The following is a 57,671-nucleotide window of genomic DNA, read 5'->3' on the forward strand; positions in this document are numbered from 1 at the left end:
GCCGGCCGTCGTGCCGGGGCCGGGCCGGGGCCAGGACATTGAGTCCCTCCACGATCAGCACATCAGGGCGCCGCACCACCACTTCTTTGCCCGGCACAATGTCGTAGGTCACGTGGGAATACCACGGGGCCCGGACTTCCTCGGCGCCGCCCTTGATTTCGCTCACGAAGCGGAGCAGGCTGCGGCGGTCATAGGACTCCGGAAAGCCCTTACGTTCCAGCAGCTGACGGCGCTTGAGCTCGGCCAGCGGGTAGAGGAAGCCGTCCGTGGTGATGAGTTCCACGTTGGGGGTCCCGGGCCAGCGGCGGAGCATCTCGCGGAGCACGCGGGCGATCGTTGATTTTCCCACCGCAACCGAGCCGGCGACGCCGATCACGAACGGCGTCCGCTGGGTCTTCTCACCGAGGAAAGTGGTGGTCGCCGAATGCAGCTGGCCGGCCGCCTCCACATACAGGTGCAGGAGCCGGGACAGGGGAAGATAGACCTCGCGGACTTCCTTCATATCGAGCGGATCGCCGAGACCGCGCAGCCTGAGCACGTCCTCTTCATTAAGAGGCTGCTCCATCTGGGCGGCGAGCCGGGACCAGGTCTGCCGGTCCAGCTCCACGAACGGGGAGACGCCGTCGCCGTTCGCTTCATTGCGTTGCAAAGTCACCCTAGAGATTCTGCCCTTCGCGGGGCTAAGTGCGAAATGGAAGGGCCCGCCGTGCCCGGCCGGAAGGACGCGGGACGCCTGTCACACCGGCTCATCCCACGTCCCCGCTCCGGGAAACCAGCTAGGCTTGAGTCCATGTGTGGAATCGTTGGATATGTAGGCCACTCCGCTGGCCGGGTAAGTAATGGACACAATGCCTTGGATGTCGTCCTCGAAGGATTGCGCCGCCTGGAGTACCGGGGCTACGACTCGGCGGGGATCGCGGTCGTCGCGGACGGAACCATTTCGACTCGCAAGAAGTCGGGCAAGCTGAGCAACCTGATCGCCGAACTCGAGGCCAGTCCGCTCCCTGAATCCGTGACGGGCATCGGCCACACCCGCTGGGCAACGCACGGCGGCCCCACGGACCAGAATGCGCACCCGCACCTGGCCGACGGCGGGAAGCTGGCGCTGATCCACAACGGCATCATCGAAAACTTCGCCGAACTCAAGCTGGAGCTGCTGGGCAAGGGCGTGGAGTTCCGCTCCGAGACGGACACCGAGATTGCCGCCGCGCTGCTGGGCGACATTTACCGGAACCAGCTCAACGGTGACGTCTCCAGCGGCAGTCTCACCAAGGCCATGCAGCTTGCCTGCCAACGTCTCGAAGGCGCCTTCACCCTTTTGGCCGTGCACGCCGATCAGCCCGACGTCGTCGTGGCCGCACGCCGGAACTCACCGCTCGTGGTGGGCCTCGGCGAGGGGGAGAACTTCCTCGGCTCCGACGTCTCGGGTTTCATCGACTACACGCGCCGCGCCGTCGAGCTGGGCCAGGACCAGATCGTCACAATCACCGCCGACTCCGTGGAGATCACCGACTTCTATGGTGCTCCCGCGGAAGGCAAGGAGTACAAAGTCGACTGGGACCCGGCTTCGGCGGAAAAGGGCGGTTTTCCGTCCTTCATGGAAAAGGAAATCCACGACCAGCCTGATGCCGTCCTGCAGACCCTGCTGGGCCGCTCCGACATTCATGGCAAGCTGACGCTGGACGAGCTCCGGATTGACCCGCAGCTGCTCAAGAGCGTCGACAAGATCATCGTCCTGGCCTGTGGCACCTCCGCCTATGCCGGCCAGGTCGCGAAATACGCGATCGAGCACTGGTGCCGGATTCCCACGGAGGTGGAGCTCTCGCATGAATTCCGTTACCGGGATCCGATCGTCGATGAGAACACCCTGATCGTCTCGATTTCCCAGTCCGGCGAGACGATGGACACCTTGATGGCCGTCCGCTACGCCAAGGAACAGGGCGCCAAGACGGTCTCCATCTGCAACACCAACGGGTCCACCATCCCCCGGGAGTCCGACGCCGTGCTGTACACGCACGCCGGGCCGGAGATTGCGGTGGCCTCCACCAAGGCGTTCCTGGCGCAGATCACCGCCGCTTACCTGCTGGGCCTTTATTTGGCACAGTTGCGCGGCAACAAGTTCCAGGGCGAAATCAAGGACATCCTGGCGGACCTGGGCAAGATCCCGGCCAAGATCCAGAAAATCCTGGACAACGAAGGCCAGATAAAGGAACTCGGCGCAGCGATGGCGGACGCCAAGTCCGTGTTGTTCCTGGGACGCCACGTCGGATTCCCGGTGGCCATGGAAGGTGCGCTCAAGCTCAAGGAGCTCGCCTACATCCACGCTGAAGGCTTCGCGGCCGGTGAATTGAAGCACGGGCCGATCGCGCTGATCGAGGAGGGCCAGCCGGTCTTCGTCGTTGTCCCCTCGCCTCGCGGCCGGGACTCGCTGCATGCCAAGGTGGTCTCCAACATCCAGGAGGTCCGGGCGCGCGGCGCCAAGACGATTGTGATCGCGGAAGAGGGTGACGAATCGGTCCAGGCCTACGCCGAGCACGTCTTCTACATCCCGGAGACGCCGACGCTGCTGGCCCCGCTGCTCAGCACGGTCCCGTTGCAGATCTTCGCTCTCGCACTTGCCTCCGCCAAGGGGTACGACGTGGACCAGCCACGCAACCTGGCCAAGAGCGTGACCGTAGAATAGCCGCATGATTGTTGGGATCGGCATAGACGTCGTAGACATTGAACGGTTCGGCCGGCAACTGGAGCGCACCCCCGGGCTGCGCGACAGGTTGTTCGTCCCCGCGGAACGCGAACTGAACACGCGGTCGCTGGCCGCCCGGTTCGCCGCAAAGGAGGCCGTGGCCAAGGTCCTCGGGGCTCCGGCCGGGATGAACTGGCAGGACTGCTGGATCGGGCTGGACCAGAACGGGCCCACGATCCAGGTCAAAGGCACTGTGCTGGCCGTGGCGGAGTCGAAAGGCGTCAAGCGCTGGCACCTCTCGATGAGTCACGACGGCGGGATCGCCACCGCGACGGTTCTCGCCGAGGGCTGAGCAGGTAAGGCATTTCCACAGCGCCTGTACCGCGAACGGATTGACACCATGATCAGCGCCTACACCGGAACCCAAGTACGCCAGGCTGAAAAGCCACTCCTGGAGTCCGGTACCGGCGCTGCTCTCATGCAGCGGGCCGCCTACGGGCTGGCCAACGCCGTCGTCCGGGAGCTGCTCGGCCGGGGGCAGCGCCGCTACGGCGCGAGCGTGGCGGTCCTCGCCGGCAAGGGCAACAACGGCGGCGACGGACTGTTCGCCGCCGCGCTGCTGGCCGGCCGCGGCATGAGCACGACGGCGGTGCTCACGTCCGGAGACGCCCACACCGAAGGCCTCGCGGCCTTTGAAAAGGCCGGCGGCCGGGTAATCCGCCTGGCGGCTGAGAACGTCGCGGAAGCGTCCGCCGCGGCCCGGCGGGCCGACGTTCTCATTGATGCCGTCCTGGGAACGGGCGCCCAGGGCGGGCTGAGGGGACCCGCTGCTGCCCTGATCCGGGAGCTGGAGCTGTCCCGGCCGCGCTCCCGTTCCCCTTTGGTGGTGGCCTGTGACATTCCCAGCGGCGTCGACGCCGACACCGGGGAGGCCCAGGCCCCGGTCCTGACAGCCGATCTGACGGTGACCTTCGGAGCCGCCAAAACCGGACTGCTGACCGACCCCGGCGCGAATTTTTCCGGGCGCGTCCAGCTGGTCCCGATCGGGATCGAAACCCACCTGCCGGCACCGGACCTGCGCCGGCTGGAAGCCGAAGACCTGGCCGGGCTGCTGTCCCGTCCCGAACGGCGCTCCCACAAGTATTCCCGCGGGGTCCTCGGCGTCGTGGCCGGCTCGGATCGCTACCCCGGCGCCGCGGTGCTGGCCTGCCAGGGCGCCCTCGCCTCCGGCGTCGGCATGGTGCGGTACTTGGGTCCGCCCGGCGTCGCCGACCTGGTCCTCCGGGCCTGCCCGGAGGTGGTCTGCGCCCCGGAGGGCCCGGCCGACACCCATGTCCAGGCCTGGCTGCTGGGTCCCGGCCTCGACGACGGCGCCTCCGCACAGCTTGAGCGGGTCCGCGAGGCCGCCGCCACCGGGCTGCCCACCGTGGCGGACGCCGGCGCCTTGCCCGCCCTGCCGCGTGAGCTCTCGGAGCGGACGGTCCTGACCCCGCACGCCGGGGAACTGGCTGCCCTGCTGGCGCGGTATGGGGACGACTCCGGCCGTGACGGAGTGCGGGATGCGCCCCTCGCCGCGGCACGCCGGGCAGCCAGGCTGACCGGCGCCACCGTGTTGCTCAAGGGCGCCACTACGCTCGTCGCGGCGCCGGCCGGAGCGGTCTTCAGCCAGGCGGAGGCCACGCCGTGGATGGCGACGGCCGGCAGCGGGGACGTCCTCGCCGGGGTGCTCGGCTCGCTGCTGGCCCAGCTGGGCGGCCAGGACGAGGCGTTCGCCGCGCGGGGAATCACGGCCGGGGACCGCTGGGCGGGGATGGCAGCGATGGCCGCAAGCCTGCACGGACGGGCCGGAGGGCGCGCTTCCGCGGGGGGACCCGTGACAGCCAGCGCCATCGCGCAGGCACTCCCGGCGGTGCTGCGGGATTTGTAACGAAGTCCACAAAAACGCACCGACGGGATTGATAACCCTACTTACCAGTAGTCTGTCTAGAGATTGTCCGCAACGCACGAGGAGATCACATGGAAGTCTGGCCCGGAACGGCTTATCCGCTGGGAGCCACCTTTGACGGCACCGGCACCAACTTTGCCTTGTTCAGTGAACGCGCTGAAAGGGTGGAGCTGTGCCTCCTGTCTGACGACCTGACGGAGACCCGGATTGAGCTGACCGAGGTGGACGGCTACGTCTGGCACTGCTACCTGCCCCAGATCCAGCCCGGACAGAAGTACGGTTACCGCGTCCACGGCCCATACGACCCGGAGCACGGGAACCGCTTCAACCCCAATAAGCTGCTGATGGATCCCTACGCCAAGGCCGTCCAAGGCCAGATTGACTGGGATCCGGCGCTCTTCTCCTACGAGTTCGGCGACCCCGGCTCCCGCAACGACAGCGACTCTGCGCCGCACACCATGCATGGCGTGGTCATCAACCCGTTCTTCGAGTGGGACGGGGACCGCCAGCTGCGCATTCCGTACCACGAGTCGGTCATTTACGAGGCGCACGTCAAGGGCCTGACGAAGCTGCATCCCGAGATCCCCGAGGAGCAGCGCGGCACCTATGCGGGCGTGGCGCACCCCGCCGTGATCGAGCACCTCCAGAAGCTTGGCATCACCGCGATCGAGCTCATGCCCGTCCACCAGTTCGTCAATGACGGCACCCTCCAGGAGAAGGGCCTCAATAATTACTGGGGCTACAACACCATTGGCTTCTTTGCCCCGCAGAACACCTACAGCTCCTCCGGGGACGTCGGGCACCAGGTGCAGGAATTCAAGGCAATGGTCCGCGACCTGCACAAGGCCGGCATCGAAGTGATCCTCGACGTGGTGTACAACCACACCGCGGAGGGAAACCACCTCGGTCCCACCCTGTCCTTCAAGGGCATCGACAACGCCGCCTACTACCGCCTGGTCGACGACGACCAGAAGCACTACATGGATTACACCGGCACCGGCAACTCGCTGAACGTCCGGCACCCGCACTCCCTGCAGCTGCTCATGGATTCCCTGCGCTACTGGGTGACGGAGATGCACGTTGACGGCTTCCGCTTTGACCTCGCATCGACGCTGGCCCGGGAATTCTACGATGTGGACAAGCTGTCCACCTTCTTCGAACTCATCCAGCAGGATCCCATCGTTTCCCAGGTCAAGCTGATCGCCGAGCCGTGGGACGTCGGTCCCGGCGGCTACCAGGTGGGCAACTTCCCGCCGCAATGGACCGAATGGAACGGTAAGTACCGCGACACGGTCCGCGACTTCTGGCGCGGCGAACCCTCGACCCTGGGCGAGTTCGCCCTCCGCCTGACCGGCTCGGCGGACCTCTACGAGAGCTCGGCCCGCCGTCCCGTCGCTTCCATCAACTTCGTCACGGCGCACGACGGCTTCACCATGCGCGACCTCGTGTCCTATAACGAGAAGCACAACGAGGCCAACGGCGAAGGCAACAACGACGGCGAATCGCACAACCGGTCCTGGAACTGCGGCGCAGAGGGGGACACCGACGACGAAAAGGTGTTGACCCTGCGCGCCCGCCAACAGCGCAACTTCATCGCCACCCTGCTGCTCTCGCAGGGCGTTCCGATGCTGCTGCACGGTGACGAGCTGGGCCGCACCCAGCAGGGCAACAACAACACTTATGCGCAGGACTCCGAGCTGAGCTGGATTCATTGGGAGGCCATGGACCAGCCGCTGGTGGAGTTCACGGCGTTTGTCAACAAGATCCGCCGTGACCACCCCACCTTCCGCCGCAGCCGCTTCTTCGACGGGCGCCCGGTGCGACGCGGCGAGGGAGAGAAGCTCCCGGACATCGTCTGGCTGAACACCGACGGCAAGGAAATGCTCCCCGAGGACTGGGACAGCAGCTTCGGCCGGAGCATCGGCGTCTTCTACAACGGCCACGGTATCCAGGAACAGGACTTCCGCGGGCGCCGGATCACCGATGACAGCTTCCTGGTGGCCTTCAGCGCCCACGACGACAACGTGGACTTCCGGCTGCCGACCGAGGAATACTCCCCGTTCTGGGACGTGCTGGTGGATACCGCCGATAAGGCCGACAAAGACCAGCCGCTCAAGGCCGGAGCCGTGCTGACGCTGGCAGCCAAATCCCTCGTAGTCCTCCGCGCCTACTCCGGCCCTGAGGTGGAAGTGGACTACTCCGCGGCCGCCTCCCTGGCCGCCATGGCCGAGCATGAGGACGAGGATCAGGAGGCCGCGGAGGCTGCGGCAGTAACTCCTCCGGAGGCGCCCATAACCCCGGCCCCGGAAACCCGCGCTGTGGAGGCAGACACGGCCCCGGAATCCCCGGACCCGGAAGCCCCGGTTGCGGAGGCCGACGCGGCCCCGGAAACCCCCGTTGTGGAGGCAGACGCGGCCCCGGAATCCCCCGTTGTGGAGGCCGACGCGGCCCCGGAAACCCCGGCCCTGGAGGAGCCTTCACAGGGTTCCGCCGCCGATTCCGCCAAGGACTCTGCGAAGGGCTCAGCAGAGGGTCCGTCGAAGGGATCCGCCTCGAAAAAGACGGAGGCCAAGAAGCCCAAGACCCCGAAGGGACCGGCGAAATGAGGACGCCTGCGTCGACCTACCGGCTGCAGATCCGATCCGGCTTCACACTCCAGGACGCCGCCGAGGTGGTGCCGTACCTGAAGTCGCTCGGCGTGGACTGGATCTACCTTTCGCCGATCCTGACGGCGGAAAAGGGCTCGGACCACGGCTACGACGTCACCAATCCCGCCGCCGTCGACCCTGACCGCGGTGGCCTCGAGGGGCTCATCGCAGCCTCCCGCGCTGCCCGCTCCGCCGGCATGGGCGTGCTCGTCGACATCGTGCCAAACCACGTCGGCGTGGCAACCCCGGCCCAGAACCCCTGGTGGTGGTCGCTCCTGAAGGAGGGACAGCAGTCCCGCTACGCCCCGGCGTTCGACGTCGACTGGGACTTCGGCGGTGGCCGCATCCGGATTCCCGTTCTTGGCGAGGATTCTGACCTTGACGCCCTTGAGATCCGGGACGGGGAGTTGCGGTACTATGACCACCGCTTCCCGCTTGCCGAAGGCAGCTACGCCGAAGGCGATGACCCCCGCCAGGTCCACGACCGGCAGCATTATGAGCTGATCGGCTGGCGCCGGGCGGACAACGAACTCAACTACCGCCGGTTTTTCGCGGTCAACAGCCTGGCCGGCATCCGGGTCGAGATCCCGGAGGTCTTCGACGAGGCGCACGAGGAGATTGTGCGCTGGTTCCGCGAGGGGCTCGTGGACGGGCTGCGGATCGACCACCCGGACGGTCTCGCCGATCCGGAAGGCTACCTGCGCCGGCTGCGTGAAGTCACCGGCGGCAGCTACCTGCTGATTGAGAAGATCCTCGAGCCCGGGGAGACGCTCCCGCCCAGCTTTGAGTGCGAGGGCACCACCGGCTACGACGCCCTGGCGGACGTGGACCGGGTCTTCGTCGACGCCGCCGGCCAGGGTCCGCTGGATGCGCTGGACACCGGGCTGCGCGAAGGCCAGGCCGCCGACTACGAGGCCATGATCCGCGGCACCAAACGCAGGATCACGGACGGTATCCTGCACTCGGAGATGCTCCGGCTGGCCCGCCTGGTGCCTGCCGGGGCCGGCCTTCCAGTGGAAGCCTCCGCCGACGCGCTGTCCGAAATCATTGCCGCCTTCCCGGTCTACCGCAGCTATCTGCCGACCGGCGCCGATGTCCTGAAGGAAGCCGCCGAGCTTGCCGTCCGACGGCGTCCGGAACTGGACGGCGCCGTGGGCGTTCTGCTGCCGCTGCTGCTGGACGCGGAGGAGGAACTGGGACGCCGGTTCCAGCAGACCTCCGGCATGGTGATGGCCAAGGGTGTGGAAGACACCGCGTTCTTCCGCTACACGAGGCTGGGCACCCTCACCGAGGTCGGCGCGGATCCCACGGAGTTCGCCGTGGCACCGGACGAGTTCCATGTCCGAATGGCCCGCCGCCAGGCAGAGCTTCCGCTGTCCATGACCACGCTCAGCACCCACGACACGAAACGCAGCGAGGACACCCGCGCGCGGATCTCGGTGCTCGCGGAGCTGGCCGCCGAATGGAAGGCATCCCTGACCCGCCTGCAGCAGCTGGCGCCGCTGCCGGACGGACCGCTCGCCAACCTGCTGTGGCAGGCCATCGCCGGCGCGTGGCCGGCGGACCGGGACAGGCTGCGGTCCTATGCGCAGAAGGCTGCCCGCGAGGCCGGCAACTCGACCAACTGGACGGACCCGGACGCGGATTTTGAGGAAAAGCTCAGGGCCGCCGTCGACGCCGCCTTCGACAACGCCGAGGTGCGCGCCGAACTGGAGAAGCTGGTGGCGCTGCTGGAACCGTACGGTGCCGCCAATGCCCTGGGCGCCAAGCTGGTCCAGCTGACCATGCCCGGCGTCCCGGACGTTTACCAGGGCACGGAATTCTGGGACCGCTCGCTGACGGACCCCGACAACCGCAGGCCGTTCAGCTTCGACGCCCGGAAGCGGGCCCTGGCAGCGCTCGACGCCGGCGAGCAGCCGGCGTCGTTCCTGGACGAAGCGGCGAAGCTGCTGGTGACGTCGCGAGCCCTCCGCCTGCGCCGCGACCGGCCCGGGCTCTTCACCGGCTACGCGCCGGTAGCGGCCTCCGGTCCGGCGGCAGGGCACCTGCTGGCGTTCAACCGGGGCGGCAGCGCGGCGGGGGCCCTCACGCTCGCGACCCGGCTGCCGCGCGGGCTGGAGCAGAAGGGCGGCTGGCAGAACACCGCCATCAGCCTCGCCACGGCCATGACCGACGAGCTGACGGGCCGGTTCTTTGGCCCGGGCGGGGTGGAGGTGGGGCTGATCCTGGGGACCTACCCGGTCGCCCTGCTGGTACCCGCCGCCTAAGCACTCCTGAACAACCGACATGGGGAACGGAAGAAAGTCATGACCTTGCCCGCACACGGAAGCGAACGCTTCGATCTCTGGGCGCCGGAAGCGCAGGCGGTCACGCTGCTCGCTGACGGACAGCAGTACCCGATGAACCGCGCCGGCGCGGAGCGCGACGGCTGGTGGACAGCCGCCGGTGCTCCCGCCCACGGGGAGGTGGACTACGGCTACCTCCTGGACGGGGAGACCACGCCGCTGCCGGACCCGCGGTCCCGGCGGCAGCCGGAGGGCGTCCACTCGCTCTCGCGGACTTTCGACGCGGGCAGCCACGCGTGGGCGGACGGCCAGTGGAAGGGACGCGCGCTGCAGGGTGCCGTGATCTACGAGCTGCACCTGGGCACCTTCACGCCGGAGGGAACCCTGGACGCGGCCGCCGAAAAGCTGGGCTACCTGGCCGGGCTTGGCGTTGACTTCGTGGAGCTCCTGCCGGTCAACGGCTTCAACGGCACCCACAACTGGGGCTACGACGGCGTGCTCTGGTACGCGGTGCACGAGGGCTACGGTGGCCCCGCCGCATACCAGCGCTTTGTCGACGCGGCCCACGCCGCCGGACTCGGCGTCATCCAGGACGTGGTGTACAACCACCTCGGCCCGAGCGGGAACTACCTGCCGAAGTTCGGACCGTACCTCAAGGCGGGGGAGGGCAACACCTGGGGGGACTCCGTGAACCTGGACGGCCCCGGCTCCGATGACGTGCGCCGCTACATCCTGGACAACGCGGCCATGTGGCTCCGCGACTACCACGTGGACGGGCTGCGGCTCGATGCCGTGCACGCCTTCAAGGACGAGCGGGCTGTGCACCTGCTGGAGGACTTCGGTGCCCTCGCCGACGAAGTGTCCGCCGAGACCGGGCGCCCGGCCACCCTGATCGCCGAATCCGACCTCAACAATCCGCGCCTGCTCTACCCGCGGGACGTCAACGGATACGGGCTCGCCGGGCAGTGGAGCGACGACTTCCACCACGCCGTCCACGTCAACGTCAGCGGCGAGGCCACGGGATATTACGAAGACTTCGAGTCGCTGGGAGCGCTGGCCAAGGTCCTGCGCTCGGGGTTCTTCCACGATGGCAGCTACTCCACCTTCCGCGAGCGGCATCACGGCCGGCCGATCAACCCTGCGCTGGTCCACCCGGCCGCGCTCGTGGTCTGCAGCCAGAACCATGACCAGATCGGCAACCGCGCCACCGGCGACCGGCTGTCCCAGTCGCTGCCGTACGGGCAGCTGGCGCTCGCCGCCGTCGCGACCCTGACCTCACCCTTCACCCCGATGCTGTTCATGGGGGAGGAATACGGAGCCACCACGCCGTGGCAGTTCTTCACCTCCCACCCGGAGCCGGAACTCGGAAAGGCCACCGCGGAAGGCCGGATCAAGGAATTCGAGCGGATGGGCTGGGACCCTGCCGTGGTGCCGGATCCCCAGGATCCGGAAACGTTCAGGCGTTCCAAGCTCGACTGGTCCGAAGCCGCGGAAGGGGACCACGCCCGGCTGCTGGAGCTCTACCGCTCGCTGATCGCGCTGCGCCGCTCGACGCCGGAGCTCACCGGCCTCGGCTTTGAGGACACCGCCGTGGACTTCAGTGAGGCGGAAGGCTGGCTCGTGCTGCGGCGCGGCCGGGTCCGGGTGGCGATGAACTTCTCGGCACAACCGCGGCGCGTTTCCGTCCGCGGCGCCTCCCTGCTGCTGGCAACGGACGACGCCGCGGTGCTCGACGCCGCCGTGCTCGACGCCGCTGCCGGCGGCCATCTCGATCTTCCCGGCCACAGTGCCGCCATCATTTCCGAATAGACAGGACCCACGCATGACTTATGTTGCCGCTGAGAACCGATACGACTCCATGCCCTACCGCCGGGTGGGACGCAGCGGGCTGAAACTGCCTGCTATTTCGCTTGGCCTGTGGCACAACTTCGGGGACGACTTGCCTTTCGCGACCCAGCGCGCCATCCTGCGCCGGGCCTTCGACCTGGGCGTCACCCACTTCGACCTGGCCAACAACTACGGCCCGAAGGCCGGTTCGGCCGAAACAAACTTCGGCCGCCACCTCCGCGACGACTTCGCCCCGTACCGGGACGAACTCATCATCTCGACCAAGGCCGGCTACCACATGTGGCCGGGCCCGTACGGGGAGTGGGGGTCCCGCAAATACCTGCTCGCCAGCCTGGACCAGTCGCTGAACCGGATGGGGCTCGATTACGTGGACATCTTCTACAGCCACCGGCCGGACCCGGAGACGCCGATGGAGGAAACCATGGGCGCCCTGGACCGGGCGGTCCGTTCCGGCAAGGCCCTGTACGCAGGCATCTCCTCCTACACGCCGGAGCAGACCCTGGAGGCGGCCCGGATCCTGAAGGAACTGGGCACCCCGCTGCTGATCCACCAGCCCAGCTACTCCCTGCTGAACCGCTGGACCGAAAACGGCAGCCCCAACCTGTACGAGGTGCTGGACCAGGTGGGCGCCGGGTCCATCGGCTTCTCCCCGCTGGCACAGGGCATGCTCACCGACCGTTACCTCAACGGCATCCCGGCCGATTCCCGCGCCGCGCAGGAGAAGTCCCTGGACGGGAACAGCATCACCGAGGACAAGCTGGAGCGCGTGCGCGGACTGCAGCAGATTGCGGAGAGCCGGAGGCAGTCGCTGGCGCAGATGGCCATCGCCTGGATCCTCCGGGACCAAAGCAAGGGCTCGCCGGTCACGTCCGCCCTCGTCGGGGCGTCCAGCGTGGAGCAGCTCGAGGACACGCTCGCCGCAATCAACAGGCTCGACTTCTCGGCCGAGGAACTCGCGGCGATCGACCGGTTCGCCGTCGAGTCAGAGATCAATCTCTGGGCGCAGAAGTAACGGGCTGCCCCGGGTAACAGAAATACCGGGGCCCGGGGGAACAACCACGGCCCCGGTACCGTTGACTACAATGCTAAGGGGCGCCGTATGGCGCCGTGCCCGCCAGTCGCCGTCGTCGTGCATCAGCGCACGTCCGGGCCGGGCACATGACGTTTGTTCTCAAAGGAGTTCCGTGTCTTCAAATCCGATTCGTGTTGCAATCGTCGGCGTAGGTAACTGTGCCGCATCGCTGGTCCAGGGCGTCCAGTACTACCAGGACGCTGATCCGCAGGCCACGATCCCGGGTCTGATGCACGTGGAGTTCGGCAAGTACCACGTCAACGATGTGCAGTTTGTGGCCGCTTTCGACGTGGACGGTAAGAAGGTCGGCAGCGACCTCGCCGACGCGATCGGTGCCAGTGAAAACAACACCATCAAGATCGCCGATGTCCCGCCGACGGGCGTCACCGTGCAGCGCGGCCCGACCCTCGACGGGCTTGGCAAGTACTACCTCGAGACCATCGAGCAGTCCACCGAGGAGCCGGTCGACGTCGTCCAGGCGCTCAAGGACGCCAAGGTCGACGTGATGGTCTGCTACCTGCCGGTCGGTTCGCAGGAAGCCGCTGAGTTCTATGCCCAGAGCGCGATCGACGCCGGTGTGGGGTTCGTCAACGCCCTGCCGGTCTTCATTGCCGGCACCAAGGCCTGGGCGGACAAGTTCACCGCCGCCGGCGTGCCGATCGTGGGCGACGACATCAAGAGCCAGATCGGTGCCACCATCACGCACCGCGTCATGGCTAAACTCTTCGAGGACCGCGGCGTCACCCTGGACCGCACCTACCAGCTGAACGTCGGCGGCAACATGGACTTCAAGAACATGCTGGAGCGCGACCGCCTCGAGTCCAAAAAGATCTCCAAGACTCAGGCCGTCACCTCGAACGTGGAAGCCGAACTTGCCGCCAAGGACGTCCACATCGGCCCGTCGGACTACGTCCAGTGGCTCGACGACCGCAAGTGGGCCTTCGTGCGCCTCGAGGGACGCAACTTCGGCGACGCCCCGGTGTCCTTGGAGTACAAGCTCGAAGTCTGGGACTCGCCGAACTCAGCCGGCGTGATCATCGACGCCATCCGCGCCGCCAAGATCGGCCTGGACCGCGGCATCGGCGGCCCGCTGCTCTCGGCATCGAGCTACTTCATGAAGTCCCCGCCGGAGCAGTTCAACGACGACCTCGCCCGCGAAAAGGTCGAGGCCTTCATCCGCGGCGACCTGGAGCGCTGACCCGCTTCCCCCTCCCCGCCGCTTTCCCCCGCCGACGCTCCCGCACCTTTGGGGCGTTCCAGCCCGACGCTCCCGCACCTTTGGGGTGTTCCAGCCCGACGCTCCCGCACCTTTGGGGTGTTCCCGCCCGACGCTCCCGCACCTTTGGGGTGTTCCAGCCCGACGCTCCCGCACCTTTGGGGTGTTCCCGCCCGACGCTCCCGCACCTTTGGGGGCGCCGGGGGTCCGGGTATGTCCGGCAAGCGATTCCTCACGTCTGGCCGGTACCGGCCGGATCCTCCCTCACACGGTGCAGGCATGGGAGGGTCGCTCCCTCAGACTGGGCTGGAAAAGCCAGCAGCAGCCGACGGGGTGAGGTACGCGGTGCGGAGGATCCGCTTGATCCTGGCAGTGGCGCCCGTGAAGCCCTCCGCAAGGTCTTCTTTTGTCAGGACGAGCACCGTCCATCCCGCTGCCTCGAACGACTTGTCACGGCGGCGGTCGCTGAAGATCTGGGCGGGGAGCAGATGATGGCCGCCGTCGTATTGGACGGCCAGCCGCCGACGGCGATATCCAAGGTCCGCCGTCGGGGAACCCGGGCTCTCCCGGAGCGGGAGCTGCAGCTCCGGCTCCGGGAGACCGGCGTCGCATATCGCCAGGCGTAGCAGTGTTTCCGGACCTGAATCGGACCCCACCCGCATCAAGTCCAGGGCCATCCGCGCGCGGACGATTCCCTGCAGATTCGGGTGGCGGCTCACCATCGAACGCAACCCCTCGATGGTCGCGAAGGGCTCGCTCCGTCCCTCCAAAGCGAACCGGGGAATCCGCACGAGCTCGTCGCCCATGCAGACCAATTCGGACAGGCTCAACCGCCGGGCGAGGTCGAGCCACGTCCGCGGGCGCGTGCTGATCCGGATGCCGTCCGCAGCTTCGACCTCGCCCTCCAGAGCCATAACGGTGTGCCCGACGATGCCTTTGCGCCGTACCTCGGGCAACGCCCGCGGTTTGCTCAGGTGCAGCTCCTCAGAGTCCGAGAGCCACGGAGGCAGGAGCTGACATCGAAGCCTGGCGGCCGTGACGTGCGAGATCCAGGCGCCTGGCGACGCGGCAGACAGGGCGCGAGCCGCCGTCTCCAACTCAAAGCTCCAGTCCGAGGGCCGGTAAAGACCCCGGCTGACATGACGGATGTCGGACTGTCTCAATCTGGTTCTCGGCACTCCCAATGACTTTGCAGCCGCGATGGTGAAGGGTGCTGCGCTGAGTGGACCGGGAAGCTCAGCTCGCGTTCTCATGCTGGCATTGTGAACTCATTTAAAGAGCCGTGCGGGCGTTATCCACAGCTCTCGCGCATCCGCCTTTGGCAGCGGGCACGGGTTCCGGCGACCCCGGCACGAGCCCCGCGCAGGATGTGAGGGAGCGTTCACTCGGGAGACGCAGGATGTGAGGGAGCGTTGGTTGGGGAGACGCAGGACCTGAGGCAGCGTGGGTGGGGGAGACGCAGGATGTGAGGGAGCGTGGGTTGGAGAGACGCAGGACCTGAGGGAGCGTTCAGAAGAGGCCGACGGGATTTCCCTCGGCGTCGACGTCCATCCGCATCGCGGCCGGGACCTTGGGCAGGCCAGGCATGGTCATGACAGCGCCGGTGAGAGCCACGATGAAGCCGGCGCCGGTCTTGGGGATCAGGTCGCGCACGTGCACGGTGAAGCCCTTCGGGGCGCCCAGCCGGCTGGCGTCGTCGCTGAAGGAATACTGGGTCTTCGCCATGCAGACCGGGAAGCCGGACCAGCCGTTCTTCTCGATCTCCGCGAGCCGCTTGAGCGCCGGGACGGAGAAGTCCACGCCGTCGGCGCCATAAATCTCCTGCACGATGGTGCGGATCTTGTCCTCCACCGACATCTCCAGCGGGTACAGGTGCCGGAAGGTATGCGGCGCGTCGACGGCCGCGGCAACCTTCGCCGCGAGCTCGTCCCCGCCGTCCCCGCCCCCGCCTCGGCCCCAGACATCGGCGACGGCGGCCTGGACACCCGCCGTGGTGCACCAGTCCAGCAGCCAGTCCAGCTCCTCCCGGGTATCGGTGGCGAACTTGTTGATGGCCACCACCGGGGTGATGCCGAACTTCTCCACGTTCCGCACGTGCCGCTGGAGGTTGGCGACGCCGGCGGCCAGGGCCCCGACGTTCGGGTCCTTGAGCTGATCCTTGGCAATGCCGCCGTGCATCTTGAGCGCCCGGATGGTTGCCACGACGACGACGGCGGAGGGGGCGACATCGGCCATCCTGGCCTTGATGTCCATGTACTTTTCGGCACCCAGGTCCGCGCCGAAGCCCGCCTCGGTGACCACGATGTCCGCGAGGCTGCGAGCGGCCTGGGTGGCGATCAGGGAATTGCAGCCGTGCGCGATGTTGGCGAACGGGCCACCGTGCACCAACGCGGGTGTCCCGGCGATGGTCTGGACGAGGTTGGGCTTGATCGCGTCCTTGAGGAGCAGGGTCAGCGCGCCCTGGACGCCGAGGTCGGCGACGGTGACGGGCCGGCGGTCGTAGGTGTAGCCGAACGTGATCCGGCCCAGCCTTTCCCGGAGGTCGGGCAGGTCCGTGGCGAGACAGAACACGGCCATGATCTCGGAGGCCACGGTGATGTCGAAACCGTCCTGCCGCGGAATGCCCTGCGCCGGACCCCCGAGGCCGATCACGACCTCCCGGAGCGAGCGGTCGTTCATGTCCAGCACCCGCTTGAAGGTCATCCGGCGCGGGTCGATGTTCAGCTCGTTGCCCTGGAAGATGTGGTTGTCCACGAGGGCCATCAGGGCGTTGTTCGCCGAGGTGATGGCGTGGAAGTCGCCGGTGAAATGCAGGTTGATCTCATCCATCGGCAGCACCTGCGAGTAGCCTCCGCCGGTGGCGCCGCCCTTCATGCCCAGGATGGGTCCCAGCGAGGGCTCACGCAGCGCGATCATCACCTTGTGTCCCGCCCGGGCCAGCGAGTCGGCCAGCCCCACGGTGGTGGTGGACTTGCCCTCGCCGGCAGGCGTGGGCGACATGGCAGAGACCAACACCACCTTGCCGGCGCGAGGGCCGGCTCCGGCGGGCCGGCCGGCGCCGGCGGCCCGGTCATCCCCGGCGGCCCTGAGCTTCGCCGGATCGATCTTGGCCTTGTACCGGCCGTAGAACTCCAGGGCGTCGGGGCTGATGCCGGCCGCGGCGGCGACCTCCTCGATCGGGCGCATTACGGCCCGCTGGGCGATCTCCAGATCACTCGGCACGGCAGGAGCTGCGGCGGCAGGGCCTCCGGGGAGGGCGTTATCAGACATCGGCGTCCTTCGGCTCGTGGCGTCGGCGGGTGTTCCGGCCAATGGCGGCAGGCCGGTGTTACCGGCTGGTGGCCCCGGCAGCGGGCTTGTGGCCCACCGGGATGGTCAGGTTTCCAAAGTACTGGCTCAGCGCGGTGTGATAGCTCTCCATCGTGATCGCAGCGGTGCGCTGCCACCCGAAGTCCTGGGCGTGCAAGGCCGCGGCCCGGCCCATATCCTGGCGGGTGGCGGGGTCGTCGTACAGCGCCTCGAGGACGTCCGCCCAGTCACCGGGCTTATGGCCCTCCACCAGCAGTCCGGTGCGTCCGTCGAAGACCGCGCGGGAGAGCCCGCCGACCTTGGTCGCGACCACCGGGGTCCCGCAGGCCTGGGCTTCGAGAGCCACGAGTCCGAAGGATTCGCTGTAGGAAGGCATCACCACGACGTCGGCCGAACGGTACCAGGCGGCGAGCTTCGGCGCGCTGACCGGCGGATGGTGGGTGACGACGTCGTCCATCCCGGCCGAGCTGATCAGGGTCTTCAGGTTAAAGTCCTTGGCCCCGCTGACCGCGCCCACGATGGTCAGCCGCAGGTCGATGTCCGGGCGGCGGGCGCGGAGCAGGGCCGCAGCCTTGATCAGGATCTGGGGTCCCTTGAGCCGCTGGATCCGGCCTGCAAAGAGCAGATGGAAGCTACCCGGCGGCACCCCATGGTGCGCCCGGGCCCGGCTCCGGAAGGCCGGCGTGAACACCGTCAGGTCCACCCCCGGCGGGGCCACGTCGATGTGGTCGATGTCCGCGTTGTAATGGGAGACGAGTTCCGCGGCCTCCGTGCCGGTGTTGGCGATCAACCGGGTGGCGCCGTCGACGATCCGATGTTCGCCGTCCTCGCGCCGCCGCGGCTCCGGCTGCTCACCGGACTCCAGCAGCAGGTTCTTGACCTTGGCCATGGTGTGCATGGTGTGCACCAGCGGCACGTCCCACAGCCGGGCGAGCTCCAGCCCCGCCACGCCGGAGACCCAGTAGTGTGAGTGAATCACGTCGTAGCGGCCGTGCGGCTGGAGCTGGCGGATCCTGTCGATCTCGGCCACCATACTGTGCAGCAGTCCGGGCAGCTCTTCCTTGGGCAGCTTCCGCGGCGGGCCGGCCAGGACGTTGTGGACGCACACGCCCGGGGAGGGATGCTCGACGGCGGACTGTCCGGCGGCCGTGGACCTCGTGAAGATCTCCACCTCGACGCCGGTCTCCGCCAGCGCCGCGGCCAGCGCCCGGATGTACACATTCATGCCGCCGGCGTCGCCGGACCCGGGCTGCTCCATCGGCGAGGTGTGAAGGGACAGGAAGGCAACACGGCGGACCAGTGACATCCTTCTCCTCCCTCTGCTGCCGGAACTGCATGTCGATAAAACACTACTCCTGAAGTTCGGGGAGGTTCACAGGCCCGTGCCCGGTGCGCCTACTCGCTGGACGCGGCCGGTGCCGCCGGCTTCCGGGCCATGCAGTTCAACGCCGTGGTGGAAAGCACCGCCGGGCGGTGGCTGCCCGGAAGTCGGCGGTCTTCGACGTGCTCGCCCACGATCCCGGAGGCCTTCCACCACCCGCGCCTGGGCTACCTGGGGCTGCACCTGATGTACCGCACGCCCTAGGAGCCACCACCGTTGCCGGGGCTGCCGCCGCGCCAGAGCTGCTGCAGTTCCGGGAAAGCGGCCTCATAACCGGCGAGCAGCTTCGCCGCGAGCACGTCCGAATCGACGAGGGGATGACGGGCGAAGGCGGCGAGGGCCGCCTCGCGCCGCCGGGCCCCCGCTGCCGGTCCGGTGGCCTGCCCGACTTCCTGGCCTGCTGCCGGCCCGGTGGCCTGCACGACCAGCCGTTCAACATCCTTGACCCGACGCATCAGGGCGAGCTGCCCGGGGGCCGGGCGTTCCTGCGGGAGCGGCACCACGCCGTCGGGCGTCACCCGGCAAGGAACCTCGACGACGGCGTCCGCGGGCAACCCCGGGACCGCCGGGTCCGCGGCGTCCCCGGGCAGCTCCGGGATTGCCCCCGCCGAGCCTGCCGGCGGCGCGGCATTCGGGGTGTTCAGGACCAGCTCCGCGGTGCCGCCGCCGGAGAGCGCCCGCATGACCGCCAGGGCCACACGTTCGTAGCCGCCTCCGGCGAGGTCCGTCTCGTCCCGGCGCTCGCCGGCCGGCCGGGCCTCGGCCAGATACCCTTCCTCGCGGGATCTTCGGGCGGCCTCCCAGAGCGGATACGCCGCCGCGCCGGCTGCGGCGAGCCGCGGGTAGAGCTCCGATTGCTGCCGGTCGATGGACTCCCCGCGGGTTTCGGCGGCGGAGCGGATGCCGGACAGGGCGCGTCCGGTCTCGTAGTAGTAATAGAGGTACTCGTTCGGCAGGCACCCGAGTTCAGCAAGGAATGCCTGGGGGAACAGCCTGCCTTCCTCGAAGCCGGCGAGTGCCCCGGCGTCCGCCAACAACCCGGGCAGGGCATCCCGGCCGCCGGACTCCAGCCGGTAAAGCCAGCCGAGGTGGTTGAGGCCGTAGTAGCCGACGCCGTCGAGCCTGCCCTCGGGCAAGGCGACGCCGGCGGCCCGGGCGGCCCGGTACACGAGCCCGCCGGCCGAATCGCAGATGCCGACGACCCTCCGGCCGAGCACCGGGACCAGGGCCTCGGTGACCATCCCGGCAGGATTGGTGAAATTCAGCAGCCACGCCTCCGGGCAGCGCTCGCGCATTTCCGCGGCGAGCTCCAGCATCCGGGGTATCGAGCGCAGCGCATAGGAGATGCCGCCGGCGCCCGTGGTCTCCTGGCCGAGGAGCCCCAGATCCAGGGCGATCCGCTCATCGGCCATCCGCCCCGCGGTCCCGCCGGGCCGGATGGCGGCAAACACGATGTCCGTGCCGTCGAGGGCCTCCGGCAGCGAAGTGGTGGTGCGGACCGTGGGCATGTTTCCGGGGGACAGGCCGCCAGCGGGCTCCAGAGCCGCCAGTGACGCGAGGACCGCGTCGAGGGCGGCCAGCCGGCCGGCGTCGACGTCGTACAGCACCAGCTCCCGGACCAGCCCCGCGAAGGGGCCGGAGCGGAGCGCCCGGTAGACCAGCGGTACCCGGAATCCGCCGCCGCCGGCAATCATGAGCCGCATGCGGACAGTCTAGGTGTATTACCCACGGAGGTTGGTGACACGGCTGGCGGGTGGTTGACCCTTGAGTGAGGTGTGGCCTCGGTTGTGATTGTAGTGGTGCAACCAGGCGGGGAAAGCGGCAACACGCTCGGCCTCTGATGCGTAGGGCTTCGCGTAGGCCCATTCGTCGAGCATGGTGCGGTTGAACCGCTCAACCTTTCCGTTGGTCTGGGGGCGATAGGGGCGCGTGCGTTTGTGCTTGATGTCCGCACCGAGAGCCTGGGCGAAGACGCGGGAGCGGTAGCAGGAGCCGTTATCTGTCAAGACCCGGCTCACCGTGATCCCGGCGGCGTTGAAGGCAGCGTTTGCCCGTTCCCAGAAGCCGGCGGCGGTTTCTTTCTTCTCGTCAGAGAGGATCTCGGTGTAGGCAAAGCGGGAGTGGTCATCGACTGCGTTATGCAGGTAAGCGTAGCCGGGCCTGCGGTTGGCGTTTGTGCCGGTCTTGTTCCGGTTCCCCGCGGCCCGGCCGGTCACGCGGTGTCCGCCGCCGTCAGGAATCCGGCCGAGTTTCTTGATGTCCACGTGGACCATGTCCCCGGGGTTCTGGTGCTCGTAGCGGCGGATCACCCTGCCCGTGGCCCGGTCCAGCCACGACAGCCTGGCAAGCCGGTACCGGGAGAGGACCTTGTGCACGGTGGACGGGTGGATACCGAGCAGGTAACCGATCCTCGCCGGCCCCCAGCGGCGGTTGACCCGCAGCGCGATGATTCGTCGTTCCCGCCGGGCAGGAGTGCGGCGCGGGGACCGGGACGGCCGGCTGGAGAGGTCCTCCATGCCGTCTTCGCCCAGCTCCCGGTAGCGGCTGGCCCAGCGCGCCGCGGTCGGGACGGAGACCTGAAAACGTTCTGCAGCCCGACGTAACGGCCAGCCGTCCTCGACAATGCACTTTGCCAGCTCGATCCGTCCCCTGCGGGCGAGAAAAGCATTAGGGTGGGACATTGAAGACCTCCGTTTGTGGAATTGGACTCTAGACAAGCCCCACTCCACTCGGAGGTCTTCTTCATGTCACCACACCACGCCGACCGTCACTAACGTCTGTGGTTAATACATCTAGGCGTACCGGCTTCGGCCGGGCTGCTCCGGCCGCCGGCTCCGGCGGCCGGGGGTGTCTTTCCTGCCACACCAGGACGGCGTAGTCTGCCGTACATGGACGCGACCCCGCCGCGGCGCTTTGACCCACTTTCCTCCGTCCGATCCCCGGCGTCGGAGGGTTTCGACCTGCTTCTGACGGGCACAGTCTTCCAGGACATCATTTTCACCGGGCTGCCGCATGCGCCCGTTGCCGGTACCGAAATCTGGAGCGAAGGGATGGGCAGCTGCCCAGGCGGCGTCGCGAACCAGGCGATTGCCGCGGCGCGGCTGGGTCTGCGGACGGGTTTGGCGGCTGCCTTCGGCGACGACGGTTACGGCGACTACAACTGGAAAATCCTGGCTGGACAGGAGCACGTGGACCTCTCCCTCTCCCAGCGGGTACCGGGCTGGCACTCCCCGGTGACGGTTTCACTCAGCGTGGAACAGGACCGGTCCATGGTCACCCATGGACATCCTGCTCCGGTCACCTCCTCCCAGCTGGTCGGCACGCCGCCACCGGCGCTCGCCGCCGTCGCCGGGCTCGACGAGGAAGTGGAGACCTGGGCCCTTGAGGCCCACAAAGCCGGCGTGCGCTTGTTCGGCGACGTCGGCTGGGACCCCACCGGGGCATGGTCATCGACCCGGCTGCACAATTTGAAGTACTTTCACGCGTTCATGCCCAACCAGCACGAGGCGATGGCGTTCACGGGACGGGACAACCCGTGGTCGGCGTTGTATTCGCTGGCGGACCAGGTGCCGGTGGCCGTCGTGACGCTGGGCTCCCAGGGGGCCATGGCGGTCGACTCGGAAACGGGCGAGGAGGAATGGGTGCCGTCCCTGCCCGTCGCGGCCTATGATCCGACCGGTGCCGGGGACTGCTTCGGCGCAGCATTCATCGTCGGCTGCCTGGCGGGCTGGCCGCTCGGCGACCGGCTGCGCTTCGCCAACCTGTGCGCCGCCCTGGCCGTGCAGGAAGTCGGCGGTTCCCTGGCCGCGCCCGGCTGGGGCGACATTGCCGACTGGTGGCAGCGCGCCAACGCCCGGAAGGAACGGCAGAGCAGCCAGTGGTTGCGCCGATACTGCTTCCTGGACGACATCGTCCGCGACGTGCCCGCCGAGGCGCAGCGGCGGGCGACGGCGACCATCGCCCACCTCTCCGACGCCTAGCCGCCCCTCGCTGGACAGGGCCCCGTCTCGGTTGGGCCTTCCTCTCCGGTCCGTGCCGCTGGACATGCTCTCCGGCCCGGCCCGGGCTGGCCTGGCCTGGCCTGGCCCGGCCTGGGCGCGAGCCAGGGTCCGTGCCGCTGGACATGCTCTCCGGCCCGGCCCGGGCTGGCCTGGCCTGGCCTGGCCCGGCCTGGGCGCGAGCCAGGGTCCGTGCCGCTGGACATGCTCTCCGGCCCGGTTGTGGCATGGACATAATCCCGCTGTGCCCATTCCCTGGCGCGAGCAATGGGCATGTCCTCCCGGGAGAGGAGCATGTCCATTGGTGGGCGGGATCGGGCCTGTGGGTCGGCGGTCCGGGGCTGTGAATCGTGGGACCGGGCGCGTGCATTCGGGCTTGGGCAGGCCCCTGTCTCGGTTGGGCCTTCCTCTCCGGTCCGTGCCGCTGGACATGCTCTCCGCCCGGGCTGTGGCATGGACATAATCCCGTTGTGCCCATTCCTTGGCGCGAGCAATGGGCATGTCCTCCCGGGCGAGGAGGGCATGTCCATTGTTGGAAGAATTAAGCCGGATGCGCTCCCGCCCCTAGAATCGTTAAGTGACTTCTCCAGCAGCAACCGGCGACTTCCGTTCCGCTTCGAAGGCCGAGCCTGCCTTCGCTGAAGAGCGGTCGGCAGTAATCGATATCGAAGCCATCCGGCATAATGTGAGGCGCCTCGCGGCCGTTGCCTCGCCTGCGCAGGTCATGGCGGTGGTCAAGGCCGACGCCTACGGCCACGGTGCCGTGCCCGTCGCCCGCGCAGCGCTCAGCGCGGGCGCCAGCTGGCTCGGCGTGGCCCACATCTCCGAGGCTCTGGCCCTGCGGGCGGCCGGTATCGAGGCCCCGCTGCTTGCCTGGCTGCATACCTCCGACAGCAACTTTGCCGCCGCCGTCGCCGCCGGGATCGACATCGGCTGCTCCGGCTGGGAGTTGCAGCGCATAGTCGCGGCAGCCCGCGAACAGGAACGGCCGGCCCGCATCCACCTGAAAGTGGACACCGGGCTCGGCCGCAACGGCGCCACCCTGGACGCCTGGGACAGCCTCGTCGGCGAAGCCATGGAGTACCAGGACCAGGGACTGCTGCGTGTCGTGGGCATCTTCTCCCACCTCGCCGTCGCCGACGAACCCGAGCGCCCCGAAACCGACGACCAGCTCGCCGCCTTCCGCGTGGCCCTCGCGATCGCCCAGGACGCCGGAGTCGACCCCGAGGTCCGGCATCTGGCCAACACCCCGGCGACGCTATCCCGTCCCGACACGCATTTCGACCTGGTCCGTGTCGGCTTGGGCGTCTACGGGCTGTCCCCTTTCGAAGGGCAGAGCTCCGCGGAACTTGGCCTGCGCCCCGCCATGACGGTCCGCACGGTCGTCTCGCACTGCAAGGACGTGCCGGCGGGCCAGGGCGTTTCCTACGGACTGAACTACCGCACCCAGGGCACCAGCACCCTCGGGCTCATTCCGCTGGGCTACGCCGATGGCGTCCCCCGGATTGCCACCGGCGGCCCGGTCCGGGTGGACGGCGTGAACTACCCGGTCGTGGGCCGGATCGCGATGGACCAGATGGTGATCGATCTGGGCCCGCTGAACGTTTCCGCCGGCGGGCGCAGTGTGCTCGGCTTCGAAGCTGTGCTGTTCGGCAACGGGGCCGACGGCGGACCCACTGCCGAGGACTGGGCGCGGGCCGCCGGCACCAACAACTACGAAATCGTCACCCGGATCAGCTCCCGGGTGCCGCGCCGCTACATCAACGAGGAGCCCGGCAACGAGGAGCCCCGCAACGAGGTGTCCCGCCGCGCCGGAGAGCCGGCACAGTGAGCGCCCCCGAGTGGGAGCTGACGCTGGAGGTACGGACGGCCGAGCAGACCCACGCCCTCGCCGCGGGCCTCGGTACGCAGCTGGAGGCCGGAGACCTGCTGGTCCTCACCGGCGAGCTCGGCGCGGGGAAGACCACGTTCACGCAGGGGCTCGGTGAAGGCTTGGGCGTCCGCGCCGGGATCATCTCACCCACGTTTGTGCTGGTCCGCATCCACCCGAGCCTTCCCGACGGCCCCCGGCCGGGCGGCCCGGACCTCGTGCACGTCGACGCCTACCGGCTCGGGTCCGCCGCCGAGATTGACGACATTGACCTCGAAAACACCATGGACAGCGCGGTGACCGTGGTGGAGTGGGGCCGCGGCCGGGTGGAGCACCTGAGTGACAGCCGGCTTGAGGTGGACCTCGTCCGCACCCTCGGCGGCGCCGCCCCGGCCACTGCCGGACCGGCCGCTGCCGGACCTGCCCCTGCCGGCCCTGCCGCCGACACCGTGACGCTGGATTTCGATACCGACGACGACGACGAGCCCCGCACCATCGTGTTCCGCGGCTACGGTCCGCGCTGGGTCACCCCGCCGTACCTGCCCGGCACCGCGGCCGCGGCTAGGCCGGGTGGCCGCGCCCGGAACCAGCACCGAGCCACTGACTGAGCCAACGGAACGGACCTCCTGATGCTGATCCTCGCAATCGACACTTCGGCCGTAGCAAGCGCCGCGCTTGTCTCGGACGACGCTCCGGAGTCGGTGGTGGGCAGTTTTGCCACCGAGGACACCCGGAGCCACGCGGAAGTCCTGGCTCCGGGGATCGAGAATCTGCTCGCCGAGGCGGGCCTGGGCGGGGACGACGTCGACCTCATTGTCACCGGGGTAGGCCCCGGTCCCTTCACCGGGCTGCGCTCCGGCATCGTCACCGCCCGCACCCTGGCCTTCGTCTGGGGCAAGCCGCTGTACGGGTTGATGAGCCTGGACGCCGTCGCCCTGGAAGTGGCCGAGTCCGTTGACGCGGCGCCGGACTTCCTCGTCGCCACGGACGCGCGGCGCAAAGAGGTGTACTGGGCGCGGTACACGCTCGCCGGCGGGCAGCTCCCCGAGCTCCTTGACGGGCCGCATGTCGGTTTCGCGGCGGACCTGCCGGACCTGCCGGTCTACGGTGCCGGTGCCGGAATCTATGCCGACGCCGTCAAGGCCGTCGACGGCTTCAGCTCGCGCCAGCCGGAGGCACTCTCGCTGGGACAGTTTGCGCTCGCGCGGCTGGCTGCTGGGGAGAAGCTGCTGGACTCGACCCCGCTCTACCTGCGCGAGTCCGACGCCCAGATTCCCGGTCCCCGGAAGCGCGCGCTGTGAGCGGCCAGGACGCGGCGGCGCTGCCGGGCGGGCTGGCGCTGCGGGACATGACCGCCGCGGACATCCCGGCCGTGCACGACCTTGAGCGCCGGCTGTTCCCGGTGGACGCCTGGCCGTTGCAGATGTTCCTTGATGAGCTGGCGCAGGCGGAAACGCGCCGCTACCTGGTTGCCGAAAGTGCCGGCGGCATCGTGGGCTACGCCGGACTCATGTGTATCGAGCCGATAGCGGACGTGCAGACCATCGCCGTCGTGCCGGAGCAGGAAGGCAAGGGCATCGGCTCGGCACTGCTGGGCGAACTCATCCGGGAAAGCCGGCGGCGTCACGCCGAAGACGTGCTGCTGGAAGTCCGGGCGGACAACCCCCGCGCGCAGCAGCTGTACCTCCGCTTCGGCTTTGAACAGATCCACGTCCGACCCCGGTACTACCGTGACGGCGTCGATGCCCTGATCATGCGCCTCCGGCTGGAGCCCGGCTCCGACCACATCCCGCACACCACTTCGCCTCGGGAAGCAGACCGCCCATGAACCGCACCCAGCCCCTTGTCCTCGGCATCGAGTCCTCCTGCGACGAGACCGGCGTCGGGATCGTCCGCGGGACCCGGCTGCTGACCAACACGGTCGCCTCCTCGATGGAGGAGCATGTCCGTTTCGGCGGCGTCATCCCCGAGATCGCCTCCCGCGCCCACCTGGACGCCTTCGTGCCGACCCTCCGGGAATCCCTCGTGGACGCCGGGGTGACGCTGGAAGAGATCGACGCCATCGCCGTCACCTCCGGACCCGGACTCGCGGGAGCGCTGATGGTCGGCGTGTGCGCCGCGAAGGCGCTCGCCGTCGCCACCGGCAAGCCGCTGTACGCAATCAACCACCTCGTGGCGCACGTCGGCGTCGGCCTGCTCGAAGCGGACCACGGCAGCCCGCAGCCATTCCGGCAAAATGCATTGCCGGAAAACCTCGGTGCGCTGCTCGTCTCCGGCGGCCACACTGAAATGCTGCGGATCCGCAGCATTACCGACGACGTCGAACTGCTCGGTTCCACAATCGACGATGCCGCCGGCGAAGCGTACGACAAGGTCGCGCGGCTGCTGGGCCTGGGATATCCCGGCGGGCCCGCCATCGACCGGCTGGCCCGCACCGGCAATGCCAAGGCGATCCGATTCCCGCGCGGGCTCACCCAGCCCAAGTACATGGGAACGGCGGAGGAGCCGGGCCCGCACCGCTACGACTGGTCCTTCAGCGGGCTCAAGACCGCCGTCGCCCGGTGCGTGGAGCAGTTCGAAGCGCGCGGCGAGACGGTTCCGGTGGCGGACATCGCCGCGGCCTTCCAGGAGGCGGTGGTGGACGTGATCACGGCCAAGGCGGTGCTGGCCTGCCGTGAGAACGGCATCACCGAGCTGCTGCTGGGCGGCGGCGTGGCCGCGAACTCCCGGCTGCGCCAGCTCACCGAACAGCGCTGCAGCGCGGCCGGGATCCGGCTGACGGTCCCGCCGCTTTCGCTGTGCACCGACAACGGCGCCATGGTCGCCGCCCTCGGCGCACAGCTGGTGATGGCCGGGATTGCACCCAGCGGCATCAGCTTCGCGCCGGATTCGTCGCTGCCGGTCACCAGCGTTTCCGCCTGAACCCGGCTCCGGACCCGGAGCCCGTACCGGCTCCGGGCTAGGCGCCGGTCCCGGAGGCCGTGGCTAGGCGTCGGGGCCCTTGCGCATCTGCTGGACGAGGTCCAGGACGACGGCGCGCAGGTCGCCGCCGTGCTCCGCGGCAACCCGGCGCTGCCGCTGGTAGCCGGCGCCGCGTTCGATGATTTTCAGGACGTCCGCCAGTTCGGCGCTGCAGCCGAGCTTCGCCGCGACCGGCTCCAGCCGGTGGACCGTCTCGCGGAGGTGTTCGGTAACGAGCTGTTCGTTGCCGGCGGCGTCCAGGATGATGATTGCTTCGACGCCGTAGCGGGCCGCCCGCCACTTGTTCTCCTGCACGTGCCACGGCGGCATGGTGGGGATGGTGCCCCCGTTGTCCAGTGTCGTGGAGAACTCGTCGACGAGGCACTGCGTCAGGGCGGCGATGGCGCCGACTTCCTCCAAGGTGGCCAGGCCGTCGCAAATGCGCATCTCGATGGTGCCAAGGGCGGGGACGGGACGGATGTCGCAGCGGATCTCGGACAGCGTGTCGATCACGCCCGTGGTGAACATGTCCTGGACATAGGACTCGTAGTCCTCCCAGCTGGAGAACTGGAACGGCAGGCCGGCGGTGGGCAGTTGCTGGAACATCAGGGCACGGTGCGAGGCGTAGCCGGTATCTTCGCCGCCCCAGAACGGGCTGGAGGCGGAGAGCGCCTGGAAGTGCGGGAAGTAGTTCACCAGGCCGTCGAGGACGGGAAGGGCCTTGTCCCGGCGGTCGAGTCCGACGTGCACGTGGACGCCGTAAATGACCATCTGGCGGCCCCACCACTGGGTGCGGTCGATGAGCTTCGCGTAGCGCGCCTTGTCGGTCACGGGCTGGAGCTGCGGCGGGCTGAAAGGGTGGCTGCCGGCGCAGAAGACCTCGACGCCCATCGGGTCGGTGACGTCCCGGACCGCGGCCAGGGAGCTGCTGAGGTCCGCTTTCGCTTCCGCCACCGTGTTGCAGATCCCGGTGACCAGTTCCACGGTGTTCAGCAGCAGTTCCTGCTTGATGTGGGGGTGCTCGTCGTCCTCGTTAAGCTCGGGATGCGCGGCGGCAACCCCGCGGAGCACCTCATTGGCCACCGAGGCGAGTTCGCCGGTTTCTGCGTCGACGAGGGCGAGCTCCCATTCCACACCAAGAGTTGATTGCCTGGATGAAGCGAAATCAATCTTCATGTGGTCCCTTCGCTGTTCTGCTGTCCGTTGCCGTGACCCCATCTGGCAGCGGCACTGGCAGGGCGGTTGGCGGGGGCAACGGTGGTCCAATTCTAGTGCAGGGGTAGCATGGAGTCGGTGCCCAAGTTGCAGCGAAGAAGTGAAAGATTTCACAAAATGACGACGCACGCAGCAGTATTGGCGGCGCTTCTGGGGCTGGTGCTCGGAACAGCCTCTTGTTCCGGGCCGCCGACGCCGGAGCCTTCAGTTCGCCAGCCAACCCCGGAACAGACGGCCGCCGCACCGTCCCCCGAGTCTCCTTCCCCGACTCCTGCCGCCCCCGCGGACGGGCCCGGCATGGCCGGGTCCCTTCTGGACCCGGGATCCCGGCCGCTGGGCTGGGGGCCGCAGCAGCAGGACGCGGACGCGGCGCGCCGGGCCGTCGACGGCATGAGCCTCGAGCAACAGGCAGGGCAGGTCCTGCTTCCCTTCTACCCCGGGCTGGACCACGAGACGCGCGCCTCGGACATGGAACGACTCCACCTGGCCGGCTCCATCATCATGGGCGACAACGTCCCGAAAACGTCCGGCGGTCAGGTGGACACCGGTGCGATGAGCGCTGTCACCCACAGGCTCCAGTCCGCCGCCACGGCGGACGGGCGCAGCTGGCCCGGCATGATCGCCGTGGACCAGGAAGGCGGGGCGGTGGCGCGGTTGCGTGCCCCGCTGACCGAGTGGCCGGCGCCGATGAGCTACGGCGCCGCGGGAAGCGGACCGCTGGCCAGCGAGGCCGGCCGGGCCGTGGCCTCCGAACTCTCCGCACTGGGCTTCAATGTCGACTTCGCCCCTACCGTCGACGTCACCATGGGACCCTCCGATCCGACCATAGGGGCACGGTCCATGTCCGGTAGTGCCGACACTGCAGCGGACCTCGGCGTCGCCTTCTCCCGGGGGATGCTGGCTGCGGGAATGCTGCCCGCGGCGAAGCATTTCCCCGGACACGGCTCCGTGAGCGTGGATTCGCACGAGGGCCTGCCCGTCCAGCCGGCCTCCCTGGACCAGCTCCGCGCCAAGGACCTGTTGCCCTTCCAGGCGGCCATCGATGCCGGGCTGCCCATGGTCATGACCGGCCATATCGCCGTGCCCGCCCTGGAACCGGGGGTGCCCGCGTCCGTGTCGAAAGCAGCGTACGCGGAGCTGCGCGGGATGGGGTTCCGCGGGGTGGCGGTGACGGACGCGCTCAACATGGGAGCGGTCAAGGACCGCTTTCCGCACGGTTCCGTTGCGCCGTTGGCCCTTGCCGCGGGTGCTGATCTGCTGCTCATGCCGGCCGACGTCGGAGCCGCCCATGCCGCGATCATCAGCTCGGTGCGGAGCGGCGCGCTGGCACCCGAACGGCTGGCCGAGGCCGCGCAGCGGGTCGTCACGATGATGGTCTGGCGAGGCCGGACCGGCGCTCCGAAGGGAAGCGAACCGGGAATCGGCACGGAAATCTCGCGGAAGGTTTCCGCGGCGGCGATCACCGTGCTGGCGGGCCCCTGCAGCGGGCCGATGGTGCCCCCGAGCGTGCGATTCACCGGCGGCACGGACCAGGACCGTTCCAGGTTCGCGGCCGCCGCCCGCGACGTCGGGATCAGCATCGGGGAGGGTCCCCTAGTGTCCCTGATCGGCTATGGCCGACCGCCAGCAGATCCGGAGGCACCCGTGGCGGATGTCGCGGTTACCCTCGATGCGCCGTGGGCGCTGGCCGCGTCGGCCGCCCCGGCAAAGATTGCCCTGTACGGCCGGAGCCAGGGCGCCTTCGACGCGCTGGCGGCCGTGCTCGCCGGAAAGGCCGCGGCGCCCGGGAAGCTTCCCGTCGCGGTCGGCGCGTATAACGCCGGGACTGGTTGCGGCTGACCCGCTGAACCAATCCGGGGGCGCGGCTGGCGTTTAATGGAGGCGTGCCCATTCTTAACAAAGACATGACCCTCTGCATCTCCCTCTCGGCCCGGCCGAGCAACAACGGGACGCGCTTCCACAACCATCTGTATGAACAGCTGGGCCTGAACTGGATTTACAAGGCTTTCGCACCCACAAATCTGGCCCAGGCGATCGCCGGGGTGCGGGGCCTGGGAATCCGCGGCTGCGCCGTGTCCATGCCGTACAAAGAGGATGTGATTGCCCTCGTGGACGTGATGGACCCGTCGGCCAAGGCGATCGACTCGGTCAACACCATCGTCAACGACGGCGGTCGCCTCACCGCGTACAACACCGACTACACGGCGATTGAGCAGTTGCTGCGGCACCACGCCGTTCCCGCCGAGTACTCGGTGTGGCTCCGGGGCTCCGGCGGCATGGCCAAGGCAACCGCGGCGGCGCTGCGGGACGCCGGCTTCACGGACGTGACGGTGGTGGCGCGCAACGAGGCGGCGGGACGGTCGCTCGCGGAGCTCTACGGCTTTAAGTGGCTGTCCGAACTCCCGGACTCGGCGGGCCGCGGTACGGCAGAGATGCTCATCAACGTCACGCCGGTGGGAATGGCCGGCGGCCCCGACGCCGGTTCGCTGTCCTTCCCGCAGGACGCGGTGGACGCCGCGAAGGTGGTGTTCGACGTCGTTGCACTGCCCGCCGAAACACCGCTCGTCAAAGCCGGCCGCGCCGCCGGCAAGACCGTGATCACCGGCGCCGAGGTGGCCACGATCCAGGCGCTGGAGCAGTTCGTGCTGTACACCGGGATCCGGCCCAGCGCCGAGCAGGTCCGTGCCGCCGAGGATTTCATGCGGGCACAGTAGCCTGACCGCCCGGCAGGAAGGGCCTCTAGACGGGCTCCACCGAGATGGCCACCCGGTCCTCGCCGATCCTCGTGAGGACCAGGGTGGCCGCTTTTTTGCTCTTGTGTTTGCCGGCGGTGTTCTTCCCGCCCGTGTTCTTGCCGGCGGTGTTCTTCCCGCCCGGGAGGAGCTGCTTGCGCAGCTCCTCGGGCGTCACCGAGGTGCCGCGTTTCTTGATCTCCAGCACGCCGATGCCGCGGTCCTTGACCCACGCCTTGAGCGCTTTGACGTTGTAGGGCATCACTTCCAGGATCCGGTACGCCCGGGCGAACGGCGTGTCCACCTGTTCCGGTGCGCAGATGTAGGCGATGTGCTCGTCCACCAGGTGCCCGCCCAACTGGAGGGCGACGTCGGCCACCAGCCCGGCGCGGATGACGGCGCCGTCGGGCTCATAGAGATATCCCTCGACGGGGCCCACCGGGGCTGCCGGGCCGCCATCGAACTCCTCGGCGCTGGTCAGTTCGGCGGCGCCCTGCGGTCCGAGCAGCAAGGCGGCACGCCGGACGCCGGGACGCCGCACGGAGTTGAACCACAAGGCGACCTCGGTGACGTCCCCGCCGACCGAGACCCACTGCGCCTCGCAGCCCGTGGGCACCGCGTCATGCGGCATTCCCGGACCCATCTTCACCCCGACAGCGAGACCGGAACCGGCCAGGGATTCCGCAAAGGACAGCGGCGGGGAGAAGTCCTCCGGATCCCAGAGCCGTTTGGTCCCGGAGGTGGACGTGGTGCGGCGGGCGGGATCCAGCCAGACGCCGTCGATTCCCGCCAGGGGCACGGCGGTGGCGTCGGCATGGACCACGGTGGCGTTCCGGAACGGGATCAGGTTCATGGTGGCGCAGGCTGCCGTGGTCTCATCCTTCTCCACCGCGGTGACCCGGATGTCCAGGGACGCCAGCGCCATCGCGTCGGCACCCAGGCCGCAGCCAAGGTCCGCCACGTGCCCGGTTCCGGCCTCCGCGAAGCGCTGCGCGTGCCGGGCCGCCACCGTGAGCCGGGTGGCCTGTTCCAGCCCCGCCTGGGTGAAGATCATCTGCCGGGCGAATTCACCGAACTTGGCCTCGGCCTTGGTCCGGAGCCGGGACTGCGTGAGCGCCGCCGAAACCAGTTCGGGGGAGTGGCCGGCCTTGCGGAGCGAGGCGTTGAGCCGGAATGCCTCATCCTCCCGGTACGGTCCCAGGGACGCCAGCAGTTCCCAGCCTTCGGGATTGAGGAGTGGGGCGATCTGGTCCTGCGGTGCGTCAGCCATGGCATCAAGCGTAGTTCAGGCGCCGCTGCCCGGACGCGACGGCTAGGCTGGACGGCATGGATGACAGCGGCAGGGAAACCAGCAGGTTCGCCCGGCCGGCGCTGGTCGCGGGCCTCGTGACCGCCGTCGTCTGCGGGGCGCTACTGGTCATTATCTTCTTCCTTGACTCCTTCAATGCCACCGTCTACTCGGTGGGTGGCAAAGACGTGCAGGACGCCACCGACGAAGCCCGCTCCATCCGCGAGAGCTACGCCGCCGCCCGGATCGGCGGTACCATCTTCCTGATCGTCGGCCTGGCGCTCGCCGCCGCCGGCGGCTTCCTGCTCTACCGGGACCGGAATGCTCCGGGCCGGAACGACGCCGGGGAAGACGGCGAGGACGTGGATTTCGAGGATCTCGGCGGACAGTAGGTTACGGGCGCCCGCCGTGTCGTGGTACCGGCCCCGCGTTCACCTGCGACGTATTTCTGGCACTCGCCTTGACCGAGTGCTAACCATTACATAGAGTCGTCGTTAGCACTCTCCCTAGGAGGGTGCTAACACCTGAAGCTCCACAGCCTGGCTGCTGCCGGCACCGCGACGACGGTCTGTACGCCATGGCACAACAGCTTTAAAGTCCACGAATTTGCTGACGAATAGGAGAGGTCCTTGTCGGTCTCTATTAAGCCTCTTGAGGATCGTATTGTTGTCCGCCCGCTCGAAGCCGAGCAGACCACGGCTTCCGGCCTGGTCATCCCGGACTCCGCGCAGGAAAAGCCGCAGGAAGGTGAAGTTGTCGCAGTAGGCCTCGGCCGCATTGACGACAACGGCAACCGCGTTCCGATCGATGTCACCGTCGGCGACGTTGTCATCTACTCCAAGTACGGCGGAACCGAAGTCAAGACCGGCGGCACCGAGTACCTCGTGCTGTCCGCCCGCGACGTTCTGGCGATCGTCGTAAAGTAACTCTCTTGGACCCCGCGCCGCCGATCCTTCTTTGACGGGTCCGTTGCGCGGGGTTCTGTCTTGAAAGGACAAAACCATGGCAAAGCAGCTTGCGTTTAACGACGCTGCCCGCCGGTCGCTTGAAGCCGGCATCGATAAGCTCGCCAACACGGTCAAGGTGACGCTTGGCCCGCGCGGCCGCAACGTCGTGCTGGACAAAAAGTGGGGCGCCCCCACGATCACCAACGATGGCGTCACCATCGCCCGTGAAGTCGAACTGGACGACCCCTACGAGAACCTTGGCGCGCAGCTTGCCAAGGAGGTCGCCACCAAGACCAACGATGTCGCCGGTGACGGCACCACCACCGCCACAGTTTTGGCACAGGCCCTGGTCAAGGAAGGCCTCCGCAACGTTGCGGCCGGCGCCGCCCCGGGCCAGATCAAGCGCGGCATCGAGGTCTCGGTCGAGGCCGTCGCCGCCCGCCTGCTCGAGAACGCCCGTCCGGTCGAGGGAACCCAGGTCGCCAACGTGGCCTCCATCTCCGCGCAGAGCGACGAGGTCGGCGAGCTCCTGGCCGAGGCCTTCGGCAAGGTCGGCAAGGATGGTGTGATCACCATCGAGGAGTCCTCCACCACGCAGACCGAACTGGTCCTCACCGAGGGCATGCAGTTCGACAAGGGCTACCTGTCCCCGTACTTCGTCACGGACGCGGAACGCCAGGAAGCAGTCCTCGAAGACGCGCTGATCCTGATCAACCAGGGCAAGATCTCCTCCGTGCAGGAATTCCTGCCGCTGCTGGAAAAGGCGCTGCAGAGCTCCAAGCCGCTCTTCATCATTGCCGAAGACGTCGACGGCGAGGCACTCTCCACGCTGATCGTCAACCGCATCCGCGGCACGCTGAACGTCGTTGCCGTCAAGGCTCCGGGCTTCGGTGACCGCCGCAAGGCCATGCTGCAGGACATCGCCACCCTCACCGGCGCCCAGGTTGTCTCACCGGAACTGGGCCTCAGCCTGGACAGCGTCGGCCTTGAGGTGCTGGGTACCGCCCGGCGCATCACCGTCACGAAGGACAACACCACCATCGTCGACGGCGCCGGTTCGGCCGAGGACGTCGCAGCCCGGGTCTCCCAGCTGCGCGCCGAGCTGACCCGCACCGATTCGGACTGGGACAAGGAAAAGCTCCAGGAACGCCTGGCCAAGCTGGCCGGCGGCATCGGCGTGATCAAGGTCGGCGCTGCCACCGAGGTCGAGCTGAAGGAAAAGAAGCACCGCATCGAGGACGCAGTGTCCTCCACCCGCGCTGCCCTCGAAGAAGGCATCGTGGCCGGCGGCGGCGCCGCCCTCATCCACGCCCTCAAGGCGCTCGACGAGGATCCTGCCGTCCAGGCGCTCGAAGGTGACGCGGCCGCTGCCGTCGGCATCGTCCGCCGCGCACTGACCCAGCCGCTGCGCTGGATCGCGCAGAACGCCGGCTTCGACGGCTACGTCGTCGTTGCCAAGGTGGCGGAATCCGCCAACAACCAGGGCTTCAACGCCAAGACCGGCGACTACGAAGACCTGATTGCTGCCGGCGTCATCGATCCGGTCAAGGTGACGCGTGCAGCACTGCGCAACGCCGCCTCGATCGCGGCACTGGTGCTCACCACGGAAACCCTCGTGGTCGAGAAGCCGGCCGACGAAGAGCAGCACGCGGGCCACCAGCACTAAGGCGGGCCGCGGGCGCCTGCCGGCGCCGCAGCATTCTGAACACCAGGAAGGGCCGGACCAGCACAAAGCTGGTCCGGCCCTTCCGCTTTATCGGCCCCGGGAACGGCAGGGCCCGGAAGAGCCCGCGGCATTCCCTGTGATTGGCCAGACAAATTACGGTTCGGTAACGTTGATGCTTTGGAAACCGGCTGAAGGGTCTATTTGTGTCGATCGATCGAACCATCGCCGGCCCGGGCAACACGGAAGCGATTTCCCCCACACGCCAAAAATCCAGCTACCGCCCGGAAGTCCAGGGCCTCCGCGCACTCGCCGTCCTCATGGTGGTCACCTACCATGTGTGGCTCGGCCGGGTCTCCGGCGGGGTTGACATTTTTCTGCTGATCTCTGCCTTCCTGATGACGCTCAGCTTCGCCCGGAAGGTGGACAGCGGGAAGCCCCTGCGCCTTGTGAGCCACTGGCTCCACCTGCTCAAGCGGCTGCTCCCGGCCGTCGTCGTCGTCATCCTTGGCATCCTGGCCGGCACCCGGGTCATCCTCCCGGAAAGCCGCTGGCCCGACGTGCTGGACCAGGCCTGGGCTTCCCTGCTGTACCGGCAGAACTGGCTGCTGGCGGACACGGCCGTCGACTACTACGCGCAGGACCACTCCGGCGCCAGCCCCCTGCAGCACTTCTGGTCGTTGTCCATCCAGGGCCAGGTCTTCCTGCTCTGGCCGCTCGTGTTCGCCGGCGCGGCGCTGCTCCGCACGCTGCTCTGCCGGCTCCTTCGACGGTGGCCGCCGTTGCAGAACAAGCTGGGCTATCCGGCGCTGCTGGCCGCGGCCTTCGGCGCAATCTTCGTCGCCTCGCTGCTGTACTCCATCCAGCAGACCGCCACGAACCAGGCCTACGCCTACTTCGACACCCGCACCCGGCTCTGGGAATTCGCCCTAGGCTCCCTGCTGGCCCTTGCCCTGCCCCATCTCAAGCCCGGCAAGGCGCTCCGGGTGGTGCTCGGCTGGACCGGCCTCGCCGCCATGCTGTCCTGCGGGCTGTTGCTCACCGTGGACCGGTCCTTCCCGGGTTTCATCGCGCTGTGGCCCACCCTCGCCGCGGCCGCCATCATTGTGGCGGGGCAAAGTGGCAGCCGCCTCGGCGTCGACCGCTTCCTGACCTGGAAGCCGCTCGTCGCCCTCGGTGACAACTCCTACGCGCTCTACCTGTGGCACTGGCCGCTGCTGGTGCTGGCCCTGGCCGGGATGGGGATCAGTTCACCGAATCTGATGCAGGGCCTGGGCGTTGTGGCCGCGTCCGTCGTGCTGGCCGTGCTCACCACACGGTTCGTGGAGAAACCGCTGCGCGACTGGCACTGGCCGAAGCTGCGGACGTGGCGGACCGCCGTCGTGATCGTGGCGTGCGGTGCCCTGCTCGCGGGCCCGGTCTCCGTGTGGCAGAGCAAGCTGATGGCCGACGAGGCCGCGGCGGCGTCGCAGCCCAAGGAACTGACGCCGGGCGCCGCGGCCCTGTCGCCCGAAAACGCCGGCAAGCCGACGCCGGCCGCGACGATCATCCCGGCCCCCGTCGCGATGAAAAACGAATGGGCGGACATCGACGGACCGTGCACGGACGGGAACGTCCCGAGCGATCCGCTGCTGGCCGGCTGCCTGCAGAACAGCCGGCCGGAGACCGTCACCAAGCGGATCGTGGTGCTCGGCGACTCGCACGCCCAGCAGTACATGGCCGCGCTCGGCCCGATCGCCCGGAGCCATGGCTGGGAAGTCGTTGCGCTGCTCAAGGGCAACTGCCGCTTCGGCGGCGAGTCCCCGGACCGCGACGCCTGGTGCAACGCCTTCAACGAGGCAAGCGCCGCCTACGTCCGGGAACACCGCCCGGACGCGGTCTTCACGGTGGCTTCGCTGACACACATAGCCGCCCCGTTCGAGACCGAGGTGCCGGGCTACCTGGAGGGCATCAAGCCGTTCACCGAGGCCGGCATCGAGGTGGTGGGTGTCCGCGACAATCCGCGCTTCGGCCTGAACATGCCCGAATGCGTGCAGAAGCACGGACCGGACGCCCCGCAGTGCAATGTACCGCTCCAGGAAGCGCTGGCCGGGTCCTCACCCCTGGACGCCTACCGGGGGAAAGTCTCCGGGCTGCACCTTCTGGACCTCAGCGACTTCATCTGCGCCGGCGGCACCTGCCCCGCCGTTGTGGGCAACGTGTACGTCTACAAGGACGACAACCACCTGACCAAGACCTATGTCCAGAGCATGATCCCGATGTTCGAACAGCGACTGCTGGCGGCCACCGGCTGGAAGTGACGGTCCGGCCGTTCGAACCTGGGAAGGGCTGCGGCTCCGGGAAATGCGCGCGTGGGGCGGATGCCGTTGCTCACATTTCCGTCCCGGAATATGGGGATCGCCGCCAAGGTTCTACTATTTATTCAACACTTCTGCACAGGCCATGCCCGTAATGACGGGCTGGTCATCTGTTGCAATCCCTACCCGTGAACCCCGTAACCAAGGTAAGAGGCGCACTCATGACCCAGCCCGAACACAACCCCTTCGGCTTCATCGGCCTGACCTACGACGACGTCCTGCTGCTGCCCGGCCACACGGACGTCATCCCCTCCGAGGCGGACACGTCGTCCCGGATTTCCAAGCGCATCTCCGTCCAGACTCCGCTGCTGTCCGCGGCCATGGACACCGTCACGGAGTCGCGGATGGCCATCGCCATGGCGCGCCAGGGCGGACTGGGCGTCGTGCACCGCAACCTCTCCATCGAAGACCAGGCCGACCAGGTGGACCGGGTCAAGCGCAGCGAGTCCGGCATGATCACCAATCCGCTGACCATCGGCCCCGAGGCCACGCTGGCGGAGCTGGACGAGATCTGCGCCCGCTACCGCGTTTCCGGTCTTCCGGTGGTGGACGAGGGCAACAGGCTGCTGGGCATCGTCACCAACCGCGACACCCGCTTCGTGCCGGAAGCTGATTTCCCGCTCCGCCTCGTCAGCGACGTCATGACCAAGATGCCGCTCGTCACCGGACACGTCGGGATCAGCCGGGAGGAAGCCTCGCACAAGCTTGCGACCAACAAGATCGAAAAGCTCCCGCTCGTGGACGAGCAGGGCCGGCTCAGGGGCCTCATCACCACCAAGGACTTCACCAAGGCCGAGCAGTACCCGCTGGCCACCAAGGACGAGGAAGGCCGGCTGCGTGTCGGGGCGGCCATCGGGTTCTTCGGCGACGGCTGGGAGCGGGCCATGGCCCTGATCGACGCCGGCGTGGACGCCCTGTTCGTGGACACCGCCAACGGCCACTCGCAGGGCGTGCTGGACATGATCCGACGGCTGAAGTCCGATCCGGCCGCCGCCCACGTGGACATCATCGGCGGCCAGGCCGCCACCCGCGAAGGCGCCCAGGCCCTGATCGACGCCGGCGCGGACGGCATCAAGGTCGGCGTAGGCCCCGGCTCGATCTGCACCACCCGCGTCGTGGCCGGCGTCGGAGTCCCGCAGATCACCGCCATCTATGAGTCGGCCAAGGCGGCCATTCCCGCCGGAGTGCCGCTGATCGCCGACGGCGGCCTGCAGTACTCCGGCGACATCGGCAAGGCGCTGGTTGCCGGGGCCGACACCGTCATGCTCGGCTCGCTGCTGGCCGGCTGTGACGAGTCCCCGGGAGACCTGATCTTCGTCAACGGCAAGCAGTTTAAGAGCTACCGCGGCATGGGTTCCCTCGGGGCGATGCAGACCCGCGGGAAGAATACCTCCTACTCCAAGGACCGCTACTTCCAGGCCGACGTCTCCGGCGACGACAAGCTCATCCCGGAAGGCATCGAAGGCCGGGTGCCCTACCGCGGCCCGCTGGCGTCCGTGGCGTACCAGCTGGTCGGCGGCCTCCGCCAGACCATGTTCTACACCGGTGCGCCGACCGTCCCCGAGCTCAAGGCCCGCGGAAAATTCGTCCGCATCACACCGGCCGGGCTGAAGGAATCGCACCCGCACGACATCCAGATGACGGTGGAAGCACCGAACTACGGTTCACGCTAAGCCCCACCCGGTCCCTAACCTCGCAAGTCCGCACCGGCTCCCTGCCCTCGCAAGCTCGGGCCGGGGCCCTCGCCGGAGCGGCTCCCCGGCCAGGGAACCCGGCGGGCGTGGCCCCCAGCGCAACCAGCGGCCGCGGCCCGGAACTAGGCTGAAGGCATGTCCGAACTTCGTCCCGCGCATGAGCCGAAGCGCAAGCTGGCGCTGCGCCCGTACGCTCGCGCCGTCGCGCAGGTGCTCCGGGTCAGTTTCCGGGCCTCGCCGGCAGCTGTGGTGATGAAGGTTGTGGGCTCACTCATTTCGGCCCTGCTGCCGCTGGTCACCACCTACTTCGCGGCCCTGACCACGACGGCGCTGGCGGCCGCCTACGCGGGGGACGCCGCGGCGGGCCAGCAGGCCGTCGTGTATGTTGTCATCACCGCGGCCCTGGGCCTGTTCTGGGGTGCGTTCAGCAGTGTGGACCGCTACATCCAGCAGCTCATGAGCTTCCGGGTGGGGGCGATCGTGGGGGACCTGATGTACGAGCGGTTCCTGGCGCTCGAATTCTGGCGCTATGACGACAAGGAAACGGTCGACCTCTACGACCGGGCCAAACGGTTCTCCGATTCCTACGCCCGGGTGCTGGACCGGATCGCGGCCATCTTCACGCAGCTGGTCTCGGTGATCCTGGCCATCGGTGCCCTGATGCTGGTCAGCTGGTGGATCGCGGTGATCGTCCTGGTGGCGATCGTGCCCAGCGTGTACCTGCAGTTCAAACTCTCGCGTGAGCAGATCGCGCACTGGAACACCCAGATTGATTCCCGCCGGCAGCGACGGATGATCGAGACCAACCTCCTGCGCCCGCAGCATATCGCCGAGATGCGCCTCTACGGGATCGTGGGCTATCTGATGGGGCTACGCTCCCGGCTGCGGGACGCGGACGAGAAGCGCAGGCTGGATTTCCAGAAACGCTATATCCCCAAGCAGCTCGCGGCCGACGCCCTGCAGTACGGTGCGGAGGTGGTTTCGCTGATCTGGGTGGTGGGCCAGATCATCGCCCGGGCCCAGCCGGTGGGGCAGTTCCTCTACGTCCAGCAGATTGTCAGCCGCGCCCTGTCCACCGCCAACAACCTCGTATCCTCGCTCAGCTCGATCGACGAGGACCTCGCGAACCTCAAGGACTACGAGCTGTTCATGGCGCTGCCGGTGCACTCCAGCCACGCCCCGCCCCTGCTGCAGGCGCCGACGACGGTGGAACTGCGGAACATCCGTTTCACCTACACCGGCAGCGACCTGGAGGTCATCAAGGGCATCTCGCTGACCATCAAGGAAGGCCAGCACATCGCCATCGTGGGGGAGAACGGTGCCGGCAAATCAACCCTGATCCGGATCCTCGCCGGGTTGTACCGCCCGGACTCGGGGCAGGTACTGCTCGACGGCGTCGACCTTGCCGCCGTGGACGTGACGTCCTGGCACCGCCATCTGGCGGTGCTGAGCCAGGAGTTCCTCAAGTACGAGTTCGCCACCGCCGCGGAGAACATCTTCTTCGGCGACGTCGACCCGCCCCGGGACGACGGGCGGATCCGCCGGGCCGCGGCCGATGCCGAGGCGCTGGACTTTCTCAACAAGCTGCCCAACGGGCTGGACAACCATGTCAGCAACTGGATGGAGGATCCGCGCGGGCGGAAGGGGAGCGGGCTCTCGGGCGGGCAGTGGCAGCGTCTTGCGATGGCCCGGAACTTCTACCGGAACGCCTCTTTCATGGTGATGGACGAGCCCACCTCGGCCATCGACGCGCTGGCCGAACACCGGATCTTCACGCGCCTTTTCGCGGACCGCAGCAGCACGATCATTGCCATCAGCCACCGGCTCGCGACGATCGAGAAGGCGGATGTGGTGTACATGCTGGAGGAAGGCCGGATCGTGGAACAGGGCACCCACAAGGAACTCGTGGCGTTGCGGGGCCGCTACTACCGGATGTTCGAATCCCAGCTCACTGTTCCGGACACGGAGAACGTCAGCGGGGAATGACGGGAGCGCCCTCGATGGTTGTCCGGACGCGGTCCCGGCGATGTGTCCGCGGAAGAACCAGCGCTGATTCATGACGCCTCTGTACGTCGACGCCGAGGCTCCCGTCCGCTGGGATAACCTAGAGCAGTGACTTACGAGATTGAGATTGGCCGTGGCAAGCGTGGGCGTCGTGCCTACTCCCTGGACGACATTGCGATCGTCCCCAACCGACGTACGCGGGACCCCAAGGACGTTTCAGTTTCCTGGCAGATCGATGCCTACAAGTTCGATATGCCGGTCATCGCGGCGCCGATGGATTCCGCCATGTCGCCGGAGACGGTGATCGCCCTCGGCCGGCTGGGCGGACTCGGCGTGCTGGACCTCGAGGGCCTCTGGACCCGGTATGAGGAGCCGCAAGCAGTGCTGGACCAGATCGCGGCGCTCCAGGACGAGACCAACAGCCCGGCTGTTACGCGCCGCATGCAGGAGCTCTACCAGGCGCCCATCCAGCCCGAGCTGATCACCTCACGGCTGGCCGAGATCCGCGCAGCCGGCGTCACCGTCGCCGGGTCCCTGACCCCGCAGCGGACGCAGGAACACTACAAGACCGTCGTGGCCGCCGGCGTCGACATCTTCGTGATCCGCGGAACCACCGTCTCGGCCGAGCACGTCTCGAAGGACCATGAACCGCTGAACCTCAAGCAGTTCATCTACGAACTGGACGTTCCCGTGATTGTCGGCGGCGCAGCCGGCTACACGCCGGCCCTGCACCTGATGCGCACCGGCGCGGCCGGCGTACTCGTCGGCTTCGGCGGCGGCGCCACGACGACGACGCGCCGGGCCCTCGGCATCCACTCGCCGATGGCCTCCGCCATCTCCGATGTTGCGGCAGCACGGCGTGACTACATGGACGAATCCGGCGGGCGTTACGTCCACGTGATCGCCGACGGCGGCATGGGTTCCTCCGGCAACATCGTCAAGGCCATCGCCATGGGCGCCGACGCCGTGATGCTGGGCAGCGCCCTGGCGCGCGCCGACGAAGCCCCCGGAAAGGGCTGGCACTGGGGCCAGGAGGCCCACCACCTCGAACTTCCCCGCGGCGACAGGGTCAACGTCGGCACGGTCGGTCCGCTGGAAGAAGTGCTCTTCGGGCCGGGCCACCAAACCAACGGAACGTCCAACCTGATCGGTGCCCTCCGCCGGTCGATGGCGACCACGGGCTACTCGGACCTGAAAGAATTCCAGCGGGTCGACGTCGTCGTCTCGCCGTACGAAGGCAACTGACCGTCCCCTGCCCATCCGGTGGACTTGGACGTAGTCTGGTGCCCTACGAGGTTCGATCCGGATGGAGGCGTGACATGAACAGTTTTCCCGGCGGTTCTGCCGTGGCCGGAGGCGCCCTGGGCCCTGCCGAACGCGAGGCTTCACTCGCGGTGCTCAAGGGCTCCACCGATCCGGGCAAGGAACTCGACATCCTGATCGTGGGCGGCGGCATCGTGGGCACCGGCGCCGCCCTCGACGCCGTCACACGCGGCCTGACCGTCGGCATCGTGGAGGCGAACGACTGGGCCGCGGGAACATCCTCGCGGTCCTCGAAGCTCATCCATGGTGGCCTCCGCTACCTCGAAATGCTCGACTTTGGCCTGGTCAAGGAGGCGCTGCACGAGCGCGGCCTCATTCTCTCGGTGCTGGCCCCGCATCTGGCCCGGCCGGTCCCGTTCCTGTACCCGCTCACCAAACCGTTCCTGGAGCGGCCCTACGTTGGCGCGGGCATCGCACTCTACGACGCGATGTCCATCACCGGCGGGCACAGCCGCGGCGTCCCGTTCCACAAACACCTGACCCGCCGCGCAACCCTGCGCGCCGCACCCAGCCTCAAGGACGACGCCTTCGTGGGCTCCATCCGGTACTACGACGGCCAGGTCGACGACGCCAAGTACGTCGCGAACCTCGTCCGTACCGCCGCATATTACGGAGCCCACGCGGTGAACCAGACGTCCGTGGTGGACTTCCTGCGCGAGGGCGAACGCGTGGTCGGCGCCAAGGTGATCAACCATGAGGACGGCTCCACCTTCAACGTGCGCGCCAAGCAGGTCATCAACGCCACCGGTGTCTGGACCGACGAGACCCAGGCCATGGTCACAGACCGCGGCCAGCTCAAGGTCCGGGCGTCCAAGGGCATCCACCTGGTGGTCCCGCGGGACCGTTTCCAGTCCACGGTGGGTCTCATCCTGCGGACCGAAAAATCCGTGCTGTTCGTCATCCCCTGGGGCCGGCATTGGATCATCGGGACCACCGACACCGACTGGCACCTGGACAAGGCCCACCCGGCGGCCTCCAGCAAGGACATCGACTACATCCTGGAGCATGTCAACAAGGTCCTGAAACGCCCGCTCACGCGCGAGGACGTCGAGGGGGTCTATGCCGGACTGCGTCCGCTGCTGGCGGGCGAGAATGACTCCACCGCCAAACTCTCCCGCGAGCACGTCGTGGCGCATCCGGTGCCCGGACTCGTCGTCGTGGCCGGCGGCAAGTGGACCACCTACCGGATCATGGCCAAGGACGCCGTCGATGAGGCGACCCGCAGTATGGACGAACGTGTCCCGGACAGCTGCACTGAATCCATTCCGCTGCTCGGCGCGAGCGGCTTCAAGGCCGCCTGGAACAAGCGGAACCGGATGGCGGAAGAGTCCGGCATCCACGTGGCACGGATCGAGCACCTGCTCAGCCGGTACGGTGCCATGACCCCCGAAGTACTGGCCCTCATCGCTGAACGTCCGGAACTGGCCGAACCGCTGCCGGGGGCGGACGATTACCTCGGCGCCGAGGCTGTCTATGCCGCCAGCCATGAAGGGGCCCGCCACGTGCAGGACGTGCTGACCCGGCGTACCCGCATCTCGATTGAGGCGTGGGACCGCGGTGTATCCGCCGCTCCGGTAGTCGCTAGACTTATGGGGGATGTTCTCGGCTGGAGCGATGCGCAGCGCGAGAGTGAAGTCAAGCATTACCTGGCCCGGGTCGACGCCGAACGGTTGAGCCAGGAGCAGCCGGATGATGAGTCCGCCGACGCCGCGCGAATGGGCGTCGAGGACATCGTTCCGCTGCGCTGACCGGAAACGCTGGACTGCAGGCCCGAAACCTCGGGCTGCAGGACGGCCTGCACCCACGCCACTTCGAAGGGACACCACTTGGCGGAACCACTGGACAGGTATGACGCCGACCTCACCACCCCCGAGATGGTGATCCTCGAGATGGACGCCACGGACAAACTCGACGCCGCGTCCCAGCTCGCTGAACGGATGCATGCCGCCGGGCGGATCTCCGATCTGGAAGGATTCCTCAAGCACGTCAACGCCCGGGAGCATCAGCTTGCCACGGGACTTCCCGGCGGCATCGGCCTGCCTCATGCCCGCAGTGAGTTTGTCTCCCGGACCTCGATTGCGGTCGGCATCACAAAGTACGGCAGAGCCCTCGACTTCGGCGCCGCCGACGGCCCGGCCACCGTGGTCCTTCTGATCGCGACCCCGGCAAGCTCTTTCTCCGACCACCTCGAAGTTCTGGCCACGCTGGCCCGCTCGCTGTCCAAGGAAACGTTCCGCGAGTCGCTCCGACGCGCCTACGATCCCGAAGTGATCGCGGAACTCATCAACTCCAGCCTGGTCTTCTTCGACCACTGAGATTGGGGCAGGCCCTTCGTGTCGACTCCGTCCGCCACGCTGGGACCCGGGTCGAGTCCGGATTCCGCCAGCTCAAAGACACCAAGGCGCTCTCCTTCTCCCCGATGTTCCCCGAGCCCGCGCCCGAGATCCGCGCCGACGCCTTCTACTGCGTCCCAGACCCTGGCCGCCGCAACGGATGCGCCGCCAGGCCGATCAGGCAGGGATCCAGCTCAGCGTGCCTGGACTTCTCGACTCCCTGGGAACCATGGAGAGACCCTGCTGCTACCCGTCCACCGGCGGACGGCCCAAGCCTGCCGCGTGCTCACCGACCATGACGAATCCGCCGCCAATCCAGCCAGGCTTTTCGGCATTGAAGCCTACGCTCCCGTGTCTTGGGTCATACACGTACGGGACCGGGACCCCTTGGTGACCGGGACAAACGTCCCTGCCCCGCCGCAGCCCGGAAGCTCGCGCTGGTCGTGGCCAGCGCGAACCGACGCCGACGATTGGTCGTCGCCGGCGGGGCCTTTAAATGTCGGTGCCTCCTCTTAGGCTGGCAGTGTGGACAGCAGAACAGCCTGGAGTGTCGAAAGCAGGGAGGCCCTGGAGGCCGTCGCCGCGTCCGTTGCTGTGCTTGCTGCCGGCGCCGACGCCGGCACGGACCGCCCGGATCCGCCTGGGGTCGGCGCGGACCGCCCGGATCCGCCCGGCGTCGTTTCCCTGCACGACGCCGATCCGCTGCGGGATCTGGCGGATGATTGCCTGGACGCTCTCGTCGAGGTGGCCCGGCTGGAAGCCCGGACGGCGGCGCTGAAGGTGCGGCTGGCCGCGGAATACGTGCAGGCAACCCGGGCCCTGGCGTCACCGGCGGCGTCCCCGCAGGAATGCACCGTCCGGGAGATGGCCCTGGTCGCTGAGGTCGCCTGTGTCCTGACCGTCAGTGAACGGACCGCCGGTGCCCTCCTGTCTGAATGCCAGGCACTGATGACGGCGCTGCCGCTGACCCTGACGGCCCTGCAGGCCGGCACGATCTCCTGGCAGCACGCCCGGATCATCGTCGAGGAAACCACCGGCCTGGACCCGGACGGGGCGGCCGCGCTGGAAGCGCACTTCCTGGACCCCGACGCCTCAAACCCCGCCCGCGGGGCCCCGGCCGGGGACCTTGTCCCGTCCCGGTTCCGCGCCAAGGCACGCGCCTGGCGCGAACGCCACCACCCGGTCAGCATCGAAAAACGCCACAGCAAAAGCGCCGGGGACCGGCGGGTCGACTTCCTCCCGGACCGGGACGGCATGGCCTGGCTCTCCGCCTACCTCCCGGCCGACACCGCCGCCGGGATCTGGGAACGGACCACCGCCGCCGCCCGCGCCCTCCAAGGCCCCCACGAGGCCCGGCCCCTCTCCCAGCTCCGCGCCGACATCACCGCCACCTGGCTCCTCACCAGCCACAGCACCGGCGGCAGCTTGAGCGGGGGGATGGCCGGGGGCGGCACCGGCCTGGCCGGGGGTGCGGGCGGGGGTGTGCCGTCCCCGCGGGCGCAGGTCCTGATCACCGTCCCGGTCCTGTCCCTCCTGGGCGTCACCGAGGAACCAGCCACCCTGGACGGGTACGGGCCGATCCCGCCGTCCATGGCCCGCCGCCTGATCACCGACGGTGCCGACTCCTTCTACCGCGTCCTGACCGACCCCCGCGACGGCGCCCCGCTGGAAATCGGACGGACCAGCTACCGCCTCAACAAGACCCAGCGGCAATGGCTCCGCCTCCGCGACGGCAGGTGCCCCTTCCCCGGCTGCAACAACCACTCCCTGGACAACGAAGCAGACCACCTCCTGGCCTGGGCCGACGGCGGCACCACCGGCATCTCCAACCTCGGCCAGGCTTGCCCCCGGCACCACCGCCTCAAACACGGCTCCGCCTGGAAACCAACCGGGGCCAGCAAAGACAACCCACCCGGGTGGACCTCCCCGTCACGGCGGCACTACCCCAGCGAACACCAGGACTGGGAACCACCCCACTGGCCCCACCACATCCCGATCACCGACCCAGACACAGACACCGACCCAGGCCCAGGCCCAGACCCAGGCCCGGACCAAGGCCTGCCCGCGGATCCAGGCCATCATCCGAACCCGGCGCCCACCGGGCACCCCGGCCAGGACCCCGGCCAGGACCCCGGCCGCGATCCCGAACCGGAACTGCCCACTGACCCCTTCCCGGACTGGCACAAATTCACAGACTGGCACGAATTCACGGCCTGGCACCCATTTCCCGCCCCAGACACGGACGATCCGGGCTGGCCAACGCCCCTCGACGACCCCTCCCCGGAATTCTTCCTTTTCCTGGCGTCCTTGGACGACGCCTAGCCAGGGTTTCCGGGCTATCCGTGTTCTGATCATTTGAAAACAGCTCTGCCGTGAGATTCCGGCGTGTCGAGTGTTCGTTGCCGGAAAAGGGTATGACCTAACGCTTGGCAAGTTGTATCGGAAGACGATCAACGGCCAGTCCCACTAGTACCTGCGTGAATGGCCAGGGTGGACGGCAACTCGGGGTGATCGATACGTTTCGTTGTTCTACACGAGGACGAAGTACGGTTAAGGGGTGCTGAAAACTGCCCTTAAGCCCCGTTGGATTGCAGGCCTCGTGTTTGCGATCGTCGTTTCCGGGGTGTTTGTGCTGCTCAGCCAATGGCAGTTCGGCCAATCGACCAAATCAGACGCGCCGGTGGCCATTACCACCGAGGAACTCAAGCCGCTGACTACGGTGCTGAAGCCGGGCGACTTCTTCCCGGGCTCCGTAGCGGACCAGAAAGTGTCCGCGACCGGCAGCTACGACCCGAAAAAGCAGGTCCTGGTCCCGGGCCGTCTGCACGGCGGCGAGAAGGGCTACTGGATCGTGACCGCATTCGCTGTCGCAGATGCACCCGTCCTGGCGGGCGCGGGCGCCTCGCCGCAGACGTGGATCCCGGTGGCGCGCGGCTGGGTGGCGGATCCTGCAGACGCCGTGGCGCCGCCGTCGGGCACTATCAAACTCACCGGCCGCCTGATCCCGTCCGAGGCGCCGCTCCCCAACACCGAGGCCGGTCCCGGACGGGCCAGCGCGGTTTCCGTCGCGGAACTCATCAACGTCTGGGAGATCAGCAGCTACCCCGGCTTCGTTGCCGCGGACACCGAAATGGCAGGCAGCGCCGACGTTTCGGCAGCCGCCGGCGGCGATCTCAAGCCGCTGAACATCGGGCCCCAGCCTGCTGCACAGAAAGTCAACTGGCTGAACGTCTTCTACGCCGCCGAGTGGGTTGTTTTCGCCGGCTTCGCACTTTTTATCTGGTGGCGCCTGGTGAAGGACGACTACCGCCGCGAACTCGAGGACGCGCACGACGAGGACGCCCTCGACGAGAACTCCACCGAACAGAACTCCCCGCAACAGATCCCCACCAAACCGAGAGTGCAATCATGATCGAGCCCCAGCCGGCAGTCCAGCCACAGCAGACCAACGGAACGGGAAACGCCATCGGCAGGAAGCGCAGGTTCGGCGGGACCGAGGCCCAGGTCCGGTCCGCCCTGAAGTTCTACAAGGTCCTCGCATACCTGACCGGCGGCATGTTGCTGCTCCTCTGCGCCGAGATGATTGCCCGCTATGCGTTCGGCCAGTACCTCTTCGCGGGCGGCACCAACGCCGTCACCGGCGAGCCGTTCGCGCTGGGCTTCGCTGACGCCGAACCTCCGGGGGTCATCGGCGGCATAAATCTCTCGGTCGCGGTCCTGATTGTGCACGGCTGGATGTACGTCGTCTATCTCATGTCCAACTTCCGGCTCTGGTCCCTGATGCGCTGGCCGTTCGCCAAGCTCATCATCATGGCGCTGGGCGGCGTTGTGCCGTTCCTGTCCTTCTTCGTCGAAAAGAAGTTCCACGCCGAGGTTGAAGCCGAACTCGCCGCCAACCCGCAGGCTCCGCAGCGCTACTGAGCGTGCCACAGAGCGGGCCGTCTGCCTCCACGGCGGGCGCGTCTCACCGCCGCGGGCCCGCGTGTGAGATCCCTTACCCGTCGGCTCATTCCGGGCCCGGACCGGCTTCTCGATGTGCGGCCGGACCATGGCGCAAAGTAGGCTAGTGGGGTGACTACTCCCACTGCATCCCAGACGTCCCACAAGCCCGTGCTGGTTGTTGACTACGGTGCCCAGTACGCGCAGCTGATTGCCCGCCGCGTCCGGGAAGCGAATGTGTATTCGGAAGTGGTTCCGCATACCTACAGCACCGAGCAGCTGCTGGCCAAGAACCCGGCCGCCATCATCCTCTCCGGCGGTCCCTCCAGCGTCTACGCAGAGGGCGCCCCGAGTGTCGGTGCTGACCTGTTCGAGGCCGGTGTCCCGGTCTTCGGCATCTGCTACGGCTTCCAGGCCATGGCGAATGCCCTGGGCGGCAAGGTGGCCCAGACCGGGCTCCGCGAATACGGCGCCACCGAGACCACCACGATCGGCGACGGCCGTTCCATCCTTGAGGGCATGCCCCAGCACCAGAGCACCTGGATGAGCCACGGCGACTCCGTCCACGAGGCGCCCGAGGGCTTTGAGGTCCTGGCGACCACGGCCGGCGCCGATGTTGCCGCTTTCGCCAACGAAGCGAAGGGCCTCTACGGCGTGCAGTGGCACCCGGAGGTGAAGCACTCGGCGTACGGCCAGCAGGTCCTGGAGAACTTCCTGTTCAAGGGCGCCAAGCTGGAGCCGAACTGGACCACAGGCAACATCCTGGAGGAACAGGTCGAACGGATCCGCACACAGATCGGAGACGCCCGGGTCATCTGCGGCCTGTCCGGCGGCGTCGATTCGGCAGTCGCGGCAGCGCTGGTCCAGCGCGCCGTCGGCGATCAGCTGACCTGCGTTTTTGTGGACCACGGACTGCTGCGCGAAGGCGAGGCCGAACAGGTCGAACGTGACTTCGTGGCTGCAACCGGCGTCAAGCTCTACGTCGCCAACGAGCAGGAGCGCTTCCTGAGTGCTCTTGCGGGCGTCAGCGACCCGGAGACCAAGCGCAAGATCATCGGCCGCGAATTCATACGTGCCTTTGAGGAAGCGGAGCTGGCCATCATCTCCGAGGCCGCCGCGCACGGCGAGAAGATCAAGTTCCTGGTCCAGGGCACGCTGTACCCGGACGTCGTCGAATCCGGCGGCGGCGAAGGTGCGGCCAACATCAAGAGCCACCACAACGTGGGCGGCCTGCCGGAGGACCTGCAGTTCGAACTCGTGGAGCCCCTGCGGGCCCTGTTCAAGGATGAAGTCCGCGCCGTCGGCGCCCAGCTGGGCCTGCCGCAGGAGATCGTCGGACGCCAGCCGTTCCCGGGTCCCGGCCTCGGCATCCGGATCGTCGGCGAGGTCACCAGGGAACGCCTGGACCTCCTGCGCAGGGCGGACGCCATCGCCCGCGCGGAACTGACCGCTGCCGGACTCGACAACGAGGTCTGGCAGATGCCGGTAGTACTGCTGGCGGACGTCCGCAGCGTCGGGGTCCAGGGCGACGGCCGCACCTACGGCCACCCGATCGTGCTGCGACCGGTGTCCTCCGAGGACGCCATGACTGCCGACTGGTCACGGCTGCCCTACGATCTGCTGGCCCGGATTTCCAACCGGATCACCAACGAAGTGGACGGGGTCAACCGCGTGGTGCTGGACGTAACCAGCAAGCCGCCGGGAACCATCGAGTGGGAATAGCCTGCTGAGCGGGCGGAACGGCCGGCCTCCTGACGGGGCCGGCCGTTTTGTTTGTGGCCGGTGTTGTGCCGGCTGATCTCATCGGGGTCATTTCTGGTCAATTTGGCCGGCGCCAGTGTTGCGGACTCTTGCGCGCCGCTGATTCGGTCTACTCTCGAAGGCATGCCGGTATGGTCCAGGGCGTCACGCTCGAACACGGAAAACGCGAGCACGGTTAACGCGAGCCCAGTAAAAGCGAGCAGAGAAAAGGAGGCAGCAGTGTCAGTTGGTCAAGGCCACCACGAGGGCTCCGAGGAGCTCAGGAAATGGCTGTCGGGGCTCAAACCCGTCACGGGGGCAGATACGATGCTGCGCTTCACCAAGACACCCGAGGGCTCCATCGACCTGACCCACGCGCACCCGTCCGGCCTGGCCCAGCTCATGGCAGGCCGGCGCACCCGGCTTTCCACCCTCATCAGGGACCGCCAGCAGTTCGTCGTCGCCGCCCGCGCCTCACGGAACCTGCGCTCCAAGATCTTCGAACTCTCGAACGACCGCGGCATCGACGCCGGATACTTGTCCGCCGGCACGGTCGTCTGGACGTCCGCCGTGGGGGGCAAACCGCAGCGCGTCTCGGCCCCCGTCATGCTCATCGCCGTTTCGCTCACCGTCCGGCCCGGCGAAGACGACTACGAACTCCAGCTGACTGAACAGGCCCGCATCAACCCGGCCCTGATCCGCCACCTGAAAACCGTCCACGGGATCGTTTTCGATGTCAATGCGGTCACCAGGATGGCGTACAGCACCGCCCGGTTTGATCCGCAGCCGGTCCTGGACCGCCTCGGCACGCTCATCCAGCCCATCCACGGTGCCGAGGTGGAACACAACCTCCTGGTCTCCACGTTCGCGGACCTCTCCGGGAACCTCGAGGATCCCTGGATTAACGAGAACAACGCACTCGTCGCGGCCCTGGCCCGCGCTGCCACCGGGGCGCCCGGGGAGGTGCCCGAACTCAAGCCGGGCCGCTTCCCGAGCACCGATGTTCGCAGCCCCGCCGAGGAACTGCTGCTGCTCGACGCCGATGCGGACCAGCAGTATGTCGTGGACGCCGTCCGGGCCGGGGACTCGCTCGCTGTGAGCAGTCCGCCGGGGACGGGTCAGACCCAGACCGCTATCAACACGATCGGCGCGCTCGTCGACGAGGGAAAGACCGTGCTGGTGGTGGGGGACAGGCGCGCCGGCCTGGCGGAGATCTCCGCCCAGCTGGAGACGCTCGGCCTCGATTCCATGCTCCTCCAGCTTTCCGGCAACGCAGCGCCGCTGCAGCTCAAGGGTCAACTGGTCCGCGCCATCGTCCGCAACGAGAAGTCCCTCGAACCGCAGCTCAGCAACCTGCACACCACGCTCATCGAGCACCGTCACGCCCTCATGGACCACGTCGCATCGCTGCATAACGTCCGCCAGCGCTGGGGCTGCTCGCCGTACGAGGCGATGCAGTCGCTGGCCGAGCTGACCTCCATCCAACCCGCGCCGGCCACCACGGTGCGGCTGAAGCGCAGCGTGCTGGACAACATCCGGGACCGTGAGGAACTGGCCGGAAGGCTCCGCCGGGCTGCCGAACTGGGCAGTTTCAGCCGTGCATCGACCACCAGCCCCTGGCACGGGGCACGGCTGCTGACCCGGAAGGAAACCCAGGAAGCGCAGCAGGTCGCCGTGTCCGTGGCGGAGAAGCTGCCGCTCCTGCGCGAACGCATGAACGGCGTCGCGGACCACGCCGAAATCCGGCTCGGCAACACGTTTTCCGAGTGGGGCGAGCAGATCGAACTCCTCGTCGCCGTGCGCGAAAGCCTTGACAAATTCACTCCGGATATCTTCGACCGTCCGGTCCACGACCTCATTTCCGCGACCGCTTCTTCCTCCTGGCGGCGTGAGCGGAACATCGAGATGCCGTCCATGCAGCGCTCCCGCCTGCGCCGTGTCGCGAAGGAATATGTCCGCCCGGGCGTCCACATCTCCGATCTCCACAGCTCGCTCGTCCTCGTCCAGGACCAGCGGGCCGCCTGGTCTGGCTACGCCACGACCCAGCGCCACCCGGCGGTCCCCTCCGGGCTCGCCGACATCTCGGCCCTCTACCGTGAACTCGGGGCCGAGCTGTTTGACCTGGGACTGGCCGTCAAGCACACCGCAGGCGGCGGCGAGCTGCTGTCCACCCCGTACGAAGAGCTATTGGAGCGACTGGAACTTCTGGTCTCCGACACCGGTACGCTGGAGACCCTTCCGGAGCGGACCCTGCTCGTGGAGAACATGCGTGAGCATGGTCTTGGCGAACTGCTCGCCGACCTGGCCGAGCGTGAAGTGCCGGCGGAATCGGTGGCGGCCGAACTCGAACTGGCGTGGTGGCAGTCCGCCCTGGAAGCCATGATCAGTGGCGACGACTACCTCGCCATGTCCGACGGCGACGCGCTGCGCCAGCTGGAGGCCGAATACCGCCTCGCTGACAACGCCCACATCGCCAGCGGCGCTGCCCGGCTGCGCTGGAAGCTTGCCGAGCGCTGGCGGGCGGCCATCTCGGAGAACCCGCGGCAGGCGGACCTGCTGCGCAGCCTCCTAAAGGACGGGCGCGTGACCCCCGCCGCTTTGGCCGGGCAGGCCCCGGAACTGCTGCCCAAGCTGGTGCCCGTCTGGTCCGTCAGCCCTTACCTGATGTCCGGGTTGCTGCCGATCGAGCAGAGGTTCGACGCCGTGGTCATCCTCGACGCCGAGGCGACTTCATTGCAGGCCGTCCTGCCTGCCATCGCGCGCTCCCGGCAGGTCATCGCCTTCGGCGACGACCAGATCGCCAGCCCCAGGACTTTCACCGTCGGCGTGGAGCGGCTCGCCGCCGGCGAAAGCTCGCACCAGGGCGCTGATAGCGCCTACAAGGCCCTGACAGCCGTGCTGCCGGTCTGGAAATTGCGGAATGTCTACCGGGCGGTCGACGAAGACCTCGTGCGGCAGCTGAGCAAAGCGTTCTACCAAGGCGGGCTCCGTCGGCTTCCCGAAGGCCAATCCGCCACCGGGCTGGACCGCGCGCTGACCCTTGAATACCTGCCGGACGGCACCGGACTGCCGAGCGCGGACCAAGACGGGGTCGAATCCGTCGTCGCCGAAGTGAACCGCGCCGTCGAGCTTGTCTTCGAACATGCCCGCCTCCGTCCCCGCACTTCGCTGGCCGTTGTCACCGGCAGCCTCCGCCATGCCGCCCGGATCGGGGAGTCCATCCGGCTGCAGCTGCCTAACCATCCGCTGCTGGCAAGCTTCTTCACCGCAGGCGATGAATCCTTCCGGGTGGTGGACCTGGACCGCGCCCAGGGCCTGGTCCGTGACCATGTCATCTTCTCCCCGGGGTATGGACGCACCCCGCACGGTCGCGCCCTGCACAACCTCGGCCCCCTCTCGGCGGAGGGCGGAAGGGCCAAGTTTGCCCTTGCGATGACCCGCGCCCGCCGCTCCCTGCATGTCCTCAGCTGCTTCCGGCCGGAGGATCTTGACGTGACCCGGCTGAGCCATGGAGCCGTGGACTTCTACGAACTGCTGGACCGGGAAATAACCGGAAACTCCGATCTCGGTAGCCCCGCATCGCGGGCGGCCGCCAGCGAGCAGGCCCTGGGCGCCGACCCGCTCGTTGCCGATCTTGGTGACCGGCTCCGGGCCCGCGGCGCCCGGGTCTGGCACCAGTACGACGGCGTCCTCAACATGGTGGCCGCCGCCGACCCCCTGCAGACGATCGGGCAGGACGACGCCGAGATCCCGCGGCCCGTGGCGATCGAATCCGACGGAACCGAACAGTACCGGCGGATGACAGTGCGGGAACGCAGCAGGCTCCGGCCGCAGCAGCTGGAGCGGCTGGGCTGGCGGTACATGCCACTATGGACCATCGAGGTGTTCACCGACCCGTCCGCCTGTGCTGACCGGATCGGCGGGTACCTGGGCCTGGAAAAGCCGGTGGCGTCCAGCCGCCACCGGTCCTCGCCGGGCTTCTTCGACGACGACGTGGAACATCTGGCCGTCAACGATGCGCAGGCCACGGCCGCGCAGGCCACGGCGGCGCGGTCCGCGTCCGCGCCGGATACGTCCGCGCCGGGTACTGCCGCGCCGGTTGCCCCCGCTTCTTTTGCCGCAGGGACAGCAACCAACGGCTTACAGGATGGAGAGCAGCAGCAAGCAGCAGCAATAGTCATTAAGGAGGCCGACCGCATGAGCGCAGACGGCGACATTCAGAACACCAGCACCCCGGAATCCGGTCGGGCCGGCAGCGCCGGGGCCGACGCGGACTTCGCCGAAGCGGACTTTGTCGGCGCGGGAGTTCGCGACGAACGGGGCGCCAACGACGCTCGCGCCGAACAGATCGCCGCCGAACAGATCGCCGCCGAGGCGGGCGCACTCGCAGCGGAGGCGCCGGGCAGCGTGGGCGTGCCCGCTCCGGCGGGCAGCAGCGTGGTGGCCGCCGACGTGCTGCCGAACAAGGCGGCTGAGGACGACCCGCGGCGCTGGGGCGACCGGCCCGACAGCTACGACCATGATTCCTGGCTGCAGGAACAAAAGCCCCCGCACTGGGGCTAGGACCCGCCATGGACGGCGGCCCGTCCAGCAAAGACGGCCTGCCCAGAAAAGTACCGGCCCAGCAAAGTACCGGCCCAGTAAAGTACCGGCCCAGCAAAGACGGCCGGCCCAGCAAAGTGCCCGGGCCCAGCAAAGGCGGCGGCCCAGCAAAGTGCCCGGGCCCAGCAAGGGCGGCCGGCCCAGCAAAGACGGCCGGCCTAGCCGGGTGCCGGCGCGACGAGGACGAAGAACAGCTTTCCTTGGGTGGAGGCGCCGGCCAGCCGCCGGGACTGTTCGGCGTCGGCTGCCACGACGATGAGGCCGTCCGTCTCCGAGTCCCCAAGCCACTGGGCCGCCTTGCCGCCCTGCGTGGAGGTCCACAGCACAGGCACGCCGGCGGCCAGCACTTCGGACGTTCCCGGCTGGTCAAAGCCGTTGTCGCCGGACATCACGACGTTGATCAGTTGGCCGGGGGAGACCAGCCGGACGGAGGACGGGTCCGCCATCCGGAGCGGCACGGCAGCCGAGCCAGGGGGATTTCCTGCCAGCAGGCCGGGACCCAGCAGCTGTGAGTCGGAGATCAGTTGGCCCTGTCGCAGGGGTACGGCCAGTTGCTTCCCTTGGAGCGACGCACCGTCGCTGAAGCTGCCGCCGGGCAGCAGACCGGGTGGGATGTTCAGGACCACCAGGTCGGCGGCGCCGAGGGTCTTGCCGGCCGGCAGATCCCGGGCAGCGGCGAGGGCGCCAACAGTATCGTCCGGCGCGGGCGTGAGTTGTTGGACGGTGATCCCGGCGGCGATGCACAGCAGCAGGGCCACTGTCAGCCGCCGGTTCCGGTTCAGCCAGCCCATCAGGCCGTTGCGTCCCCGCAGCCCGCCCGGACCGCGGGCGCGCGGTGGACTTCCGGGGTGCGGGCCGTAGCTGAGGGGGCCATAGGCACGCGGACGCGGTGAACGGCCGCGCGCAAGGATGAAACCCCTGCGGAAGTCTGCGCTGAGAGGCTGCGCGAGGAAAATCCCGTGCGGACGAATAAAGCTAACGGCGGTGGCCATGCCGCCACGCTATCCCCGAGCGGGACGGGCAGACAGGCGCCGAGATCCGTATGTGGACAAGCCGCACGGCGGACAGTCTGCCGGAATAGCAGCAGACCCCGGCCGGGGGCGATTGGTCAGCCCGCGGCGGCAGGAGCGGGAGCAGCAGGAGCGGCCGGGGCCGCGGCGGGCGCCGACGAGACAGTGCTGCCCTTGGCGTCCCGGGAATCCGTCCGGTAGAAGCCGGAGCCCTTGAAGACAACGCCTACGCTGTTGAACTTCTTGCGTAGTGTTCCCTCGCACTCGGGGCAGGAGCTCAGGGAGTTGTCGGTGAACGACTGCACGATCTCGAAGGCGTGGCTGCAATCCTTGCAGGCATATGCATACGTGGGCACTGGAAAATCCTCCTGTGGGACAAACGAGCAGGTCCCGTGCTGGCCGGTCCGGTCACTGCCGGTATGTCTACCGACGGTTTCCGTCCCTTAGCAGTCGCAGGGCCTGAGTGCTAATTCTATCATCCCGGGATCGTGGCTTCAGAGCAGGCGGACGAACCCGCCCGGCGTCAGGGCGGACGGCACCCTGCGGTCAAAAGACTCCACGGGGATGCTGCCCGCGGGCAGGACCTCGCCGTCATAGACGACGGCGATTGCGGGGAGCGGCGGAAGTGGTCCGGCGCCGTCGGCCGGTTCGGACCCGCCCGGGAAAAGCGAGTCCAGCGTCGTCAGGAATTTGTCGTAGTAGCCGCCGCCCTGGCCGATCCGGTTACCGGAGAGGTCGACGGCGGTGGCCGGCAGGAAGATGCCGGCGGCGGACCGCATGATCTCAGGGCCGCAGGGTTCGCCGACCGGTTCCCGGATCGGGGCAAAGCGGCTGCGGACAAAGGCGGACGTCGGCGTCCAGTACACCCAACTCAGGTTGATTCCCGGTTCGCACACCGGCAGCAGCACCCGGTGTCCGGCGTCGTGCAGCGCCGACAGCAGGGGGAGGGATGGCGGTTCGGTGCCGACTCCCAGGTAAGCCGCGAACGTCCCGGGTTGCCCGCCCGCCACCCTGTTGGCCCACGTCAGGCCGTGATGCGCGATCGCTGTACCGGCGGCGTCGAGAGCTGCCGGCCCCAGTAGTGCCCGCCGCGTCCGGTGGACCGCACGGATCTGTTCCTTTGTTGCCTTCATGACGCGGCCTTCCACCTGTATGCACCCCGATCCGCGGCCGCGGCCCGATCCGCGCCCATCACCCGCTGTAGAGAATTACCGAATGTTTAATACCTCCGTTAGATTAGTCGGGTGACTACACCCAACGCTTCCGTCCGTAAGGCCGTCATCCCCGCTGCGGGCCTCGGCACCAGGTTCCTTCCGGCCACCAAGGCCATGCCGAAGGAAATGCTTCCCGTCGTGGACAAGCCTGCCATCCAGTACGTCGTCGAGGAAGCCGTCAACGTCGGCCTGAGCGACATCCTGATGATCACGGGCCGCAACAAGCGCGCGCTTGAGGACCACTTCGACCGTGTCCCGACACTTGAGGCCACCCTTGAAGCCAAGGGGGACATCGCCAAGCTGGAATCCATCCAGGCCACCAGCAACCTCGGTGACATCCACTACGTGCGTCAGGGCGATCCCCTGGGGCTGGGCCACGCTGTCCTGCGCGCAA

42 protein-coding genes (2 of these 42 running past the window's edge) are annotated in these 57,671 nt (G+C 68.0%); 31 read left to right on the forward strand and 11 right to left on the reverse strand.

The annotated features are described in order from the left end of the window. Positions 1 to 655: the 5' portion of a type I pantothenate kinase gene (gene coaA / locus QFZ69_RS04390; protein WP_306915838.1), read on the reverse strand. Its footprint begins 311 nt before the window's first position; the window shows 655 of its 966 coding nt (coding positions 1-655); its start codon is at positions 653 to 655; the stop codon falls past the left edge of the window. 135 nt (positions 656 to 790) lie between these two features. Between coaA and glmS the strand changes: the two genes are divergently transcribed. The 8 genes from glmS to QFZ69_RS04430 all read left to right on the forward strand — a co-directional run bounded on the left by glmS (position 791) and on the right by QFZ69_RS04430 (position 13,679). After that, entirely contained in the window at positions 791 to 2,683 is a 1,893-nt protein-coding gene (glmS, locus tag QFZ69_RS04395) for a glutamine--fructose-6-phosphate transaminase (isomerizing) (RefSeq protein ID WP_306915840.1), read from the forward strand. A gap of 4 nt (positions 2,684 to 2,687) precedes the next feature. Then, positions 2,688 to 3,035, forward strand: coding sequence for a holo-ACP synthase (locus QFZ69_RS04400; protein ID WP_306915841.1), 348 nt, complete (start codon positions 2,688 to 2,690; stop codon positions 3,033 to 3,035). A 48-nt stretch (positions 3,036 to 3,083) separates the two neighbouring features. Then, positions 3,084 to 4,610 (forward strand): NAD(P)H-hydrate epimerase, encoded by a 1,527-nt coding sequence (locus tag QFZ69_RS04405; RefSeq protein ID WP_306915843.1) that lies wholly within the window; start codon positions 3,084 to 3,086, stop codon positions 4,608 to 4,610. 89 nt (positions 4,611 to 4,699) lie between these two features. Further along, on the forward strand, positions 4,700 to 7,234 hold the full coding sequence (glgX, locus tag QFZ69_RS04410) for a glycogen debranching protein GlgX (protein ID WP_306915844.1): 2,535 nt from the start codon (positions 4,700 to 4,702) through the stop codon (positions 7,232 to 7,234). Continuing rightward, the gene (treY, locus tag QFZ69_RS04415) at positions 7,231 to 9,543 is read left to right on the forward strand and encodes a malto-oligosyltrehalose synthase (RefSeq protein WP_306915846.1); all 2,313 of its coding nucleotides are present in this window, start codon (positions 7,231 to 7,233) and stop codon (positions 9,541 to 9,543) included. Before glgX ends, treY begins: the two co-directional genes overlap by 4 nt. 39 nt (positions 9,544 to 9,582) lie before the next feature. Further along, a complete protein-coding gene (treZ, locus tag QFZ69_RS04420; RefSeq protein ID WP_306915848.1) occupies positions 9,583 to 11,370 on the forward strand; it encodes a malto-oligosyltrehalose trehalohydrolase in 1,788 nt (595 codons plus the stop codon). Between the two features lie 13 nt (positions 11,371 to 11,383). Further along, positions 11,384 to 12,421 carry an L-glyceraldehyde 3-phosphate reductase gene (gene mgrA, locus QFZ69_RS04425; protein ID WP_306915849.1) on the forward strand — a complete coding sequence of 346 codons (1,038 nt, stop codon included), beginning with the start codon at positions 11,384 to 11,386 and terminating at the stop codon, positions 12,419 to 12,421. A 172-nt stretch (positions 12,422 to 12,593) separates the two neighbouring features. Further along, positions 12,594 to 13,679 carry an inositol-3-phosphate synthase gene (locus QFZ69_RS04430; protein ID WP_306915850.1) on the forward strand — a complete coding sequence of 362 codons (1,086 nt, stop codon included), beginning with the start codon at positions 12,594 to 12,596 and terminating at the stop codon, positions 13,677 to 13,679. Positions 13,680 to 13,993: 314 nt separating this feature from the next. Here QFZ69_RS04430 and QFZ69_RS04435 read toward each other — a convergent pair whose 3' ends face one another. The 5 genes from QFZ69_RS04435 to QFZ69_RS04455 form a co-directional block, all read right to left on the reverse strand. Beyond that, positions 13,994 to 14,653 carry an endonuclease domain-containing protein gene (locus tag QFZ69_RS04435; protein WP_306915851.1) on the reverse strand — a complete coding sequence of 220 codons (660 nt, stop codon included), beginning with the start codon at positions 14,651 to 14,653 and terminating at the stop codon, positions 13,994 to 13,996. A 553-nt stretch (positions 14,654 to 15,206) separates the two neighbouring features. Next, entirely contained in the window at positions 15,207 to 16,967 is a 1,761-nt protein-coding gene (locus tag QFZ69_RS04440) for a formate--tetrahydrofolate ligase (protein ID WP_306915853.1), read from the reverse strand. Positions 16,968 to 17,025: 58 nt separating this feature from the next. After that, entirely contained in the window at positions 17,026 to 18,312 is a 1,287-nt protein-coding gene (mshA, locus tag QFZ69_RS04445; protein ID WP_306915855.1) for a D-inositol-3-phosphate glycosyltransferase, read from the reverse strand. Between the two features lie 275 nt (positions 18,313 to 18,587). After that, positions 18,588 to 20,090 carry a 6-phospho-beta-glucosidase gene (locus QFZ69_RS04450; protein ID WP_306915858.1) on the reverse strand — a complete coding sequence of 501 codons (1,503 nt, stop codon included), beginning with the start codon at positions 20,088 to 20,090 and terminating at the stop codon, positions 18,588 to 18,590. Positions 20,091 to 20,108: 18 nt separating this feature from the next. Next, positions 20,109 to 21,068: an IS481 family transposase gene (locus QFZ69_RS04455; RefSeq protein WP_306913615.1), complete on the reverse strand. Its 960-nt coding sequence runs from the start codon at positions 21,066 to 21,068 to the stop codon at positions 20,109 to 20,111. A gap of 207 nt (positions 21,069 to 21,275) precedes the next feature. Here QFZ69_RS04455 and QFZ69_RS04460 point away from each other — a divergent pair, with 207 nt between their 5' ends. From QFZ69_RS04460 to tsaD, 6 genes are all read left to right on the forward strand, one after another. Next, positions 21,276 to 22,367, forward strand: coding sequence for a carbohydrate kinase family protein (locus QFZ69_RS04460; RefSeq protein ID WP_306915860.1), 1,092 nt, complete (start codon positions 21,276 to 21,278; stop codon positions 22,365 to 22,367). A 595-nt stretch (positions 22,368 to 22,962) separates the two neighbouring features. Continuing rightward, positions 22,963 to 24,216, forward strand: a complete 1,254-nt coding sequence (alr, locus tag QFZ69_RS04465; RefSeq protein ID WP_306915861.1) for an alanine racemase — start codon at positions 22,963 to 22,965, stop codon at positions 24,214 to 24,216. Continuing rightward, entirely contained in the window at positions 24,213 to 24,863 is a 651-nt protein-coding gene (gene tsaE, locus QFZ69_RS04470) for a tRNA (adenosine(37)-N6)-threonylcarbamoyltransferase complex ATPase subunit type 1 TsaE (RefSeq protein WP_306915862.1), read from the forward strand. The genes alr and tsaE overlap by 4 nt, the downstream gene beginning before the upstream one ends. Positions 24,864 to 24,884: 21 nt before the next feature. Further along, a complete protein-coding gene (tsaB, locus tag QFZ69_RS04475; protein WP_306915863.1) occupies positions 24,885 to 25,556 on the forward strand; it encodes a tRNA (adenosine(37)-N6)-threonylcarbamoyltransferase complex dimerization subunit type 1 TsaB in 672 nt (223 codons plus the stop codon). A gap of 47 nt (positions 25,557 to 25,603) precedes the next feature. Further along, entirely contained in the window at positions 25,604 to 26,083 is a 480-nt protein-coding gene (gene rimI, locus QFZ69_RS04480; RefSeq protein ID WP_306919591.1) for a ribosomal protein S18-alanine N-acetyltransferase, read from the forward strand. After that, positions 26,080 to 27,177, forward strand: coding sequence for a tRNA (adenosine(37)-N6)-threonylcarbamoyltransferase complex transferase subunit TsaD (tsaD, locus tag QFZ69_RS04485; protein ID WP_306915865.1), 1,098 nt, complete (start codon positions 26,080 to 26,082; stop codon positions 27,175 to 27,177). The genes rimI and tsaD overlap by 4 nt, the downstream gene beginning before the upstream one ends. A gap of 63 nt (positions 27,178 to 27,240) precedes the next feature. Here the strand turns inward: tsaD and QFZ69_RS04490 are convergent, their stop codons facing one another. Then, positions 27,241 to 28,392, reverse strand: coding sequence for a glutamate--cysteine ligase (locus QFZ69_RS04490; RefSeq protein ID WP_306915867.1), 1,152 nt, complete (start codon positions 28,390 to 28,392; stop codon positions 27,241 to 27,243). A gap of 156 nt (positions 28,393 to 28,548) precedes the next feature. Here QFZ69_RS04490 and QFZ69_RS04495 point away from each other — a divergent pair, with 156 nt between their 5' ends. Together QFZ69_RS04495 and QFZ69_RS04500 are read left to right on the forward strand one after the other, a co-directional pair. Next, a complete protein-coding gene (locus tag QFZ69_RS04495) occupies positions 28,549 to 30,270 on the forward strand; it encodes a glycoside hydrolase family 3 N-terminal domain-containing protein (RefSeq protein ID WP_306915869.1) in 1,722 nt (573 codons plus the stop codon). Positions 30,271 to 30,314: 44 nt separating this feature from the next. Further along, positions 30,315 to 31,145, forward strand: coding sequence for a shikimate 5-dehydrogenase (locus tag QFZ69_RS04500; RefSeq protein ID WP_306915870.1), 831 nt, complete (start codon positions 30,315 to 30,317; stop codon positions 31,143 to 31,145). Positions 31,146 to 31,170: 25 nt separating this feature from the next. On the opposite strand, the gene QFZ69_RS04505 is transcribed toward QFZ69_RS04500, so the two are convergent. Next, positions 31,171 to 32,433, reverse strand: coding sequence for a class I SAM-dependent methyltransferase (locus tag QFZ69_RS04505; protein ID WP_306915873.1), 1,263 nt, complete (start codon positions 32,431 to 32,433; stop codon positions 31,171 to 31,173). A 56-nt stretch (positions 32,434 to 32,489) separates the two neighbouring features. Here QFZ69_RS04505 and QFZ69_RS04510 point away from each other — a divergent pair, with 56 nt between their 5' ends. The 14 genes from QFZ69_RS04510 to QFZ69_RS04575 all read left to right on the forward strand — a co-directional run bounded on the left by QFZ69_RS04510 (position 32,490) and on the right by QFZ69_RS04575 (position 55,014). Next, positions 32,490 to 32,843 (forward strand): hypothetical protein, encoded by a 354-nt coding sequence (locus QFZ69_RS04510; RefSeq protein WP_306915875.1) that lies wholly within the window; start codon positions 32,490 to 32,492, stop codon positions 32,841 to 32,843. A 237-nt stretch (positions 32,844 to 33,080) separates the two neighbouring features. Further along, on the forward strand, positions 33,081 to 33,377 hold the full coding sequence (groES, locus tag QFZ69_RS04515; protein ID WP_306915877.1) for a co-chaperone GroES: 297 nt from the start codon (positions 33,081 to 33,083) through the stop codon (positions 33,375 to 33,377). Positions 33,378 to 33,453: 76 nt separating this feature from the next. Continuing rightward, positions 33,454 to 35,064: a chaperonin GroEL gene (groL, locus tag QFZ69_RS04520; RefSeq protein WP_306915879.1), complete on the forward strand. Its 1,611-nt coding sequence runs from the start codon at positions 33,454 to 33,456 to the stop codon at positions 35,062 to 35,064. A gap of 221 nt (positions 35,065 to 35,285) precedes the next feature. Further along, entirely contained in the window at positions 35,286 to 37,361 is a 2,076-nt protein-coding gene (locus QFZ69_RS04525) for an acyltransferase family protein (RefSeq protein ID WP_306919592.1), read from the forward strand. Between the two features lie 218 nt (positions 37,362 to 37,579). Then, positions 37,580 to 39,091, forward strand: coding sequence for an IMP dehydrogenase (guaB, locus tag QFZ69_RS04530; RefSeq protein WP_306915880.1), 1,512 nt, complete (start codon positions 37,580 to 37,582; stop codon positions 39,089 to 39,091). A 156-nt stretch (positions 39,092 to 39,247) separates the two neighbouring features. Next, positions 39,248 to 41,098 (forward strand): ABC transporter ATP-binding protein, encoded by a 1,851-nt coding sequence (locus QFZ69_RS04535; RefSeq protein WP_306915881.1) that lies wholly within the window; start codon positions 39,248 to 39,250, stop codon positions 41,096 to 41,098. 126 nt (positions 41,099 to 41,224) lie between these two features. Beyond that, on the forward strand, positions 41,225 to 42,361 hold the full coding sequence (locus tag QFZ69_RS04540) for a GuaB3 family IMP dehydrogenase-related protein (RefSeq protein ID WP_306915882.1): 1,137 nt from the start codon (positions 41,225 to 41,227) through the stop codon (positions 42,359 to 42,361). A gap of 74 nt (positions 42,362 to 42,435) precedes the next feature. After that, on the forward strand, positions 42,436 to 44,187 hold the full coding sequence (locus tag QFZ69_RS04545) for a glycerol-3-phosphate dehydrogenase/oxidase (protein WP_306915884.1): 1,752 nt from the start codon (positions 42,436 to 42,438) through the stop codon (positions 44,185 to 44,187). 78 nt (positions 44,188 to 44,265) lie between these two features. Continuing rightward, complete coding sequence (locus QFZ69_RS04550; protein WP_306915885.1) at positions 44,266 to 44,754, forward strand: PTS sugar transporter subunit IIA; 489 nt, start codon at positions 44,266 to 44,268, stop codon at positions 44,752 to 44,754. 543 nt (positions 44,755 to 45,297) lie between these two features. After that, positions 45,298 to 47,094 carry an HNH endonuclease signature motif containing protein gene (locus tag QFZ69_RS04555; protein ID WP_306915887.1) on the forward strand — a complete coding sequence of 599 codons (1,797 nt, stop codon included), beginning with the start codon at positions 45,298 to 45,300 and terminating at the stop codon, positions 47,092 to 47,094. A gap of 235 nt (positions 47,095 to 47,329) precedes the next feature. After that, positions 47,330 to 48,184 (forward strand): SURF1 family protein, encoded by an 855-nt coding sequence (locus tag QFZ69_RS04560; RefSeq protein ID WP_306915890.1) that lies wholly within the window; start codon positions 47,330 to 47,332, stop codon positions 48,182 to 48,184. Continuing rightward, on the forward strand, positions 48,181 to 48,693 hold the full coding sequence (locus QFZ69_RS04565) for a DUF3817 domain-containing protein (RefSeq protein ID WP_306999944.1): 513 nt from the start codon (positions 48,181 to 48,183) through the stop codon (positions 48,691 to 48,693). Before QFZ69_RS04560 ends, QFZ69_RS04565 begins: the two co-directional genes overlap by 4 nt. Before the next feature lie 150 nt (positions 48,694 to 48,843). Further along, the gene (gene guaA, locus QFZ69_RS04570; RefSeq protein WP_306915892.1) at positions 48,844 to 50,433 is read left to right on the forward strand and encodes a glutamine-hydrolyzing GMP synthase; all 1,590 of its coding nucleotides are present in this window, start codon (positions 48,844 to 48,846) and stop codon (positions 50,431 to 50,433) included. Between the two features lie 258 nt (positions 50,434 to 50,691). Beyond that, on the forward strand, positions 50,692 to 55,014 hold the full coding sequence (locus QFZ69_RS04575; RefSeq protein WP_306915893.1) for a DUF4011 domain-containing protein: 4,323 nt from the start codon (positions 50,692 to 50,694) through the stop codon (positions 55,012 to 55,014). Positions 55,015 to 55,211: 197 nt separating this feature from the next. Here QFZ69_RS04575 and QFZ69_RS04580 read toward each other — a convergent pair whose 3' ends face one another. The 3 genes from QFZ69_RS04580 to QFZ69_RS04590 form a co-directional block, all read right to left on the reverse strand. Beyond that, positions 55,212 to 56,045: a Flp pilus assembly protein CpaB gene (locus QFZ69_RS04580; protein WP_306915896.1), complete on the reverse strand. Its 834-nt coding sequence runs from the start codon at positions 56,043 to 56,045 to the stop codon at positions 55,212 to 55,214. A 116-nt stretch (positions 56,046 to 56,161) separates the two neighbouring features. Beyond that, on the reverse strand, positions 56,162 to 56,419 hold the full coding sequence (locus QFZ69_RS04585) for an FmdB family zinc ribbon protein (RefSeq protein ID WP_306915898.1): 258 nt from the start codon (positions 56,417 to 56,419) through the stop codon (positions 56,162 to 56,164). Between the two features lie 138 nt (positions 56,420 to 56,557). After that, entirely contained in the window at positions 56,558 to 57,196 is a 639-nt protein-coding gene (locus QFZ69_RS04590; RefSeq protein ID WP_306915899.1) for a 5-formyltetrahydrofolate cyclo-ligase, read from the reverse strand. A 111-nt stretch (positions 57,197 to 57,307) separates the two neighbouring features. Here QFZ69_RS04590 and galU point away from each other — a divergent pair, with 111 nt between their 5' ends. Beyond that, positions 57,308 to 57,671 carry the 5' end (the start) of a UTP--glucose-1-phosphate uridylyltransferase GalU gene (gene galU / locus QFZ69_RS04595; RefSeq protein ID WP_306915901.1) on the forward strand. The gene runs 554 nt beyond the window's last position, so the window shows 364 of its 918 coding nt (coding positions 1-364); its start codon is at positions 57,308 to 57,310; its stop codon lies off the right edge, out of view.

The organism is Arthrobacter sp. V1I7, from assembly GCF_030817015.1.
GTDB lineage: Bacteria > Actinomycetota > Actinomycetes > Actinomycetales > Micrococcaceae > Arthrobacter.

What these genes read in the sequence shown, in the direction of transcription:
- mgrA (WP_306915849.1), top strand. Translation starts at nt 11,384, where the DNA reads ATGACTTATGTTGCCGCTGAGAACCGATACGACTCCATGCCCTACCGC.
- treY (WP_306915846.1), top strand. Translation starts at nt 7,231, where the DNA reads ATGAGGACGCCTGCGTCGACCTACCGGCTGCAGATCCGATCCGGCTTC.
- QFZ69_RS04490 (WP_306915867.1), bottom strand. Translation starts at nt 28,392, where the DNA reads ATGAAGATTGATTTCGCTTCATCCAGGCAATCAACTCTTGGTGTGGAA.
- QFZ69_RS04535 (WP_306915881.1), top strand. Translation starts at nt 39,248, where the DNA reads ATGTCCGAACTTCGTCCCGCGCATGAGCCGAAGCGCAAGCTGGCGCTG.
- QFZ69_RS04545 (WP_306915884.1), top strand. Translation starts at nt 42,436, where the DNA reads ATGAACAGTTTTCCCGGCGGTTCTGCCGTGGCCGGAGGCGCCCTGGGC.
- QFZ69_RS04580 (WP_306915896.1), bottom strand. Translation starts at nt 56,045, where the DNA reads ATGGCCACCGCCGTTAGCTTTATTCGTCCGCACGGGATTTTCCTCGCG.
- guaB (WP_306915880.1), top strand. Translation starts at nt 37,580, where the DNA reads ATGACCCAGCCCGAACACAACCCCTTCGGCTTCATCGGCCTGACCTAC.
- QFZ69_RS04510 (WP_306915875.1), top strand. Translation starts at nt 32,490, where the DNA reads ATGGATGACAGCGGCAGGGAAACCAGCAGGTTCGCCCGGCCGGCGCTG.
- glmS (WP_306915840.1), top strand. Translation starts at nt 791, where the DNA reads ATGTGTGGAATCGTTGGATATGTAGGCCACTCCGCTGGCCGGGTAAGT.
- tsaB (WP_306915863.1), top strand. Translation starts at nt 24,885, where the DNA reads ATGCTGATCCTCGCAATCGACACTTCGGCCGTAGCAAGCGCCGCGCTT.
- QFZ69_RS04450 (WP_306915858.1), bottom strand. Translation starts at nt 20,090, where the DNA reads ATGCGGCTCATGATTGCCGGCGGCGGCGGATTCCGGGTACCGCTGGTC.
- QFZ69_RS04405 (WP_306915843.1), top strand. Translation starts at nt 3,084, where the DNA reads ATGATCAGCGCCTACACCGGAACCCAAGTACGCCAGGCTGAAAAGCCA.
- QFZ69_RS04505 (WP_306915873.1), bottom strand. Translation starts at nt 32,433, where the DNA reads ATGGCTGACGCACCGCAGGACCAGATCGCCCCACTCCTCAATCCCGAA.
- QFZ69_RS04455 (WP_306913615.1), bottom strand. Translation starts at nt 21,068, where the DNA reads ATGTCCCACCCTAATGCTTTTCTCGCCCGCAGGGGACGGATCGAGCTG.
- QFZ69_RS04590 (WP_306915899.1), bottom strand. Translation starts at nt 57,196, where the DNA reads ATGAAGGCAACAAAGGAACAGATCCGTGCGGTCCACCGGACGCGGCGG.
- QFZ69_RS04400 (WP_306915841.1), top strand. Translation starts at nt 2,688, where the DNA reads ATGATTGTTGGGATCGGCATAGACGTCGTAGACATTGAACGGTTCGGC.
- QFZ69_RS04565 (WP_306999944.1), top strand. Translation starts at nt 48,181, where the DNA reads ATGATCGAGCCCCAGCCGGCAGTCCAGCCACAGCAGACCAACGGAACG.
- glgX (WP_306915844.1), top strand. Translation starts at nt 4,700, where the DNA reads ATGGAAGTCTGGCCCGGAACGGCTTATCCGCTGGGAGCCACCTTTGAC.
- QFZ69_RS04495 (WP_306915869.1), top strand. Translation starts at nt 28,549, where the DNA reads ATGACGACGCACGCAGCAGTATTGGCGGCGCTTCTGGGGCTGGTGCTC.
- tsaD (WP_306915865.1), top strand. Translation starts at nt 26,080, where the DNA reads ATGAACCGCACCCAGCCCCTTGTCCTCGGCATCGAGTCCTCCTGCGAC.
- treZ (WP_306915848.1), top strand. Translation starts at nt 9,583, where the DNA reads ATGACCTTGCCCGCACACGGAAGCGAACGCTTCGATCTCTGGGCGCCG.
- QFZ69_RS04440 (WP_306915853.1), bottom strand. Translation starts at nt 16,967, where the DNA reads ATGTCTGATAACGCCCTCCCCGGAGGCCCTGCCGCCGCAGCTCCTGCC.
- rimI (WP_306919591.1), top strand. Translation starts at nt 25,604, where the DNA reads ATGACCGCCGCGGACATCCCGGCCGTGCACGACCTTGAGCGCCGGCTG.
- QFZ69_RS04460 (WP_306915860.1), top strand. Translation starts at nt 21,276, where the DNA reads ATGGACGCGACCCCGCCGCGGCGCTTTGACCCACTTTCCTCCGTCCGA.
- mshA (WP_306915855.1), bottom strand. Translation starts at nt 18,312, where the DNA reads ATGTCACTGGTCCGCCGTGTTGCCTTCCTGTCCCTTCACACCTCGCCG.
- groL (WP_306915879.1), top strand. Translation starts at nt 33,454, where the DNA reads ATGGCAAAGCAGCTTGCGTTTAACGACGCTGCCCGCCGGTCGCTTGAA.